General features: G+C 47.4%; 51 protein-coding genes (2 of these 51 running past the window's edge). 21 read left to right on the top strand and 30 right to left on the bottom strand.

The window, feature by feature from the left end; genetic code table 11:
• Window positions 1-282: the 3' end of a tyrosine-type recombinase/integrase gene (locus L6J37_RS13990; protein ID WP_237795536.1), read on the top strand. Its footprint begins 687 nt before the window's first position; the window shows 282 of its 969 coding nt (coding positions 688-969); its start codon lies off the left edge, out of view; the stop codon is at window positions 280-282.
• Window positions 283-290: 8 nt separating this feature from the next.
• Here the strand turns inward: L6J37_RS13990 and L6J37_RS13995 are convergent, their stop codons facing one another.
• From L6J37_RS13995 to L6J37_RS14005, 4 genes are all read right to left on the bottom strand, one after another.
• Window positions 291-923 carry a putative adenosine monophosphate-protein transferase Fic gene (locus tag L6J37_RS13995; protein ID WP_237795537.1) on the bottom strand — a complete coding sequence of 211 codons (633 nt, stop codon included), beginning with the start codon at window positions 921-923 and terminating at the stop codon, window positions 291-293.
• Window positions 913-1,113: a YhfG family protein gene (locus L6J37_RS21500; RefSeq protein ID WP_370630696.1), complete on the bottom strand. Its 201-nt coding sequence runs from the start codon at window positions 1,111-1,113 to the stop codon at window positions 913-915. The genes L6J37_RS13995 and L6J37_RS21500 overlap by 11 nt, the downstream gene beginning before the upstream one ends.
• 61 nt (window positions 1,114-1,174) lie before the next feature.
• Window positions 1,175-2,182, bottom strand: coding sequence for a D-alanine--D-alanine ligase (locus L6J37_RS14000; protein ID WP_237795538.1), 1,008 nt, complete (start codon window positions 2,180-2,182; stop codon window positions 1,175-1,177).
• A 232-nt stretch (window positions 2,183-2,414) separates the two neighbouring features.
• Entirely contained in the window at window positions 2,415-3,089 is a 675-nt protein-coding gene (locus L6J37_RS14005) for an SPOR domain-containing protein (protein ID WP_192013746.1), read from the bottom strand.
• A 350-nt stretch (window positions 3,090-3,439) separates the two neighbouring features.
• On the opposite strand from L6J37_RS14005, the gene L6J37_RS14010 reads away from it, so the two are divergent.
• Window positions 3,440-6,151 carry a bifunctional acetate--CoA ligase family protein/GNAT family N-acetyltransferase gene (locus tag L6J37_RS14010; RefSeq protein WP_237795539.1) on the top strand — a complete coding sequence of 904 codons (2,712 nt, stop codon included), beginning with the start codon at window positions 3,440-3,442 and terminating at the stop codon, window positions 6,149-6,151.
• A gap of 132 nt (window positions 6,152-6,283) precedes the next feature.
• Here the strand turns inward: L6J37_RS14010 and L6J37_RS14015 are convergent, their stop codons facing one another.
• From L6J37_RS14015 to L6J37_RS14040, 6 genes are all read right to left on the bottom strand, one after another.
• Window positions 6,284-7,204, bottom strand: coding sequence for a LysR family transcriptional regulator (locus tag L6J37_RS14015; RefSeq protein WP_192013742.1), 921 nt, complete (start codon window positions 7,202-7,204; stop codon window positions 6,284-6,286).
• A 70-nt stretch (window positions 7,205-7,274) separates the two neighbouring features.
• Window positions 7,275-8,453 (bottom strand): ABC transporter permease, encoded by a 1,179-nt coding sequence (locus L6J37_RS14020; RefSeq protein WP_237795540.1) that lies wholly within the window; start codon window positions 8,451-8,453, stop codon window positions 7,275-7,277.
• Window positions 8,450-9,601, bottom strand: coding sequence for an ABC transporter permease (locus L6J37_RS14025; protein WP_237795541.1), 1,152 nt, complete (start codon window positions 9,599-9,601; stop codon window positions 8,450-8,452). The genes L6J37_RS14020 and L6J37_RS14025 overlap by 4 nt, the downstream gene beginning before the upstream one ends.
• 1 nt (window position 9,602) lies before the next feature.
• Complete coding sequence (locus L6J37_RS14030; protein ID WP_237795542.1) at window positions 9,603-10,580, bottom strand: HlyD family secretion protein; 978 nt, start codon at window positions 10,578-10,580, stop codon at window positions 9,603-9,605.
• A gap of 1 nt (window position 10,581) precedes the next feature.
• A complete protein-coding gene (locus L6J37_RS14035; protein WP_192014520.1) occupies window positions 10,582-12,012 on the bottom strand; it encodes a TolC family protein in 1,431 nt (476 codons plus the stop codon).
• A 173-nt stretch (window positions 12,013-12,185) separates the two neighbouring features.
• The gene (locus tag L6J37_RS14040) at window positions 12,186-13,463 is read right to left on the bottom strand and encodes an NRAMP family divalent metal transporter (protein WP_237795543.1); all 1,278 of its coding nucleotides are present in this window, start codon (window positions 13,461-13,463) and stop codon (window positions 12,186-12,188) included.
• Window positions 13,464-13,819: 356 nt separating this feature from the next.
• On the opposite strand from L6J37_RS14040, the gene L6J37_RS14045 reads away from it, so the two are divergent.
• The 4 genes from L6J37_RS14045 to L6J37_RS14060 all read left to right on the top strand — a co-directional run bounded on the left by L6J37_RS14045 (window position 13,820) and on the right by L6J37_RS14060 (window position 18,856).
• Window positions 13,820-17,170, top strand: a complete 3,351-nt coding sequence (locus L6J37_RS14045) for an intermembrane phospholipid transport protein YdbH family protein (protein ID WP_237795544.1) — start codon at window positions 13,820-13,822, stop codon at window positions 17,168-17,170.
• 47 nt (window positions 17,171-17,217) lie between these two features.
• Window positions 17,218-17,433 (top strand): YnbE family lipoprotein, encoded by a 216-nt coding sequence (locus L6J37_RS14050; RefSeq protein WP_081669195.1) that lies wholly within the window; start codon window positions 17,218-17,220, stop codon window positions 17,431-17,433.
• A gap of 18 nt (window positions 17,434-17,451) precedes the next feature.
• Window positions 17,452-17,775, top strand: a complete 324-nt coding sequence (locus tag L6J37_RS14055; RefSeq protein WP_192013731.1) for a YdbL family protein — start codon at window positions 17,452-17,454, stop codon at window positions 17,773-17,775.
• A gap of 127 nt (window positions 17,776-17,902) precedes the next feature.
• A complete protein-coding gene (locus tag L6J37_RS14060) occupies window positions 17,903-18,856 on the top strand; it encodes a YeiH family protein (protein WP_237795545.1) in 954 nt (317 codons plus the stop codon).
• A 5-nt stretch (window positions 18,857-18,861) separates the two neighbouring features.
• Here L6J37_RS14060 and L6J37_RS14065 read toward each other — a convergent pair whose 3' ends face one another.
• Entirely contained in the window at window positions 18,862-19,056 is a 195-nt protein-coding gene (locus tag L6J37_RS14065) for a hypothetical protein (RefSeq protein WP_192013727.1), read from the bottom strand.
• Window positions 19,057-19,276: 220 nt separating this feature from the next.
• On the opposite strand from L6J37_RS14065, the gene L6J37_RS14070 reads away from it, so the two are divergent.
• Window positions 19,277-20,212: a universal stress protein gene (locus L6J37_RS14070; RefSeq protein WP_237795546.1), complete on the top strand. Its 936-nt coding sequence runs from the start codon at window positions 19,277-19,279 to the stop codon at window positions 20,210-20,212.
• A 95-nt stretch (window positions 20,213-20,307) separates the two neighbouring features.
• Here the strand turns inward: L6J37_RS14070 and L6J37_RS14075 are convergent, their stop codons facing one another.
• The 8 genes from L6J37_RS14075 to L6J37_RS14110 form a co-directional block, all read right to left on the bottom strand.
• Window positions 20,308-22,848 (bottom strand): Ig-like domain-containing protein, encoded by a 2,541-nt coding sequence (locus L6J37_RS14075; RefSeq protein WP_237795547.1) that lies wholly within the window; start codon window positions 22,846-22,848, stop codon window positions 20,308-20,310.
• 280 nt (window positions 22,849-23,128) lie between these two features.
• Complete coding sequence (locus L6J37_RS14080; protein ID WP_237795549.1) at window positions 23,129-24,100, bottom strand: calcium/sodium antiporter; 972 nt, start codon at window positions 24,098-24,100, stop codon at window positions 23,129-23,131.
• Window positions 24,101-24,393: 293 nt separating this feature from the next.
• Window positions 24,394-26,241: an Lnb N-terminal periplasmic domain-containing protein gene (locus L6J37_RS14085; RefSeq protein WP_237795550.1), complete on the bottom strand. Its 1,848-nt coding sequence runs from the start codon at window positions 26,239-26,241 to the stop codon at window positions 24,394-24,396.
• Window positions 26,242-26,360: 119 nt separating this feature from the next.
• The gene (locus L6J37_RS14090) at window positions 26,361-26,843 is read right to left on the bottom strand and encodes a DUF3015 domain-containing protein (protein WP_192013718.1); all 483 of its coding nucleotides are present in this window, start codon (window positions 26,841-26,843) and stop codon (window positions 26,361-26,363) included.
• Window positions 26,844-27,071: 228 nt separating this feature from the next.
• On the bottom strand, window positions 27,072-27,833 hold the full coding sequence (locus L6J37_RS14095) for a slipin family protein (RefSeq protein ID WP_192013716.1): 762 nt from the start codon (window positions 27,831-27,833) through the stop codon (window positions 27,072-27,074).
• Between the two features lie 3 nt (window positions 27,834-27,836).
• Window positions 27,837-29,231, bottom strand: coding sequence for an NfeD family protein (locus tag L6J37_RS14100; protein WP_237795551.1), 1,395 nt, complete (start codon window positions 29,229-29,231; stop codon window positions 27,837-27,839).
• Between the two features lie 155 nt (window positions 29,232-29,386).
• The gene (viaA, locus tag L6J37_RS14105; protein WP_237795552.1) at window positions 29,387-30,841 is read right to left on the bottom strand and encodes an ATPase RavA stimulator ViaA; all 1,455 of its coding nucleotides are present in this window, start codon (window positions 30,839-30,841) and stop codon (window positions 29,387-29,389) included.
• A gap of 13 nt (window positions 30,842-30,854) precedes the next feature.
• Window positions 30,855-32,492 carry an ATPase RavA domain-containing protein gene (locus L6J37_RS14110; RefSeq protein WP_237795553.1) on the bottom strand — a complete coding sequence of 546 codons (1,638 nt, stop codon included), beginning with the start codon at window positions 32,490-32,492 and terminating at the stop codon, window positions 30,855-30,857.
• Between the two features lie 329 nt (window positions 32,493-32,821).
• On the opposite strand from L6J37_RS14110, the gene L6J37_RS14115 reads away from it, so the two are divergent.
• The gene (locus tag L6J37_RS14115; RefSeq protein ID WP_192013708.1) at window positions 32,822-33,688 is read left to right on the top strand and encodes a GGDEF domain-containing protein; all 867 of its coding nucleotides are present in this window, start codon (window positions 32,822-32,824) and stop codon (window positions 33,686-33,688) included.
• An 81-nt stretch (window positions 33,689-33,769) separates the two neighbouring features.
• On the top strand, window positions 33,770-34,588 hold the full coding sequence (locus L6J37_RS14120; RefSeq protein ID WP_218385765.1) for a phosphate ABC transporter substrate-binding protein: 819 nt from the start codon (window positions 33,770-33,772) through the stop codon (window positions 34,586-34,588).
• A gap of 51 nt (window positions 34,589-34,639) precedes the next feature.
• On the opposite strand, the gene sseA is transcribed toward L6J37_RS14120, so the two are convergent.
• Window positions 34,640-35,494: a 3-mercaptopyruvate sulfurtransferase gene (gene sseA, locus L6J37_RS14125; RefSeq protein WP_237795555.1), complete on the bottom strand. Its 855-nt coding sequence runs from the start codon at window positions 35,492-35,494 to the stop codon at window positions 34,640-34,642.
• A gap of 258 nt (window positions 35,495-35,752) precedes the next feature.
• Here sseA and L6J37_RS14130 point away from each other — a divergent pair, with 258 nt between their 5' ends.
• Window positions 35,753-36,691, top strand: coding sequence for a precorrin-2 dehydrogenase/sirohydrochlorin ferrochelatase family protein (locus tag L6J37_RS14130; RefSeq protein ID WP_237795556.1), 939 nt, complete (start codon window positions 35,753-35,755; stop codon window positions 36,689-36,691).
• A gap of 4 nt (window positions 36,692-36,695) precedes the next feature.
• Here the strand turns inward: L6J37_RS14130 and L6J37_RS14135 are convergent, their stop codons facing one another.
• Complete coding sequence (locus tag L6J37_RS14135) at window positions 36,696-37,205, bottom strand: DUF1097 domain-containing protein (protein ID WP_218385771.1); 510 nt, start codon at window positions 37,203-37,205, stop codon at window positions 36,696-36,698.
• A 273-nt stretch (window positions 37,206-37,478) separates the two neighbouring features.
• Between L6J37_RS14135 and nagZ the strand changes: the two genes are divergently transcribed.
• A complete protein-coding gene (gene nagZ / locus L6J37_RS14140; RefSeq protein ID WP_192013698.1) occupies window positions 37,479-38,483 on the top strand; it encodes a beta-N-acetylhexosaminidase in 1,005 nt (334 codons plus the stop codon).
• Window positions 38,484-38,578: 95 nt separating this feature from the next.
• Here the strand turns inward: nagZ and L6J37_RS14145 are convergent, their stop codons facing one another.
• The 6 genes from L6J37_RS14145 to L6J37_RS14170 form a co-directional block, all read right to left on the bottom strand.
• Entirely contained in the window at window positions 38,579-39,676 is a 1,098-nt protein-coding gene (locus L6J37_RS14145; RefSeq protein ID WP_237795558.1) for an outer membrane protein transport protein, read from the bottom strand.
• Window positions 39,677-40,156: 480 nt separating this feature from the next.
• A complete protein-coding gene (locus tag L6J37_RS14150; protein WP_237795560.1) occupies window positions 40,157-40,804 on the bottom strand; it encodes a TetR/AcrR family transcriptional regulator in 648 nt (215 codons plus the stop codon).
• 770 nt (window positions 40,805-41,574) lie between these two features.
• Entirely contained in the window at window positions 41,575-42,489 is a 915-nt protein-coding gene (locus L6J37_RS14155; protein ID WP_192013690.1) for a cation diffusion facilitator family transporter, read from the bottom strand.
• Window positions 42,490-42,616: 127 nt separating this feature from the next.
• Window positions 42,617-43,045 carry a thioredoxin domain-containing protein gene (locus L6J37_RS14160; protein ID WP_237795562.1) on the bottom strand — a complete coding sequence of 143 codons (429 nt, stop codon included), beginning with the start codon at window positions 43,043-43,045 and terminating at the stop codon, window positions 42,617-42,619.
• 169 nt (window positions 43,046-43,214) lie between these two features.
• A complete protein-coding gene (locus tag L6J37_RS14165; protein ID WP_218385774.1) occupies window positions 43,215-43,679 on the bottom strand; it encodes a hypothetical protein in 465 nt (154 codons plus the stop codon).
• 162 nt (window positions 43,680-43,841) lie between these two features.
• Window positions 43,842-44,291, bottom strand: coding sequence for an MOSC domain-containing protein (locus L6J37_RS14170; protein WP_192013685.1), 450 nt, complete (start codon window positions 44,289-44,291; stop codon window positions 43,842-43,844).
• A 301-nt stretch (window positions 44,292-44,592) separates the two neighbouring features.
• Here L6J37_RS14170 and pdhA point away from each other — a divergent pair, with 301 nt between their 5' ends.
• The 3 genes from pdhA to L6J37_RS14185 are packed head-to-tail and all read left to right on the top strand — an operon-like array spanning window position 44,593 to window position 47,811.
• Complete coding sequence (pdhA, locus tag L6J37_RS14175) at window positions 44,593-45,681, top strand: pyruvate dehydrogenase (acetyl-transferring) E1 component subunit alpha (protein WP_192013683.1); 1,089 nt, start codon at window positions 44,593-44,595, stop codon at window positions 45,679-45,681.
• A complete protein-coding gene (locus L6J37_RS14180) occupies window positions 45,674-46,657 on the top strand; it encodes an alpha-ketoacid dehydrogenase subunit beta (RefSeq protein WP_237795564.1) in 984 nt (327 codons plus the stop codon). The genes pdhA and L6J37_RS14180 overlap by 8 nt, the downstream gene beginning before the upstream one ends.
• On the top strand, window positions 46,654-47,811 hold the full coding sequence (locus L6J37_RS14185; RefSeq protein ID WP_237795565.1) for a dihydrolipoamide acetyltransferase family protein: 1,158 nt from the start codon (window positions 46,654-46,656) through the stop codon (window positions 47,809-47,811). Before L6J37_RS14180 ends, L6J37_RS14185 begins: the two co-directional genes overlap by 4 nt.
• Before the next feature lie 46 nt (window positions 47,812-47,857).
• Here the strand turns inward: L6J37_RS14185 and L6J37_RS14190 are convergent, their stop codons facing one another.
• From L6J37_RS14190 to galE, 3 genes are all read right to left on the bottom strand, one after another.
• Entirely contained in the window at window positions 47,858-49,147 is a 1,290-nt protein-coding gene (locus tag L6J37_RS14190) for a DEAD/DEAH box helicase (RefSeq protein ID WP_237795580.1), read from the bottom strand.
• A 335-nt stretch (window positions 49,148-49,482) separates the two neighbouring features.
• On the bottom strand, window positions 49,483-51,357 hold the full coding sequence (locus L6J37_RS14195; RefSeq protein ID WP_237795566.1) for a PhoX family protein: 1,875 nt from the start codon (window positions 51,355-51,357) through the stop codon (window positions 49,483-49,485).
• Window positions 51,358-51,585: 228 nt separating this feature from the next.
• Entirely contained in the window at window positions 51,586-52,605 is a 1,020-nt protein-coding gene (gene galE, locus L6J37_RS14200) for a UDP-glucose 4-epimerase GalE (RefSeq protein WP_192013675.1), read from the bottom strand.
• A gap of 225 nt (window positions 52,606-52,830) precedes the next feature.
• Here galE and L6J37_RS14205 point away from each other — a divergent pair, with 225 nt between their 5' ends.
• The 7 genes from L6J37_RS14205 to L6J37_RS14235 all read left to right on the top strand — a co-directional run.
• On the top strand, window positions 52,831-53,346 hold the full coding sequence (locus L6J37_RS14205) for an NUDIX hydrolase (RefSeq protein ID WP_237795567.1): 516 nt from the start codon (window positions 52,831-52,833) through the stop codon (window positions 53,344-53,346).
• A 143-nt stretch (window positions 53,347-53,489) separates the two neighbouring features.
• Entirely contained in the window at window positions 53,490-53,744 is a 255-nt protein-coding gene (locus L6J37_RS14210; RefSeq protein ID WP_237795568.1) for a helix-turn-helix domain-containing protein, read from the top strand.
• A 2-nt stretch (window positions 53,745-53,746) separates the two neighbouring features.
• Window positions 53,747-54,958 carry a type II toxin-antitoxin system HipA family toxin gene (locus L6J37_RS14215; RefSeq protein WP_237795569.1) on the top strand — a complete coding sequence of 404 codons (1,212 nt, stop codon included), beginning with the start codon at window positions 53,747-53,749 and terminating at the stop codon, window positions 54,956-54,958.
• A gap of 428 nt (window positions 54,959-55,386) precedes the next feature.
• A complete protein-coding gene (locus L6J37_RS14220; protein WP_192013667.1) occupies window positions 55,387-56,166 on the top strand; it encodes a helix-turn-helix domain-containing protein in 780 nt (259 codons plus the stop codon).
• Window positions 56,167-56,337: 171 nt separating this feature from the next.
• The gene (locus tag L6J37_RS14225) at window positions 56,338-56,736 is read left to right on the top strand and encodes a hypothetical protein (protein ID WP_218385782.1); all 399 of its coding nucleotides are present in this window, start codon (window positions 56,338-56,340) and stop codon (window positions 56,734-56,736) included.
• Window positions 56,737-56,959: 223 nt separating this feature from the next.
• Window positions 56,960-57,586 carry a hypothetical protein gene (locus L6J37_RS14230; protein WP_120513075.1) on the top strand — a complete coding sequence of 209 codons (627 nt, stop codon included), beginning with the start codon at window positions 56,960-56,962 and terminating at the stop codon, window positions 57,584-57,586.
• 75 nt (window positions 57,587-57,661) lie between these two features.
• A protein-coding gene (locus L6J37_RS14235; RefSeq protein WP_237795570.1) for a hypothetical protein crosses the window boundary here: on the top strand, window positions 57,662-57,671 show its beginning. 584 nt of this gene lie beyond the right edge of the window; only the first 10 of its 594 coding nucleotides appear in the window; its start codon is at window positions 57,662-57,664; its stop codon lies off the right edge, out of view.

Genomic DNA, 57,671 nt, shown 5'->3' on the forward strand with positions numbered 1-57,671 from the left:
CATGGCAATATTGGCGAGCAACCGCTTGACCATTCATCCATCTACCGGGTGTTTCGCCGTGCTGGTGAAGAACTCGGACTCAGCCAGGACAGTATTTTTTCAGGTCAGTCGCCCAGGGTGGGAGCCGCCAAAGATTTATCTGATGCTGGCGTATCCATTCCTGACATCCAATCCCAAGGCCGCTGGAAGAGCCCAGCTATGCCAGCACAGTATGTAGGCCATAAAGATAAACACGATACGGAAATTGCGAAATACGTGAAGAAAAAAGACTGGGAAAAGTAAGTGTAGATTTAAGCGCCTGGGCCGGATGCCCACTGAGGTTGAACCACTGCATGAATCGGTTGAGTGATTCTTTCGAACAAGCCTTCCAAAGGAGCCATAATGCCAAAGTAACCCGCCTGATTCGCTTCGACCCACTCTTTAAGGTTAATACCTTCCCAACAGATTTCGAATCCGGCATTGAGGGCCAGAATTTCAAAGAAAATACGTTGGACGCGCCCATTCCCTTCCCTGAACGGGTGTATGACATTCAATTCACAGTAATAATGGGCAATGCGGCGAATAAAATGATCAAAGTCCAGCCCACAAAGATGTGACTCATCAGCCAGTGAAGCAAAAAGACGAGTCGCCTCTCTTTCAATATTCCTGGCATGACAAAAACGACTCTGGCCTTTGGTGATGTCAACACCTCGTATGTCACCGGCCCAGGGATATAAATCCTGAAACAGAGTGAAATGTATTTGTCTCAGATAGGCTAAATCAAATCGGTCAAACTCAGGTACAAAGTGCTCTGCCCGGACCCGTGTGAAATCCCGCTCAGCCAGAGCGAGCTCTTCTTCATCGTTGATATTCAGTAAGTTGATAAGAACAGCCGAACCGGGGTAGCAATCAGGATCCTGCTGAACACCATATTTATCTCGCATAATGCTTCTTTAACCGAGCGATTTGTTCATATTCGGACACGGGTGGTTCATGTGGCGACTCTGTACCTGGCGCCCCATCTAATTCAAAGCCCTCCAGCTTTAAACTGGCTCTGTAGTTCTTGTTCTGCATAGCTTTAAAACGCGCAGCTTTCTGTTTGTTCGTCAGCATAGGGTTCTTTTTCAGTCTCATCGTCAGTATTGCAGCCAATGAAAAAAACGCCAGTCAGGCTGGCGTTTTTAAAAAAGTAAAATCACTGGTTGAATGGATGAACAGCACTTTTGATAGCTTTCTCAAGATAATCCGTAAACGTGTGTCCATGATGAGCCAGCATCTGAGGAAACATAGATATCGGTGTCATGCCAGGGAAAGTATTGATTTCATTAAGAAGAATGTCACCCTCTTCACTCAGGAAGAAATCAATCCGTGACAGATCTTTTAACTTCATATGGACAAACGCTTTTCTGGCATAACTGCGAATGGCTTCAATCTGTTCGTCTGTAATATCAGACGCTTCAACAGAGGTGGTCGAATGGCTTTCTGTGCTGTATTTTTCTTCGTAGGTGTAGAATTTACCATCCGGACAGGTCACTTCCCCTGGCTTGGTGACAATCAACTCATCGCCATACTGATAAGCAGCGACTTCTAACTCTCTGGGCTTGATGGCTTTTTCAACCAAAACCTGTTCTGAAAAGGTAAACGCCTTGTTCAGCGATTCGATCAGGCTTTCCTGATCTGTCGCTTTATAACAGCCCACTGATGACCCTTGGCAGGCCGCTTTAACAAAAACACTTCCCCAACGGGCTAATGCATCTTGGGCAGTACGTAACGATTCTTCGTCTTGCTCGCTGAGAAACACATAAGGTGTGTTAGGAATACCCAGCGCATCAAACCACAGTTTGGTCGTGATCTTGTTGAAACAATTTGTGCTGGCCTGAGGGCCACAACCGAAGTAAGGCACAGCGGCTATTTCAAGTAAAGATTGCAAATCGCCTGTTTCACCGGGGTAGCCGTGGACACACGGAATGACGTAATCAACGGGGAGCTTCTCACCAGACTCAGACTGGATACTGCGATCCAGGTTCAACTGCCAGCGCTGACCTTCTCTGTCAAACCAGCCGTCTTTTTGCATTTCTATGCGGATATAGCGAATGCCATCAATCGCTTGTAGGTTTTGTTCTATGAAATTGGCAGAAACCAAAGACACTTCGTGTTCTGCGCTGCCACCGCCACAAAGAAGTAAAACGTGAATTGGATTCATCTTGATCCCTTGTAAAACGTAACCTGCCGATCATGGCAGGCCAAAATTTGTTTGTACCACCGGGTTTCATCTGTTCTGAAGGATGATATTACGAAGTACCCCCGGCAGCCTTCAGGGCATCAACTATTGCATCTTATCTACCAGGCATCAAGCTATTGGCCTGATTCCCTGCAGTGAAAGCGGTCAACGATGCAAAAAATAAGCTCTTCCAGGGAAGAGCTTATCGGGAGGATTAATGTATCTTGGTCAGCTTAGGCTCAGGTGACTGATGAATCTTGGCCAGACTACGAACAAAGGGGCCGAACGAACGGATCTCTGCAGGCAAATCTTTGATGGCAGCCTGGGCTTCCTGAACAGTATCAAAGTGTCCGTAAAGTAAAGTGTACCAAGGCTTTTCGTGGAAAGTTTTCTGATTCACCCACACCGGTTGCTGTCCTGGCAACTTAGCAATGTATGAGGCAAAACCACTATTTTTACTTACACCCAGCACCTGAACAGTGAATCCCGATACAGGTTCCGTCACATATTCATAGCTGGCTTTCGCCGTTTGTGACTCATTGTTCTTCGAAGCTGCCGCGACAGAGTCAGCCATTGGCTCAGGCTCTGCGATTAGAGCCACGGATGTTCCCTCAGCCGCTGCTGGTGCGTCTACGGGGGCAATCTCCTGATCAAGTGGGACAACTTCATCTGTGATTGCTATATCAACAGGGTTCAGAGGTGGAATCGGTTCATTTAACTGCTCAACCGCCATCGGTTCAGCCGTTGCTCCCTGTTCTACGGCCATTGCCGCTTGTTCCTGTTCATCCAATGTTGGAACCACAGTGCCATTCATTGTCTGACGCTCATTATCTAGCGCACAGCCTGTTAAAGCTGATGTAATTGCAACCATTAAGGCAATTTTTTTCATTATCATCGTGCCTGATCAAATTTGTCTTTAAAAAGATTTTGCACCCCGACCTGATGCCAATCAAGCCTGCATCACTCTGTATGCGATAGAATTGGCGTTATGTCACAGGTTCAACGTTATATCAATAATAGATTGATTTTTTATGTGAATTCCAGTTTTAAATAAAATTGTGCAATATAAAAATACAAAGAATGAAGCGCAGCACCTTCTTCTTTTTCAAACAATGTCGAATGGGTTCCATTACACTCACAGCAGTGAATAATCAGCAGCTCAATCATACAACCAAGCTAAGAAAAATGATTGTCTGTCGTTGAGTGTTAATTCTTTACGAAATACTGAGAGAAAATGCCATGAAAGGACTCGAGTCACTACTGAAGCCACGTTCTGTCGCCATTATCGGCGCATCGGATAACCCCAAGCGTGCCGGTTATGTGGTTATCAAAAACCTGCTGTCCGCTAACTTTCATGGGCCCATCATGCCAGTGACCCCCAAATATGACGCAGTTGCAGGGGTATTAGCCTATCCAGACATCGAGAGTCTGCCTCGTGTTCCAGATCTGGCTGTTTTATGTACCAATAGTGTCAGAAACGTCAGTATTATCGATCAATTAGGCCGCAAAGGCGTCAAACTGGCCGTAGTATTAGCGGCAGGAATGAACGCAGAGCCCGACAGTGACGGTGTCACAGAAGATGTGCGCATGTATGAAACCGCCAGACAATACGGAATGCGACTTATCGGGCCAAACAGCATGGGGATGATCTTACCCTGGCATAATCTCAATGCGTCTTTCTCACCGGTTTCCGCCAACAAAGGCAATATTGCTTTCATTTCACAGTCTGCGGCAGTCTGTACCACGATTCTGGACTGGGCCAAGAACAAGAATATTGGCTTTTCGACCTTTATATCGTTGGGAGATACCTGCGATATTGGTTTTGATGAACTGTTAGATACCTTGTGCCGTGACAGCAAAACACAGGCTATCTTGCTGTATATCGACTCAATACGTGATGCCAGACGCTTCATGTCAGCTGCACGAGCAGCGGCTCGGACCCGGCGAATACTGGTGCTGAAAAGTGGCCGGACAAAAATTGGCAGTGCTGCTGCCCATCTTCACACAGGAGGAGAAATCGGTCTGGATGCTGTCTATGATGCCGCCATCAAACGCTCGGGGATGCTGCGGGTGCATAATACCCATGATCTGTTTGCGGCAGTGGAAACACTGGCTCACGCTGTGCCTTTGCGAGGCGAACGTTTAGCAATACTAACCAATGGTGGCGGGCCTGCGATTATGGCCGTTGATGCCCTCAGTGAACGTGGCGGAAAGCTCGCGACACTACGCCAGGAGACTATCGCTAAACTTTCTGCTGTATTGCCGGCCTGCTGGTCTCAATCTAACCCGATTGATATCGTCGGGGATGCCGATATCGCTCGTTATGAGGCGGCAACCAAGATTCTGTTAGATAGCGACGATTTCGATGCCCTGCTCATTATGCACTCTCCTTCTGCCATTGCACCGAGCAAAGAGACCGCTGAGCACATGGTCAAAGTATTGCAACAGCACCCCCGTACCCTGCATTTCAACATCCTCAGTAACTGGGCCGGAGAAAATCAGGCGTTGAAAGCCAGGCAGGTTTTCACACAGTCCGGCTTTCCAGCGTACCGAACACCGGAAAGTGCTGTTACCGCCTTTATGCACCTGGTGGAGTACCGGCGCAACCAGAAACAGCTGATGGAAACCCCGTCTTCATTCGGTGAGACCCAGAGCAACCCGGGGTTGGTTCATCAATTATTGGATCAGTTACTCGATCAGAAAATCTATCATCTGGAAACGCACGAAGTACGCCCTGTGCTGGAAAGCTATGGTTTTCATACTCTGCCGACCTGGATTGCGTCAGAGCCCGCTGAAGCCGCACATATTGCCGAGCAGATTGGCTATCCGGTTGCCGTCAAATTGCGCTCCCCTGATATTCGCCATAAATCAGAAGTACATGGTGTCATGCTGCATCTGCGAACGGCAGCAGAGGTTGCCAATGCCTCTCAGGCGATTCTGGATCGTGTTTCCTACAACTTCCCGAAAGCCCGTATTGACGGCTTGCTGGTGCAGCGCATGGCCAACCGTTCCGGTGCACAGGAATTACGCATTGCTGTTCACACCGATCCCGTGTTCGGGCCTGTTATTCTTATTGGTGATGAAGCTGCAGAGTGGGATATCCATCGTGATGCCGCCGTTGCTATTCCACCACTTAATATGGCGCTGGCGCGATACCTTGTCATCAATGCCCTGAAAACAGGAAAAATTAAACAGCGCAGTTTGCCGGATCGATTGGACATCCCTGCACTCTGCAAACTACTGGTTAAGCTTTCACAGCTGATCATTGATTGCCCGGAAATCATTGAACTGGATATACACCCCTTACTGGCAGCGGGTGAAGACATGACAGTGATCGATGCTTCCATGACCATTCACCCCTTTAATGGTGACACACAACAAAGGCTGGCTATTCGGCCTTATCCAAAAGAGCTGGAAATTTACACTTCACTGAAAGACGGTTCGCCGATATTACTTCGCCCGATTCGCCCGGAAGATGAACCCGGCCACAAAGCTTTCATTGCGCAGGTTTCACATGATGACCTGTACAGCCGTTTTTTCTCTGAAGTCGGTGAATTCAATCATGAAGCATTGGCGAATCTCACTCAGATTGATTACGACCGTGAGATGGCCTTTATTGCGGTGCGGCTTGCGCCTGATTCACACACCGAAACCGACATTATTGGTGTCAGTCGTGCGGTCTCCGATCCCACCAACGAAGAAGCGGAGTTTGCGGTGTTGGTTCGCTCTGATCTCAAAGGGCAAGGGCTGGGGAGCATCTTGCTCAATACCATAATTCAATATTGTAAGCAGCGGGGTTTACAGCGGTTGACCGGGATAACCATGCCCAATAACCAGGGAATGCTGTCACTTGCCAGAAAGAGTGGCTTTCAGGTAGAGATTCATTTTGAAGACAAAACGGCGGAGCTTCTGTTGGTGTTACAAGACGACAACCAGTCTGACCACGGTTAAATAATCACCACTGCCATAGTCGGTGGTTTAGAAGTGACAATAAAAAGGCTGACCATATGCCAAAGGTCAGCCTGCTTTTTCATGGCATACTGAGTGACCAAGCGGGTCGAAAAACATCGACACAAACATGCGTCAGTTCAGATGCTTTTTCCATAACTGCTCAAGGTGTTTGATCGCCCAGGCTTTTGCCTTGCCCATGCGGCTGCGATTCCAGGCCAGGACCAGTTCAAACTCTCTGACAGGATTATCCCCCACCATGGCCAGCTTGCCTGTTGCTAAATCATCCTGAATGAAAAAACTGGGGATTGTCGCAACACCAAGGCCGGCACGTAAGGCATTCAACTTGTCATTCATGCTGGAAACTGTAAGTAACGGCTGCTCTTCAAGAATATTGTGCGTTATCGGCGGCAGATTTCGTGCGGTATCTGCAACTGCTATGCCTCGGTATTGCTGACGAATGACAGGATCGAGCGGGTTATCATGTTTATGAATCGGGTGATCAGGGTGAGCAACCCAAACGATATCCATTTTGCCGAGAGGCTGAATTTTCACTTCCGGTGGCGCGACACTTGGCGGAGGAGCAATCAGAATATCGGCTCTGTCCTGTGCGAGCGCTTCCCAGCATCCGGCCAGAATTTCTTCACGAAACTTCAGACGGGTCTTACTTTTCTTTGCCAATGCATCAACAAGCGGAAACATCAGATCGAGCTTAATCAAACCGTCGTAGGCAATCGTGAGATCTAATTCCCAGCCGTGTGCCAGCGCTGTTGCATCCGAGACCATTTCATCCGCCGCGGATAATAATAACCGCCCCCTGTCCAGCAACAGCCGGCCAGCTTTGGTAAACGCGGCTTTATGACCGGAACGGTCGAAGATAACCAGATCCAGATCTTGTTCCAGTTTCTGAACCTGGTAACTCAGGGAAGATGGCGCTCGGCCGAGTTCTTCTGAGGCCGCAGCAAAACTGCCGCGACGCTCAATAGCATCTAAAACCATCAATGCTTCAAAGGATAATAACCGGTTCACTTTCAATCCCTGTGCCAATACAGCCATTTATTATGAGGCTGTTTTAACACATTCATCTTAAAATGCCTATCTGTACAATAACGCTCAATGCATCATGTTAAACTGTTGCCGAGGCCTGCGAAAGCTGTCCTCGACGACGGCGATTTCTGTATACCAAGCCTAAAGCGACCAGTGAATACAGAACAGCCAGCCCCCAAAGCTGAAACCACCAGGCGATAATCTGGCTAAAACTCGCTCCCATCTGATTTAACCGCAGGAATCCGTTAATCGCTGGCGTAGAAGGCACCCATTGTGCCAGCCAATAAACCGGAGCTGGCAGTGCGGATACGGGCCATACGAAACCAGCCGAGAACACCAAAGGCAGTGAACTGAGCAGCACGATGACCGTAGCCAGTTCCTTACGGGGGATCAGCTCTCCGATAACTATGCCTAACGCAGTTACTGAGATCAGAAACGGCACTGTCAGCATCAGGATGTCGCCGATTAAAGCCTGCCGACCGATGCCGTAATACTCAAAACTCAGTCCAAAGTAGTAAGCAGACAGAGGCAGATAGATCACGGAAAACAAGCAGATACGTGTGAAGATCATTCGCCAGGGTGAGCAGGTGTGCCAGTAACCCGACACGCCGGAACGATGCATTTCATTCTGAGCCGCCCCTACTAATGCAGAGCCAATCAACAGTGTCTGATGGAGTATCAGTACGAACACAGCAGGGACAACGTAATTGATATAACCCATGGTCGGGTTAAATACCGGACGCATATTCAGTTTCAGCGACGCGTACTTTTCGGAAGCTAACGCCAGGTTCTCGCCTTCAAGAATCATACGGGCCACTTTTGCTTCAGCGCTGAGCGTTCCTGTGGCTGTCGCCAGCCCTTCAACAACAGTACCGTAAACAAGAAACAGCGCCGCATCACCGGCGAAAGAGACTGTCGGGCTGGTACCAAGCAGGAGATCCCGGTAAAAGTGCTCAGGGATCACTAGCATCCCTTTCACCTCTTGTGCCTGAATCCAGTTTTTTGCTTCTTCAATACTTGCGGCTGTTTTCGTCACGGCCACCTGAGGTGTCGCATCAACCATGCGTATCAGTGCCCTACTAACTGCACTGTTATCCAGATTAACAACTGCAATCTGCTGTTCGCGAGGAAGCTGGTTTGAATAAGGCAGCGGGTAAATAAGCGAATACATTAAAACGCCGCCAAACACGGTGAAGATAATCGCAGGGTTGGTGAACACCGCTTTCAATTCACTCAGAAACAATTGACGCCAGCTCATACACCGCCCTCCAGCTGGCGTTTGCGCCAGACCAGCATTTTCAGCATAGCCAGTGCCATTGCCAGCAGAAACACCGCAAGCGCCATCATCTGAGGCATAGCTTGCTGTAAACCCGTCCCATAGTTAACCTGCTGAACCTGAATTTCAATGTAATGACTGACAGGCAACAGCGCCCGCCAGCCTGTCGCAATGGCTGGCATATCTGTCGCAGGAAAGGTTATCCCCATAAAAGCAAACGCCGGCGCTGAAAACCCGGCCACGAAGCTCATTGCCCGGGTAACATCCATTGCAAGGAAAAAGAACAGCACAGCCACACTCTGGCAAGCAATCACCATTAAACATTGTGCCACCAGCAAAATGCTCCAGCTACCGTGCATAGGCCAGCCCAGCAGCGAATACATGCCCCACAGAAACAACACACCTTGCAGAATAAAAACCGCCGCATAAGGTATAAGCTTGCTGACGAGTTGCTTCACCGGGTGTTGCCCCAGCCAGGCCAGTAATCCTTGCCGCCGCTGCTCTGCCGCCAGTGCCATGACAGTCGTGGCAATGATAAATATCTGCCACATGGCAGGAATAGCCGCCGAGACCAGAAACTGCCCATAGTGCGAGTTACTGTTAAATAACGGGGTTATCTGATTGCGGACTGGCAAGGCCTGCCCCAGCGCCTGTAGCGGTACTGGCGTGCCAGACACCATATTACTTACCGTATCTATACTGGCGGCATAGGTAGTCTGCGCCGACACGAAAGCACTGTTTATCAGCTTGGCAATCAAAATAAACTGGGCGTTATAAAACACTGTCACAGACGGAGATCGCCCGAGCAATGTGTCTTTTTCCAGAGAATCAGGAATCACCACCAGCGCATAAATCTCACCGCTCCGCATTAACGCTGTGCCTTCTTCCACCTCGCTCAATTGTCGGGCAACCGACAGGGTCGGGCTGGCATCGTAGTATCGGATCAATCCGCGGGACAGGCGGCTGTGATCCAGATCGACCACACCGACGGGCAGATCGCGGGCGATCCCTTGCGAGAATATCCACCACATCAGAACAAACAGACTTAAAGGCAAAAAGAACAGCATCGCCTTCAGCCAGGGTTCCTGACGTATGAGCCGCCACTCTCGCTGCATTGTGTTTAACCACATATCAGCGCTCTACCAACACACTCATACCGACACGCAATCCATCAACGGGCTGCAACGGACGCGCTTCAACTTCAAAAGTGCGCATATCGAATCCTTGCTGGGTATCCGTTGCCCGCCATGTCGCAAAATCTCCCATGACGGAAACATGCGTCACAGTAAACGGGAACGTTTGATCTCCCAATGCCGGCACCTTAGCTTCAAATTGAGTGCCTTTGGCAAAATCGGCCAGCCTGTCTTCACGGACATGAAACACCGCCCAGGCATCGTCCATATCTATGATGCTGACAACCGGAAACCCCTGTGGTGCCAATTCGCCACCATGAAGCAGGATCTGGCTGACCTCGCCATCATGCCAGCTGGAGATTTTGGTATCCGCCGCATAGGCTTCGACTTCTGCGACAGCCCCGGCAGCCATACGCTTTTTTTCCTGCGCAGCGCGTTTGGTTTCTTCCCGCGCCCCTTCTTTGGCCATTTCAAACATCTGATAAGCCGCTTGCTCTGTATAACGGGCCGCCTGCCATTGCGTATAGGCTTCATCCCTTTTCTGCTCAGCTACAACGCCGTCGCGATAGAGATTATTTATCCGTCGATAGGTTTTTTCACCCAGCGCCGATGCCGCTTTGGCTTTTTGCCACTGATCGCTGGCCGCCGCAACTTCCTGAGCACGTGCGCCATTTTGTGCTTCGTCAGCCAGTGCCCCGGCCGCCTGTTGACTGGCTTTTGCCTGCTCGAGCTTGGCATCAATTTCAGGGCTCAGTAAGGTAAAGATCAATTGCCCTTCGGTGACTTTATCCCCTTTTCGCACCAGTACCTGATCGATACGACCGGCGACTTTTGAGGAGATATTATATTGCTGAGCTTCAACCTGGCCCTGTAATCGCTCAGCATTCGGCTGATAGGCGTTCCAGAACCGGTATCCCAACCAAGCGACCAGCACAACAGCCGGTAATGCGACAGCAAGAGTTTTTAGCTTACTCATTTCAGTTAACCTTAAGTCCTTTGTAATTTTCATATTGGTTGAAGGTATTGATATCACCGCTGACAGCCAGTAATCGCGACAATGCTGTGACATAGTGATAAGCCGCTGCCAGGCGCTGCGTTTTTACACTCGCCAGATACAATTCGGCATCTACCACATCCAGAGAGGTCGACAGACCCTGACTAAAGGCTTTCTCACGTAACACCACACTTTCCTCGGCCAGTGCAATATTGGAGGCCAACCCGTCATATTCTTCCAATGCCTGAGAAGCTTCACGGTATGTTTTCTCCACTAACACGCTCAGATCCTGCTCAGCCTGTGCGCGCAGGTAATTCACCTGTGTCATTGCACTGTGAGCCGCTTTTACCTTGTCTGAACGGCCTGAAGAGTCGAGTAGCGGTATACTGACACCAACACCCACAGCCCAGTCTGGCGTTGTTTTCGCTGCGAGCGTGTCTTCTTCATAAAGGTTGTAATTACCGTAAAGAAAAACCTCAGGGTAATATTTGCCCTTTTCTGCATCTAACACGCCATTGGCCTGCGTTTTCTTGGCATCAAGAATATGAAGACCGGGGTAATCACTAAGGGTTTTATCAATAAAGGTGGTCATTGCCGGTAACCCTTCATTAACGAACAAGGACGTTGAAGGCAATGCGGGGGTTTGTAATTTAAGTAGCCTTGTCAGGGCAACTTGCGCAATTTCCAGATCGCGCTGGGCTTTAAGACGCTCAACACGGGCTTTATCAAAAGACGACTGTGCCTGCAAACGTTCGACTTTGGCTATCTGCCCTTGCGATTCTAACTTCAGGGCATTTTTATAATGCTTTTCCAACCCACGTTCCGCCTCCTGACGTGTGTCCAGCACTTGCTGCGCTAACACCACACCAAAATAATAGGTCGACAGATCTTCAAACTTGGCATGCTCTTTCATCTCAAGCATATATCTGGCTTCCTGGGTTTTTCCTTTCGCGATGTCCTGAGCCGCCATCACTCTTCCCCCGAGAAATACCGGCCAGATAGCACGAACTGAACTGGTCAGAATATCTCTGTCGGTAAGTTGTGAGGTAAACATTTTGTCGAATTGCCCCGGTGTCATTCCCATGAGCTGGGCCAGACCACCTAAACTGTTTGCCTGACTGCGCCCGGCTGGGGTGCTCGCAATCAAATCCGAAGGCGCAATCTCAATAGGACCGTCCAGATAGGTATAATTGGCTGATACTGTCACTCTGGGTAACGACAGTGCTTTCGACGCCTCTTGCAGGTATGCGGCCTTTTCTACGTTGCTTTTTTCTGCCGCCAGTTCATCGCTATTGTTTCGGACAATTCGCCACGCATCGTCAAAACTGACAGTCGCCGCTTTCACAGGAAAACACACGGAACTTATCAGTAGTGCCAGGGAGATGGGTTTAGCCAGAGTCGGCCTTACATTCATCATATATCCTTAATGACCTCAAGAATGATTGTCCATGTTAGAGCAAATACTCTATTTGACAAGCTTCAAAGAAATATTTATTTACATGTAGATCACAAGATATTGTTTTAAAAGCATAACAAAAGAAAAAGCCCTCGCTTGAGGGCTTTGACACTTGATTCTAAGAATGTGGCTTACATCAACCATTTCCACCAGATAAAGATGGCGAGAAAACCGTAAAGATAAGTTAAACCCGCCCATGACAGCAGTTTCATTGTTTTGGTCAGTTTCAAATCTTCTGGCAATGATGCCGTGGACACCAGGCGATAGTTCAAATAGGCAAAAACAGGTGTCGTCATGAAGGCCAGTATCATGGCAAAGTCCATCATTGGCATTAGCGCTGAGGTAAAGAACAAAATGATCGCCATCGCAAACACACTGACAACAATCATCCACGCATTAATATAGCGGTTTTGCTCCAGTGGTTTTTTCTGAATAACCAGTTGTGCTTCAGCAAGCGCGCGCGAGTAACCATCAATAACCGTAATCGTACTGCCAAAAATACAGAAGAAAGCGATCACTGCAATCAGATAACGAGACCACTCACCTATGGTAGACGCATACATGCTGACTAACTGATGAGAGAACCCGATTCCTGACGCTTTCAGTTCGGTACCCGTTCCATACAGCACCAAGGCACCCAGTGAAAGAAACACAACCGCCAGAATTGCCGTGCCAATGTAGCCTACATTGAAATCAAACAGTGCCGAACGTGTTGTCACTGTTTGCTCTTTACGCTGACTTTTCAGCCAGAGTGATGTCAGGCAAGAAATTTCAATCGGAGCTGGCATCCAACCCATCATCACGACAATGAACCCGAAAGACGCCAGAGTCCAGGCAGAAGGCCCCTGATAGTCGGCGGGCGCGGCACTGCCATTACTTGCGGCTATCACAACCGCAGAAATGGTCGCGATAACCAACACTGACATAATAACTTTTGACAATCCATCCAGCGCTTTATAGTGACCAGCCATCAGTATGGCCAGACAAGCTACAAGCACAATGGCAGAGAGAACCGGCAGAGGTAAATTGCCCGGCATAAAATAACCCAGCAGGCTTGCACTGAACAGCAACAGCGCTGCTGTGTTCACAATACCGGATAACAGGTTAAGCCCTGAAAATACCCAAAGATAGCCACGTCCTAATTGGTCGTAGCCTTCGACCAGGCTTTTGCCTGTTCCCATAGTGTATTGAATACCAGCCCTGAAAAATGGGTATTTAAAAAGGTTTACCAGCAAAATGATCGCGGCCAGTTGCCAGCCGTATATGGCCCCGGCTTTGGTTGATGCAACCAAGTGTGACCCGCCAACCGCGGCCGACGCCATCATGATCCCGGGACCTAACGATTTGATTAATTGCTTGATGCCACTTCCCTGTCTAGATTTCGGCGGGATAGATACTGTGTCTGACATTCAATACGTCCTATGTAGTTTTTTATAGTAATGAGCTTCTTTGTCTCAGGTTTAAATCAGTTGTGCAATCCCCTGGTCAGACTGAATTCAGAGTGAAACACTATAAAGTGGCGATACCAAGCACATGTCTCTACTCCTGATATTATTTTCATCAGTAAATATTAGGAATCATGTTAAAAAAACGATAAAAAAATATGCCTATTTCATAACTCCTGTACACCATTCCTTGACGTCTCTGAGAATATGCCTGCTCCCTATAAAATCATGATTTACCCCAAATATTCCACACTCCCACTCGCTTAGGCTTATGCTTGTAAAGAAAGCACCATAGGTTTTTCATACTCGCTTGAGCCTTTATGCCAACAGCTAAACACAATGACAGCGCGCAAGCTTCCTCTTCATCAGGTATCCTTCGCCGGATTCGGCGGGGACTGCTATGGGGTTTTATATTCGTCACCTGCGCCTTAGCCACTTTAGCTGTAGGTGTGACTTTCTGGTTAGCCGGTGAAGGTATTCAATTAGGATCTGTCTCTGGCATCAGCCTGTCGCAACAAGGCATCTCAGTTAAAAAACTGAGTATCAAGATCAAAGACAATGAGTTTGTGCTGAATAACGTTTTGCTGTTGCACCGCTACGCTGGGGATCAACAGCCGAACATGCCAGACTCCCCTCAAAACTCTCTTGCTGCCGGCTGGCTAGTTAAGGCCGACAAGCTGACAGTGGTGATCCCACCGGTAGTTCGCAGGGCTCTATTTGAAAATGGGCTCAGCGCTGACATCGTTACTTTCAACAAAGTAAAACTGATGACGCAGGGAGCACTGACCGAAGGACGGTTCATTATTACCGCTGCTTTTGCCGAAGCAATACTGGCTACGCCATCATCGAAAACAGATTATCAGCAGGCATTACATGACATCAGTATTGGCGTTTCAACAACACCAAAACTACAGCTCAGTGGTACGGTCGGGCGCGGCGATTTTCAGCCGCCGTTGGCGGCTTTCATCAAAGATGACAAGCATGGAGACAAGTTCCGCAACGCTGATCACCCCCAAAATAGTTACCCCGTCACGTTCAGGTCACTTTCATTCGCATTGTTACCACCAGAGGATGGCACGCAGCCCCTTTCGGTCTCTGTTGATCACATTGCGCCAGTAACAGCATCTTCAGATCAATCTGAACAGGATGGGATTCGCCAGTTATCTCTGTCTGTCGATTTATTATCGCCGCTGAGCTCACTTGAACTGAGCATCAGCAGGTTACGCTGGGATCCTGCGCCATTCCTGTCTCAAGAACAGACCTCAACATCAACCGACCTTCCCCACCTCGGACAAATCACCCGCCTGTTGTTTCAGGCTCCGGTTAAACACATTGAAATCGCATCGATGGCAATCGTCGATTACTTATCCCAGGCCAGATTTTTATTTCAGCGAGGGACAGAAAACACACGGTTTGAATTAGAGGGAAAGGTACAAACAGCCAACAATACGTTATTACCTGTCACCAGCCACTTTCTGGCTTCTGAAAACAAACCGGCCGTTTTTACTGTACAGCTCACTGATGCTGATCAGGCAAGTCTTTCTGGCGTTGATTTAGTAAGCTGTCATGCCAGCTGGCAATTTACGTCAGACATGCCGCAATCTCTCAACTGTAAAAGTGACAATGTCACCAAAGTACTGGATTACTTCGCCATCCAATCCATATCGCTCCCTGATCCGAATCAACAACAAGCTACCTTTGTGGCAAAACTAACAGAAACTAATCAACCCAAAAAAAAGCAATCTGAGAAAAAGCAACCAAAGAATAAAGACCACCAGTCTGATTCAGCCTCTGAGCCAGATTCGCTCTCGCCGGTATGGCACTATGCGATTGAGATAAGAGCGCCCGGCAGCATTCAATTCAGATTACCCCACTCACACCAACACAGCGGGCCAGACGATTATAGTGCCGTAGCGTTAAACCATGACGGTATCTGGCGATGGGCACTGTCGTTTGATCAGCAACAGGCACAGTTCAGATTAACCACTCCGAAACAGTTAGACATTGGCGTTAAAAACCCTGCTGCGCAGGGAAAAATTGTTATAAACACTCTCTCTTGCCATGTGCCGCTAACAATACTGGCCCGGTCTCAATGCCGCAGTACTAATTCGCTTACCGCGCAGGCAGCAGTTCTTGAAATCGACCCACTGACAATCAGTAATCTGCAGCTGTCACAGCGTATCGACATACAAAGCACTGGCAACGTACTCAAACTGAATCTGGACAGCACCCGGATCAGCGCACAAACAGTTGCCTTACCTGACTATGCTGATCAAAAGCAAAACAACTTAAGTCAGGTACGCATAGATATACCCGACACTGGCATTCAACTGGACAATCTCTTTTCATCAGCGCCAGCGTCACCACAAGTATGGTTACTCAATGTCGGTGAATCACCGGCCACACTGAATGCGGCATTCAGCAGTTTACGCACTATGACTACAGACACTGAATCGAGAAAGAATCAAAGCTCTCTCCCTGCACAACAATTTGAGGGTAATCTCGCGATCACGTTAAACAGCTTGAGGGCAGTAAAAAACACTCAGGCATGGAAGCTTAGCAGCGATTATTCGACACATCTGGCGCTCAGTGTGAATAATCAGGTGCTGCCTGTCATCCGCAACCAGGGAAAACTGACACTCAATGCAGACACACTGGCAATAACAGGTTTGTTAAGTACCGCGCAAAGTCAGCCATGGTTAGATTTTTCATTCACTCAGGAATGGAAAAGCCGGATCAGCCGCATTCAGATAGCACAGAAACCCATTTCTTTTTCCGCAAAACAGAGCTTACAAAAGTACTATCTCGCGCCACTGCCTGTTAGCGCTGATCTGCATAATGGCAGTGTGAGTCTCCGAGCCGATCTGAAATATAAGAATGCTCTCTGGTCAGGCTCGCTGGATATCTTCACAACCCATTTAAGCGGAAATATTAAAGACACCCACTTTGCCGATCTCAATGTGTCATTGACCAGCCTGGTAACTAACAATACGATACGCAGCCGTCAGCCGCTGACGGTTCACGCCAGTTGGCTACACTTCGGCACCTTATTTCAGGACGTCACGGCCAGCTTTCATTTCGACACAGATGAGCCTCGCTATACGCTGCACAGAGCAACCGCCAAGGTGCTTGGTGGTCAATTAAGCACCCGCAACGTAGTGAGCCACTCTTTGACCAATATTGACGTGATTCCCTTGCGCATCCTGAGTCTCAATCTTAAGAAATTAATGGATTTATTTAACCCTGAAGATGTTGAGTTAACAGGAACACTGGATGGATTACTCCCCATCCGCATTGTGAACGGAAATCCCGTCATTGAAAAAGGTGCTTTATTTTCAAGAAGTCCGGGTGGCGTTCTGAGATATAAAGACGGGGCAAATATCGATGAAAACGTCAGAGCCGGAGGCGAAAACAGCCTCAAAGTGATCACCAGGATTCTCAGAAATTATCAATACGACTCTCTTGCGGTTGATATAGACTATTCCAAAGAGGGTCAATTAAATGCTAGTGCCAGGTTCAAAGGCCGGAATCCTCACTTTCAGAATGGAAGACCGGTCAACATCAATCTGAACATTGAAGACGATATACCAGCACTGATCAAAACGCTCAACACGATAAATACTTCTCAGTTTGAGCGGATTTTTGTGAAGCAGCTTGGTCTTGAAAATTAGACTTTTGCGCTGAATTTATTGCAAATGACTTGAAAAGGTCGACGCCCATGGATATTCAGTTTAAGTATTACTGTATGACAGGCTGTTTAGCAGTGATATTCTTATTAATGACTTCTGGTTTGGTCGGATGTACACCTACTGTACAGGTTGCCGCATCTGACAAGCCTATAGAAGTCAATCTGAACGTGAAAATTGAACATGAAATCAGGATTAAAGTGGATAAGGAAATCGATGATCTTTTCAGTGACGATGATGTCTTCTGACAAGGCGGAGCGCCTGTTATGAAACGCATACTGACTTACCTGGCTATGTTGCTGTTTTGTGCACATGCTTTTGCTCTCGATTTACAACAAGCAAAAGCACAAGGCTTAGTCGGTGAAGCCAACAATGGCTACATAGCCGCTTTGGCACCGTCACCTTCAGCAGAAGTACGCCAGCTGATTCAAATTGTTAACAGTGAACGAAAAGAAAGTTACCAGCGTATCGCCGTATCACACGGGCTGACATTGCCCGAAGTAAGCCGACTCGCGTACAAAAAAGCGATAGAAAAAACCGAAAGCGGCCATTTTTATCAGAGCCCAAGTGGCTTGTGGGTCAAAAAGTAAACATATTTTCTGCTCGCCATTCAGTCACCGTCCAGAGATAACACGCCTTAACGACTGAAATTTTCAGTCATATTCACTACCAAGAAGAGGTATACTTCAGCTCTCATTTTCTGTGTGCTGTAGAAAGATGCTGTTCCAACCTGCCTTACTGAAACAACAGTTAACGCGCTATCCTCTATTCTGGCTGGGTGCGCTGATTTGCCTGATGCCATTCATCAACTCCCCTGTGGCGCTGATTCTGGGTTTCTCGCTCGCTACCTTAGGGTTTGTCCCTGCAGATATTCCTGTCGCCACCATCACAAAGAAATTACTGTCATTGGCGATCATCGGTCTGGGATTTGGCATTCAGCTTGATGTCGCCATTGCAGCGAGCAAAGCAGGTTTAGGGCTCATTGTGGCTTCCATTGTCGTGACCTTAGTCATGGGATGGTTACTCACCCGATGGCTGAAGATAGACAGCAAAACCGGTCATCTGATTGCATCCGGAACAGCCATTTGCGGCGGTAGCGCAATCGCGGCTGTTTCTCCGGCAATCAACGCTAACAGCCATCAGACCTCGCTGGCACTGGCGACGGTTTTTATACTGAACTCAGCAGCTCTCTTCTTGTTTCCCTCTGTTGGCCATCTGCTGGATATGACGCAACATGAGTTTGGTGTCTGGGCTGCCATTGCCATTCATGACACCTCTTCAGTGGTTGGTGCGGCAGGGGCTTATGGCGACGAAGCGTTAAAAACAGCCACCACGCTTAAGTTAGCCAGAGCCTTGTGGATTATCCCGCTCGCGTTTCTCAGTGCTCTGATATTTCGGGGGAAAGAGAAAAAGCTAACCGTGCCAATGTTCATCATCTTCTATTGTGTCGCTATGCTGACGGCACACTGGCTCCCCCAATTCTCTGAGCTGTATCAGGGGATCTTCGCACTCTCGAAACGCCTGTTGGTGGTGTGTTTATTTATGATTGGGGCGGGAATTACGGTACAAAAACTGCGTGCGGCAGGCTTTAAACCGCTGTTACTGGGTATGTTGCTGTGGTTAATTATTGGCCTGGGTTCATTGCTTGCTATATTGCTCGGGGCGGCCTGAATGGCTTAGTCGGTATCCCATTGCGGTGCCGTCTCTTGTTCGCTGCTTTGGCTTTTCACAGTCCAGGCTCTTCTGGCAACCAGATAAAAAAGCAGCGAAAAAGCCATCAGACTCAGCAAAGCGCTCCAACCACCTGTCGTCATTGTTGCGCCTAATGTCAGCAGCAACACCAGAGCTACCCATTTCTTTGTCTTATCCATCTAAGTCATTACTACTTTTATCTTTCCTGATGCTCATTATTGTTTAAGCACCACTGCAGATAAAAATACCTAATCACACTAAGAAAGCAGGTTTCGTTATAACCGTAAGTAGTTAAAGCACGATTTTTATACCGCTGGTTATTATCAACCTGATGCACTCAACCCCGGCACTTTGGTCTAGGCTAACAATACACCTCTGTAAGCACCGGAGATCATGCTTATGCGTCGATTTGAAAACTTGCTCTTTATTAGTGATGGTGTGCAGGATGAATCAGATGGATTAAAACAGGCATTGAGCCTGTCAAATAATCACCACTGTAACCTCACCGTGTTGATTATTTACCCTGAGTTACCTGAAACGCTGGGGAGTTACCAACCCAATTGGGAACAAGCACTCATTGAAAGTACCAAACTGCAGATTGCGCAGACGACGTCAGCGCTGTCTCTGTCTGAACAATCTGTTATGCCCGTCATTCTGGCGGAAAGCAGCAAAACGCCCTCCACACTCGTCATTCAACATGTGCTCAGAGACAGTTACGATCTGGTGCTGAAATCCGCCAATTTCAATCAAAGCGAGACTGGGTTGAAAGCCATTGATATGGAACTACTCAGGCAATGCCCCTGTCCGGTCTGGCTATGCCGTCCCATTACGCATGCGCAGAAGAAGGTCCATGTTGCCGTTGCTATTGATGCTGAAAACGATAGCAGGGAAGAGACAGATCTTGATCTGATGCTGCTTCAGTTGTCCCGATCACTGGCAGACAGTTGTGACGGAAGTCTGAATATCATTTCCTGCTGGGATTTCCCGTACGAAGAAATTGCCGGTAACCCGTTTATTCATGTCCCTGAGCAAGAACTTCAGCAATCCATCAAAGACGCGGAACAAAAACATATTAATGGACTGAAAGCACTGATCACGCTATCTGGCATTGGCGGACCAGTGAAAGAATTCCACCCTAAAGGTCTTCCTCAGAAGTGCATCCCCGACATCATTGAAAGCGAAGGCATTGAGTTATTGATTATGGGAACAGTTGCCAGATCTGGCATACCCGGTTTTATCATGGGAAATACTGCCGAAGACATTATCCAGAATACTAAATGCTCCATTCTTGCCCTCAAGCCCAAAGGGTTTGTGACGGACGTAAAAGCCTACTAAGCAAGCATTGCCGGTATGGAGAACGATTCAGGTATGACAAAAAAATACGGGCTGCCAGCGGCAACCCGTATGTCTTAATGGTTATAAAAAGCTTTTTACTGCGCGTTCATCGCATCCAGTTTCGCACCAACCGGACCGGAGAAGTTATAACCGTCGTGTTTATCCCAGTTAATTGACCAGGTCATGACCCCGGCATAATTACTGTAATTAAACGCCGGAACCACAGTCTGGCAATGCGTACCGATGGTCAGGCAGTCTAACGCATCCAGAATGTTCTGAGTCGGTGCCTGGCCTGAGTTAGCAGAGCTGGGACCGGACGGCAGACCGATGGCGACCTGATCATCACGCAGTGGCGCAAACTGCTCGCCATTGGCTAACGTGAATCCCTCGATCAGCATTTTGGACTGTGCCACCATCATGTCCACTGAGCCTTCTGGTGCCGCACCTGGCAGATATGGGTTCGGCAAACCACCATTGTTATATAACTGCACATGCAGAAGATCCAAGGTATCTCGCAGTGCATTAATCAGTGGAATATAAGCGCCCCAGATACCGGAATACGCCACCATACCTCCCTGAACATACGGATGTTCAGGAGCCATGGTCAGGTACATATCACCGCCCATATTCGCTTCAATCTGCTTCAGCGCGCGAGGCAGACGGGCCTGAATCTGAGAGCCGTGAACCAGATTGGATCCGCTCTCAAGGTCAATGTCCAGCCCGTCAAATCCCCATTCGTTGATCAGCGCAGTCAGACTGCTGACAAAATGCTGTTCATCAGAATCCGTATTGAGGGTGATGGTTCCTTCGGCGCCACCAAGAGACAAGACGAATTTCTTGCCCTGGGCCTGCAGTGCGGCCATATCCTGCTTGAATTTCTGGGGATCCAGTGCCGGGCAGCTGCTGTGAATATCACCACTGTACAGATTGAAATGGACAGTGCCCGTACTGTTGCGATCGTTCTCCGCAAAGGCAATATCGATGATATCCCATGCGTCTGACATCTCACTAAGGTTGATAGGACAACCCGCGCCATTGACAAAGTTATGCCAATAACCAATCAGCTTATGGTTTTTTACAGACTGCTGAAGCACCTTGACGGTAGAGGCGGCAGATGTAACGGCCAGTCCGGTTGCATCTGTTGCCCTCGCAAAGACTGTGTAATTACCCACAGCGCCTGGCGTCCAGTGGGTGCTGTATGGTGAGGTAGAGTCCGTGGCGATCACTGCACCATTAACCAGGAAATCAACACTGTTCACTGTGTTGTTCAGTGATGCCGCATCTGCAGACACAACAACAGCCTTACCTAAGCCAACAGAAGTGCCGGATGCCGGTGATGTCAGGGTGACAACCAATGGCTCGTCACTGACATTGACCAAAACGCCCGCACTGCCCTGATTGCCTTCATTATCTGTTGCCACAGCCGACAAACTGACAGCCCCTGTTCCCGTCGCAGTCCAAGTAACACTGTAGGGCGCTGAGGTATCGATGCCTAAGCTTTGTCCAGCCGCAAAAAATTCCACTTGCGACACGGAGCCGTCAGCATCTGTTGCATCCACCGCCAGCGTGACAACGTCACTATTTAACACTGTTGCATTGTCGGCCGGAGAGCTAAAGGTGACTGTCGGCACAACCGCACATATCCCCTGCTCAGTCCAGGCGTCGGTCCAATAAAGACCGGTTCCCGGTTCGTATGCCCAGGCCGATTCAGACGAACACCAGCCAGCCACATCACAGCTATATTTGTAATTTGCACTTTGGACCAGATCACCTACCTGGTAACTGGTGCCAGCCTGATAAACAGGTACGCCAGCACATCCGCCACCAGTAGCACCTGAAACCGCGACAGTAACGACTGAGCTCCAGGTTACCGCACCATTATCGTCTGTGGCTTTTGACTTAAATTCGTGGCTGCCCGCGGTGGCAGACCAGACAGACTCAAAAGGTGAGGAAGTTGCAGTTCCCACCAGCTGGTCATCAACATAAAACTCAACGGAAGCCACTGTACCGTCCTGATCCGTTGCATCAGCACTAAGGGTGACAACGTCACCTTCTTTGATTTGTGATACAGTCGTCGGATTCGTCAATGCCACACTGGGGGGCTGGTTGTTACCTTCTGCCACCACAGTGATAGTCACGGAATCGGTTCGGCTCGCCCCTTTATCATCGGTTGCCACTACCGTGACAGAATGATTACCTTCAACCGTATTCCACGGCACTGAGTACGGGGCGGTATCATCAATACCCACAGTATTGCCGTCCACTTTAAACGTGACGTCAACCAACTGACCATCACTGTCCGCCGCATTGGCGGTCAAAGAAATGGCTTCATTGACACCAAACTGAGCATTATTCAATGGTGACGTCAAAGTCACTGTCGGGGGCTGATTACCGCCAGGAGCATCACACACACCCAGCAAAGACCATTCTTCGTAAGGATCAGAATACTGAACAGGATCCTTATTCTGGTTCCACCAATTTGCCTGATAGGCGTTATTAAGATGCTGTACTTGTGCCCCTCCATTATACGGAGTTCCACTTGCCCAGACTGGAAAAGCTGTACAGTCAATCGCATAGGCCGATACTGGGCTCACCAATACCAATGCAATTGCTGTATGAATGAGGGTTTTTCGCATTGTTAGCGTCCTTATTCTCTCAAATGAAGATTTTCCCAAAGAGATACTTACTTGGTTCAGATAGAAAATTATCCAAACCAATCATGGACGACTTTTTAAGTAATGATAAATAAGACAAAAGAGTATTGAATACAATCCTCTGTGAACTCTCATTTTCAGAGTAGCGCATACAAAATCAATGCAGAAAGACCGAAGAAAGATCACTTTTGACGGAAAAGCATATAGAAGAACAACCAAAGGGGCTTTATAGCCCCCTCTCTTTTTGCTGCCTGTAAAATAATCAGCCCGTTATAGTGCTGAATAAAAATAAGTTATAGGCGACGATGGCAATCAGTAGCAGTAAACCTTCTAAGCGGTTGATGCGGCCCGGTCCGCGGAAGCCCATGCACATCACAACCAGGGCTACGGTCAGTCCCATCATGACAGCCCAGTCGCGAGCAAACACTTCAACGCCAATGCCGCTGATCGGAGAAATAACACCAGCGATACCAATAACTGCCAGTATATTGAACATATTTGAACCGACAACATTACCAATAGCGATATCGTGTTCACCTTTACGTGCAGCAGCCACAGAAGCCGCCAGTTCTGGCAGTGAAGTGCCAAGAGCAACAATAGTCAGACCAATAATAAGATCACTGACACCAAGTGACTGAGCAATGGTCACCGCGCCCCAAACCAGAATTCGGGAACTCACCACCAAAAGCACCAGACCAATAAGCAGCCACATCACGGCTTTCTTTAAAGGCATGTTGTTGGCTTTCAGCTCGTTTGCCGTCTCTGACTCCAGCGTATCGCCTTTACCTTTCAGAGCAGAATAGATAGACCAGCCAATCAAGCCAAAAAATCCAATCAGCAAGACAACCGCTTCAACGCGTGTTAACTCGCCATCCCAGAGCAAAATACCTGCAAGGATACCGATAAGTATAAGTAGTGGAAGCTCTTTTCTGATGATGTTCGACTGGACGGCGATAGGCGCAATGATTGCCGTAATACCCAGAATAAGCCCGATATTGACAATATTGGATCCAAGAGCATTACCCAAAGCCAGCTCAGGTTTACCGTCGATGGATGCCATAGCCGATACAACCATTTCTGGTGCGGAAGTACCAAAGCCCACAATAACCATACCGATTAACAGTGGTGGCATCCCCAGATAGCCGGCACTGGCAGCAGCCCCGTCGACAAATTTATCTGCACTCCAGACTAAAAGAGCAAAGCCCAACAATATGGCTATTGATGCGGTGATCATGTGTATGTACATCCCAATGTTTAACAGAAAATAACGTTCAAAAATGAGTAAAAAACAGGTTATACGAACGCATTCAGTAACACGGGAATCAAGCGGCGCCAAGAATAATGGGTTTACGTGTTTTATGGTAGCAAAATTATCACATTACACTGATAAATCTCACAGTCCGGCTCACCGCATACCGAGTGCAGAAACATGCGGTGAATCAATCAAAGAAGAACGATCTGACTGCCCGTAAAACACCCTGCGGCAAACAACCGCAAGGCATCATCACGAAAGGCAATCACAGGCAATCACAGATAGACAAAGAACCGCAATGTGGAGGACAGTTCATCACGTTGCCACTGCTGATAGGTAACTTCGGTGCGTAATCCCAACTGCTGGCTAAGCGCCCAGTGCCAACTTGCCTGTGATTCCGTACGCCAGCGCATAGCATCCCACTGGTACAGCCCCTGTGCGGACAAGGCCAGTTTGTGCTCTTCGTTAGCCTGCCAGACCAAGCCCGACTCCATCCCCAAACCCAACGACAGGTTCTCACCCTGAGCATCAAAATAATTCAGTTCAGAAGAGAGTAACGTATAAGCGTGTAAACGGTTAGCATCTCCCCAGGATTTACCGTACCCGCCCTGCATGAAGTATCGGCCAGTCAAACCGCGAGTATCTGGCTGTCGATCATAGCCGGCACGGATATTCCAGGATAAGGAGTCAAATACCCGATAATCAGGCGCCAGTGACATGGCATCGAGCAGGTAAAGCTGGTTAAGATCCACATCGCCATCTTGATCAACCCCTAATTGCAGGTCGAAAAAGCTGATCTGTGCCCCCGGAATGTAACCGCCAGCGTTATCCAGTAAATCATGATAGGCCACTCGCCATTCCAGCAACGCCTGATCGGCGTTATGATTGCTGTAACGATATCCCAATCCTAACCGGCTTGAATTGTGGCCTTCATCAGGCGACATGGCAGGTTTTACGGGTTCAGAAAATGGCGAAGAGGTATTCAGCTTGCTTCTGGCAATCAACAATTTCTGTAGCTGAGGCGCAATATCTTCCCGGGCGAGCGCCTGATCATAAAACTCAAAGTTGAGCCACTCATAGGCCATTTCCAGAATGGCAGCCCGTTCGCTCAATGATCCTTCAGTCGGATACTGGCCCGTCATGGCAGCCCGCGCGGCCAACAGTTGTTGATCATCCAGTTGCTCAGCATAGTGCATTAAACGTGTACCAAAAGAAGCCCGGTATTTGGGAACCTCAATCAGTCCGTTCTCTCTGAGCACTTTGACTGTGTCTGATGGAATTGCCCGGTAATCAAAACCGGATGTCAGATCCAGCCCTTCCCTGCCCGCTTCAAGCAGTGCCAGCAGCTGATAGGAACAATTCTCATCGATGAAATAGTAGTCAAATTCAACACCGTTCATTTCCCAGAGATGGCGCAGCACCTGCTGAACTTCTTCCTCATCCAGATTTAACGCATACTCCCAAATATCTCTTGATTCTAAATCGTTGTACTCACGTACTTTTCTGTAATACGGCATGACACTGAACGTGCCGGGGTAATTCCCGAACAGCCCTTTTGCTGCGTACAGAAACGCATTGTCATTACTCTCCGGCGTGGCGGCAAAATTGATTGCAAAGGCCACTAATTCGCGGTTTCGATTCTGATCTTTAGCATCAACACGCAGCAAAGTATGCCCGAACATAGACGATGGGCTGTTCATAAATGCTGTCGGGAAGACCAGTGTCAGCCCCTTGGGATTCAGCGCCTGCTTCCAGAGAGTCTGCTCAGGGCAGACGGCTACTGGCCAATCTGTATGTAATTTTTGTTTTAACCAATGGAAACGGGCCGGATACCGGCAGCTCAAACTCTGGTCATTGGGTGAGCTATCGGACTGTTTCGCTTCGCGTTCAAATCCTTCGACGGTGGCATTAAGCTCGGCCAGAGGATCATCTTTTCCCTGCGGACTGACAAAGAAAGAAGGCGAATCGACCAGGCTTGTGAACGAGCCGGTCAGTCCGGGCTGATAATGCCCCAGGGTATGCCAATAATCAGAGGTGGAAAGATGCACCAGATCTTGCTGGGTATACGCAAAAGCGGTGCTGCTGAAAACGCTGAGAGGAAGCAGAGATAGCCAGAACTTCATGAAATCATCGATGGGATCAAATAGGTTCAGTCAAGCACATTGAATAAACAAAGCACCAGATTAGAAAAAGATACAGCGCCTTTTGGCGCTGTATCTGAGCGGTTCACACCTGTAATAAATTACAGTGCGTAAGCGGCCAGCGTATTCTGATCAGCAACCATAGTGTTCAGGTTAGCCAGAACATCTGTAGAAGTAACATTTTCAGAAGCGAAGATAGACGCATAGTTGTTACGAGCAGTCGCGTTAAATTCCGCTTTTGCTTCATCGCTCATGCCCCAAACGTCAGTCAGAGTTGCCAGCGTTTCACCTTCGCCACGTGCGATATCACGAGCCAGATTGTCCATGTTACCGTCGATAAACATAGCCAGTTTTTCTTGAGAAGTGATCACGCCGTTGCCGTCACAACCCAGTGTGCCGAAAGTGATACCGAAAGTTTGGTTACCTGAAGTACCGTTCGTTGTCGCACCCAGTACTTTAAATACTTTGCCTTCTTGACCAGCAAATACCATAGAGCCCAGACCACAACCGATATCTTGGTCAGCCATTGCTTGAGAGAAAGGCATCATGCCCGCGAAAACTGCCACTGCAAATACTTTTTTCATTGTTATTCCTTAGACTTAATTAACACAAATTGCTTACATCATTTTTATGCGTCCAAAATCATAACAACTTAAAGCTATATTTCAATTTATACAGGGCAAAAAGTTATTTGTTTACATTTTCTTAGCTCAAAATCCACTTTTTAAAAAACCCGCCCATTTTAGTTGAGTTAAAAATAACCAATCTGGGCGAAGTCGCTTAACGCAATATCGTTATTATTGTTCAGAAACTCACTCATTATTCCTATTAACAATATTTTTAACTTTATCGACTAAGTCGATAGGCAAAGGGAATACTATGGTTGATGTCCTGTCATTGGCAATCTCAGTCAATGTCTGCAGGTAACGAAGTTGAATCGCATTCGGGGCTTTATTCAGCACTTCGGCGGCCTCCATCAACTTTTTAGAGGCTTCCAGCTCACCCGTAGCATGAATAACTTTTGCACGACGTGAACGTTCGGCCTCTGCCTGACGAGCTAATGCACGCACCATGCTGTCATCCAGATCAACATGCTTGATTTCAACATTGGCTATCTTTATGCCCCAGTTATCGGTGTGCATATCAAGAATGCCCTGCAAATCTTTATTCAGTTCATCTCTTGCCGACAGTAATTCATCTAACTCATGCTGACCAAGTACTGATCGTAATGTTGTCTGGGACAGCTGGCTGGTGGCTTCAAGATAATTTTCGACATTGATGATCGCCATTTTGGGGTCAATAACCCGAAAGTAAACCACAGCATTGACCTTAACCGATACATTGTCTTTGGTGATAAGATCCTGAGTTGGCACATCAAGCACAATTGTTCTCAGGTCAACCCGAACCATTTGTTGAATGATTGGGATAATGATGATCAACCCAGGCCCTTTTACTTCATAAAAGCGCCCCAACAGAAAGACGACTGCACGCTCATACTCACGCAGCACTCTGAACATGCTGATAATCAGCACGAGTACCAGCACAACGATGGTTGCTAGGGAATACGTAATCATGGTTTATTCCTTCTCTTTGGCCGCAACATGCAAACACAAGCCTTCGACTTGCTTAACGACAATTTCCTGACCCACCCGCAATGGCGTATCACTGCGGGCTTGCCAGATTTCGCCTTCTACCAGCACCCGCCCCTCTCCGGGAAAGCCACTGACCACTTTACCGTGATCGCCAAGGAGCATTTCTACCCCGGTTGAAACAGGCTTACGGCGGGTTTTTAGCAATAAGGTAAGAATGACAAAAGTAAACAGCGCGGAAGTGGCTGTCAGACCCACGATCAAAGGGACAGCAATTTGATACCCTGGTTCTTCGGTATCCATTAACATGACTGACCCTATAACAAAAGAAACGATACCGCCCAGACCCAATATGCCAAAGCTGGGGCTAAAGCCTTCTGCCACCATCAGAATGATCCCCAGGATAATCAATCCCAGCCCCGCATAACTGACAGGCAATAGTTGCAGCGAATACATAGCCAGAATCAGACAAATACCGCCGAGTACACCAGGCAACCCAACCCCGGGGTTGTAAAATTCTAACAATAAGCCATAGATGCCTATCAGCATGAGTATGTAGGCCACGTTCGGATTGGTAATGACCGCCAGAAACTTAAACCGCCAGTCCTGTTCACGCTCTACATATGCAACATTCTCAAGTGATAAAGTCTGTTGTACCCCGTTAATAAGCACGGTACGGCCATTAATCTGACTAACCAGATCATCAAGATCTGTTGCCATAAAATCGATGACATTTTCTTGCAATGCCCCTTCGGCATCTAAACTTGCCGCTTCCCGAACGGCTTTCTCTGCCCAGACTTCATTTCTGCCATGCAATTTAGCCAGGCTGGTGATATACGCAGCCGCATCATTGATGACTTTCTTCTCCATGGCTGTTTCGGCTTTTACTTCCTTACCTGACTGTGTACCTTCTTCAGACTGTTTAGCCGCGTCATCTTTTCCAGCCGGTTCCTGTTCATCAGAGTCATCAAAAGGATTGTCTTTTTTCCCGCCTGGCGACCCACCGGTCAGAGATACTGGGGTAGCTGCACCAAGGTTTGTGCCCGGTGCCATCGCAGCAATATGACTGGCATAGAGAATATAGGTTCCGGCGCTCGCCGCTCTGGCACCCGATGGGCCAACCCAGGTTGCCACTGCAACCGGAGATGTTGTGATAGCGCGAATGATTTCCCGCATAGAGGTATCTAAACCGCCAGGTGTGTCCATCTTTAGCACGATAAGCGCAGCCTGTTCTTCCTGAGCATGATTAATTTCACGCGAGACAAAATCACTGACGGCAGGTCCGATCCCGCCTTTGATATCAATTAACCATACATCGGATGCCTGAGAACACATTGGCCAAAGCGCAGCCAGCCATAATGTCAGAATGGAAAACAGCTTCATGACGCATGCTCCCAGTAGGTGTACCAGACTGAACCAGATAGGAAAACCTGAACTCTTAGGCGTTGGTTATCCACCACCTTAAGCATAGCGCACAGAATTCGGTGCAGGATTGATCGCTGTACAGAGCCATGACACCCTGCACAGCAGCGGGCAACTCAGGGAATATGACGAGAGAAAAGTCGGCCAAGCGCCGAGGGATGGTGAGACCAGTGCGTATCAAACATGTCCATCAAAGCCGGGTTGCCATACCGTGACAGACAAACGGCATGGAAACGATTCTTATGCTCTTTCAGTTTAGCTACCCGCTCCTGCATCTCCGGCGATTGCGACGGCGCAATAAAATCGGACAGCACAATGAGATCCGCATTTTTATACTTATCGCCACTCATCAGCATCAAGGACTGATCCAACACAGGCGTTAAATCTGTGCCGCCATGAAAAGAATAAGAAAGGAAATTTAACACTTCACTCAAACCATCCTGCCGGGTCAGCTCATACGTGATGTGCTGGGTAGAAAACAGCATGACATAACAATCTCTGTCATCGGCAAGTGCAATCTGCATCAATCCGTAAGCCAACGCTTTCGCGCACTGTTCAGGGTAGCCGGACATTGAGCCAGAAGCATCAATGCAAACAATAAACGGCCCTTTGTCCTGTTCGACTTGTTTACTTTGCTTCCTGTAGGCTTTCACTTTACGCAGTTTGCGCTGGGCACCCTGCATTCTGTAATTCATTAAACGCTTATCAACAAGGTGTTTGTAGAACACCACCTCCAGCTCAGGATAGGCAAGAAACATTGCCTCGTTAGGCAGTAAGCGCGCCAGATCATCACTGGGATGCACGCCGACAATATCATCGGTGACGTTGTCACTCTTCTCTTCGACCATTTTCAGCTCTTCCGTCTGAACTCTGGCCTGACTCGGATCATCGACCTCGTTAGCCACCCGGCCTAGCTTGTCGGCAATCTCCTGAATTTCATTATTTTTTTGAAGAAATCTTGCGATAGATTTTAACCGCTCCACATCCGTTTTGGTCAGTTTGGCTTTCGCCATATCCCAAAGCCGGCCAGCGCGTTTTTCGTCGCCTGCTTCATCGACTTTTTCCATTTGCTGCATGGTTTCAATGCGCTGATACAGGTCTTTCAACAGTGCTTCTTTATGATGCTCTAACTCAGATTCCTGCGCTTTCTTGAGTGCTACCTGCAAATGTTCATACCACTGATGACAAAAGTAGCTGTGGAACATAGGGTTATGTTTCTTCTGATCATGGTCGAGCAATCGGCGCGCTTTAAAATAAAAGCCGGACGTCGTTTCAAGTTCACTGACTACCTGTTCAGCATTGTCCATAAAAGTGTCCGCAGACCATTGCCGAACCTTTTGGTATAAGGCCAGTTCCTGACTGAACCGATCGGCCACATCCACTTTTGCGATGCGATGCTGTACATAGCTGCGCCACTTACCGACCTGCAACTTCATAGACGACTTAATTCCCGGACTGGAGTCCGCAGCCATCATCAGCTGTGGCCGGGTCATCAGCTCGTTCACTGCATTTTCAATGATACCCGACTCAGTCAGCATCAGAGCCAGGTTAATACCTTCGGTGACTGGCATCGTCTCCTCCCAGTTATGCGAAGTATTCAGTCAGGCGGGTTAAACGCATGGCACTTTTGTCTAAATGCCGCTGAATTGTCGCAATCTCATCACTTGCAGTAGCCAGACTTTGTTCGATCAGCACCGGAAATTCAGGGTCAACGAAGTTGTGCGGCAATGCCCCGTGAAAACGGCTTCGTGCCAGTTTCAATAAGTGAGCTGCCTCACTAATAGCATCCGTGGCTTGCTCGACTTTTTGCTGCCAACCAAGCAGTTGTTCCTGGCTGACGCCATAGTCTCCGGCCATGCCGACCAGCACGTTCCGGTTAGCAATATCTTTGATCACCAGGCGATCGGACGCGTCAATTTCAAAATGCAGCCGGCACAAGTGCGTGTTCTTGTTCACAAAGCCATAGATATCACACTGCCCTGCTTTAATCTTTTTCTCAAACTCATCGCCATCAACAAACACCCAGCGGCTATCGCCGGTTTCCTGTTCAGAGACGGAAGGGTTATGCTGCAGCATGACTAGTTTGATCATGCGCGGATTATTATTGACCGTGTAACGCTTGGCGCCGGAAAAATCGTACTTGTATCTTTCCTTACCCATCAGTGTGTCATGACCGAATATCACACAAAGCTTGCCGGCAACAGCCTGGTGGACTTCCTCTATCTGGTGCTGCGCCGTATCGGCCTGCTGGGTGGCAGCTTGTTGTCCGAAAACCTGGTTGACGGCAAAGTCGCGTAAAAGCTCCCGGATATCCTGTCTGGATTCCGGGCTGTGCCACAAACACTCCTGCAGCAACAGCAAATCAAGCGGATTAATACTGTCACGGCCATTAAAGAAAGCACTGGCTTTGAGCAGCCTGACCGATTTCTTCCATCGCCGGTCTGAGATGTAAAGCTCGCTGCTGCCCGATTCGACTTTCTCCTCGATCATGGATTTCAGCTGGTAAATGGTTTCGAATGTCGCCTCATCAAGCTGGATATGATCGATCAATGTCTGCCATTGCTGATATTCTTCTTCCTTAATTTTGAGCTCGGCAGGTAAACTCGCCATCTCTGGGCCTTCACCCAGTAACATGGCTTTGAAATTTTGTTTTTCCTGTATGCGATTGACGAAAACACGAACCAGCATACGGTCGTACAAAGCTTCCAGACCGCTGTCTTCATCCGGTAATTCGTTGGATGCCGTAATCAGCAAACGCATTGGTACGTTCAGCGTGTCCTGACCATTTTTAAATGTCCGCTCGTTAACAACAGTCAGTAATGTATTCAAAATGGCAGGGCCCGCTTTCCAGATTTCATCCAGGAAAACGACTTCCGCTGTGGGTAAGTAGCCATCCACCAAACGAACATATTTACCGTGGTCTTTCAGTTCCTGAATCGATAGAGGTCCGAACACTTCTTCCGGGGTCGAAAAACGTGTCATCAGATAGTCAAAGAAGCGGCTGCCATCAAAGGCTTCAATCAGTCGCTTAGCAATCAAGCTCTTTGCTATTCCGGGAGGGCCAAGCAGGAAGACACTCTCACCAGACAGTGCCGCCAACAAACAGAGTCGAATGGTATGCTCTCTTTCATAGACCCCGTTTGACAGAGCCTGGATAAGTTTTTCTACCCGCTCAGCAAGCAGCGCTTTATTGGGTAGACTATTGGCCGCCATAGATAGCATATTGGTCATTTCCTCGAGGCAAAAAGGTCTGATGTAGAAATGAAATGGGTGGAGCTGAAAAATCTCATTCTAGCCACAGAATAGCCGTAAAAAACACATTGTTACAAGTATGTTAACATACATACTTTGTTACAAACAGGGTATATCAAACTGGGTAGGCAACCAACATAGATCAATCATTGATTTCACTTTTGATGCACTCAGGATGAGCACAAGATCACAGAATGTAATGGATTGCGATGCATGTTGAGGGATGCGGACTATGTCTCGATTTGTTACTACATAGCGCTACCTCAACACAAATCATCGTGATAATATTTTAGTCAATTATGAAAAAGATCTCTCAATTGCCTGTCAGGCTGACAATTTTTGTATGTTTTGGGGTGCTGATAACCACCTTTATCCCCATGCAAGGTAACCTGGATGCCGTTACTTCAAGCCTGACATTGGTGCTGATTATCCTGCTGGTTCGCGAAGTCGCCAGTAAAGAAATGAAGTTTTTATTACTTCTGTCTGCCTGTACCTACGGAATTGGCGTAATTGCAGATCTTCTTGATGATATTCCGGAACTTGCAAATCATTGGTTGCTGACACGCACCGATGATGTATTCAGCAATATTGGTGTTTTTTTACTGTGTTTCTGTTTCATTAAACTCTTACATCAACGCCGCGAGTTAATACAAAAACTCAGACAGCAAATTGCTAAATCCCGTCAACTGGAACTGGAACTCAGCCGACAGGCCTTGCAAGACGATCTGACCAGACTGCAGAACAGGCGCTCACTTTTCAGACGATTTGATCATATGGCGATTAACCTTAATCGCGGCATTATGGCTTACATTGATATAGACAACTTCAAACAGGTTAATGACCGTCTTGGTCACCGCCAGGGAGATCTGGTACTGATTGAAATAGCCAACATTATCTTCAGGCATTCGCCTACCGGTAGTCAGGTATATCGCATAGGGGGTGATGAATTCATTGTTCTATTGCCCAGCGAAGACCAATGTCAAAGCCAGGAATGGCTTGACCAGCTCTATGAGCAAACTCAAGATCTTAGAGATACGTTCAAATTAGGCATCAGTGTCGGCCTTGTTCCGTTTCATCCTGGTAACCTCAGCGATCCTGACTTACTGCTCGCTAAAGCAGATACCGCCATGTATCAGGAAAAAGAACAAAAAAGTCGTGTCGAGTAACTTCGATTCAGATTCACAATTTTGTCATATCCTCGTCATACCATAGCGGCTACCCCTGTAGTTCAAATTTGGAGAGACGCAATGTTGCTTCGCCTGGCTTCTTTATTAGCCGTTATCACCCTATTCCCCATTCAGGCTAATGCCAAAACCGTTACCGTATCCGGTTCGACTTCTGTCAGTCATATACTTGAAGTATTAGCTGAACAATATGAGCAGCAACATTCCGATGCTTCCATTGCTGTGCAAGGGACTGGGTCATCTGCGGGTATTTCTGCCGTCAAACAAGAGGCCGCTGAGCTTGGAATGAGTTCGCGATTTCTAAAGGAGGATGAAATACGTCCGGATGTATCGACCACATTAATTGCTCATGATGGTATCGCACTGGTCGTCAACAAAAACAACCCGATTGACACCCTGACCAAAGAACAGGTTATGGGGATTTATCAGGGGACTATCACCAACTGGAAACAAGTTGGTGGCGATGACCTCCCCATTGCAGTTGTCAGCAGAGAGAACGCTTCTGGTTCACGATTTTCTTTCGAAGATTTTATGGGTCTGACACGTACTATCGGTGATAAAAGCGTCTCAGATATCAATGCGAAAGCGCTGGTGGTTAACACCAATGGCATGGTGAAAAGCCTGATTGCCAGAAACAGACACGCCATTGGCTATCTGTCACTTGGCTCAGTTGATGATTCAGTAAAACCACTGGATTTCGAAGGTGTATCACCCAGCCTGACAAACCTGGAGTCTGGACAGTATCAAATCTCCCGACCTTTCATCATGCTTTATAAAAGCAAAAAGCTCACATCAGATGGTCGTGACTTCCTCAATTATCTCCTGTCTGAAAACAGCCAGAAATTACTGCATGATCGCGGTTACATTCCCGTTGTGCATTAAACAACACACACTCTTTGGCTTACCTGATCACTCAGGTAAGCCAAAGCTCGATCAGGACACCACCGGGTATTTCATGCCTGCGCCCCATTCTGTCCAGGAACCGTCATAGACAGTCAGATTTTTCCGGCCTGCTACATCAGCTGCAAGAGCAAGAATGCATGCCGTAACCCCGGATCCACAACTGAAAATCAGCTGCTGATCTTGTTCTGAGAATGCATCAAAACGTTGTTTCAGTATTGATTGCGACGCTAACCTGCCGTCTTTCACCAACTGACCAAACGGGAGGCTTTTAGCATTCGGCATATGACCACTGCGTATGCCTTCTCTCGGCTCTGGCTGCTGGGCATAAAAACGCGCTGCCGGGCGTGCATCCAGCACCACAACCTGAGGGTCGGCTAATTTTTCCATCAATGCCTGGGCATCAATCACCCATTCAGATCTGAAATTGGCAGAAAATTGCCCTTTTTCAGGTACTTCAGTTACAACACCCGATTCTAACGAGCCTCCAACCGCTTTCCAGGCGGGTAATCCGCCATCCAGCACCGCGACCTTGTCATGCCCCATCACTTTAAACATCCACCATACGCGCGGTGATGAGAACAGTCCGTGAGAATCATAAACAACGAGAGTGTCTTTGTTGCTGATGCCTAATTCCGACACTTGGCTGGCAAACTGCTCTGCACCGGGTAACATATGCGGCAGGCTGGATGCCTTATCGCATATCTCTTTATCGAAATCGAAAAAAACAGCACCTGGAATGCGTTCACTCTCCCACTCAGCCCTGGCATCACGGCCACTGCCCGGCATGAACCAGCTCGCATCCAGTATCACGATATTTCCCGCATCGGCATGTTCCAGCAACCAGTCAGCACTGACAACAGACGACGGTAATGAATTCTTTGTCATACCCTAATCACCTATCCCTATGAAATTCAGCTGTTTGTGTTAAACCAGATAACCATATTCATCACAGTCATTTCGGTTATCAACTTTATATTGTGATAGTGATAGCAGGTTATACGGCCAGACTAAACCTTTTTCTCTGTAATCCAGCCACTTGCCACAGCAAACACAAGCAGGCTGATCTTGAATCCGATTGTTCATCGGGTTAATGTCCCTGAACTCGGTGCCAGCACTTTTCTGATTTATTGCAAGGACGCGAATATGGACTATTTCCCGGTCTTCACCCAATTACATAACAAACCAGTACTGGTCATAGGTGGCGGAGAAGTTGCCTGCCGTAAAGTCGATCTTTTATTACGGGCCGGAGCGGCAATCACACTGATATCACCACGCCTGCATCCTGCCTTACAAAAACTGGCCAGCCAGCAAAAACTGCGCTGGCTGGCAGAGTCTTACCAGCCGGGAAGTCTGGGGGGCTATTATCAGGTGTGGACAACGACGGATGATCGCGAACTGAATAAGCGTATCTTTCATGATGCCCAACAGAAGAAAATTTGGGTCAATGCCGTCGACGATCCTGCCCATTGCGATTTTATTACCCCATCCATGATAGATCGCTCCCCCATTCAGGTGGCCATATCCAGTGGTGGCGCTTCACCGGTACTCGTACGTTACCTCAGAGAAAAGCTGGAAACCCAGCTCGCGCAAAACTTGTCTCTTCTGGCAGATTTCGCTGGAAAACAAAGAAACCGCCTGAAACAACATTACGATACCGTCGATAAACGAAGACACTTTTGGGAGCTCTTCTTCCGCTTGCCTCAGGTAGAAAATGCCCAGTCTGTTGAGGTGCTTGAAGCGGCTTTTGTCCAACTACTGGCTCAAGACAATCAGGCAACAGGGACGGTATGCATTATAGAGACAGGCACAGATGTTGAAATGCTGACATTGAAAGCGTTGCGACTGATGCAGCAGGCCGAAATGGTGCTTTACACCGATGAAGAGAGTCAGGCTGGTTTCATTGATCTTTGCCGAAGAGATGCTGATCGTGAAGCTTGCAGTGAGGAGAATCTGTTGCAAAAAGCGGATGCCCTGCTCAGCCAGGCTGTGCGCGTCTGTATTCTGGTCAAAAAAGGAAGGACTTCTGCATCACTTTCTGCTTTTTGTCAGCAGCACAAGGGTGAGGTACTTCCCTCACTGTAACCGTTTATTTTGTAGAGGCAGCGGCGGGTGCAAGTTCAGACTTAAACGCTGCCTTCTGCGCGCGTTTTTCACTTTGCGCCTTCAGCCACAAACCAGATGTTTTCATCGCATAACCAAACACTACCCCGAGCATCAGCGAAGGGATAACCAGTTGCCAGTTACCCGCGGCAGCAAATGTCGCACAACAGCCGATAAATGTCCCCGGAATAAAACTCAGCCACTCGCGCTTTGCCTGTACACACATCAGAAATGAAACAATGCCGGTTGCAATATAGCCGAACAGCTCCATTCCTATCCATGTTGAGCCGTGAATGATCAGCATTGCCCAGGCGACACCACTCAAATTGGTCGCCATACTGATGCCCATACCCTTTAAGCCATCCTGAGGTGCCGCAAAATAAGTGGTACACCCCAGAAATCCGCCCCAGCTCAACAATCCAAGTGAAACAGCTACCCAGCCCCACAGACCAGATAACAAACCGGTTGTTATTGCTATAGCGATTAATGCTGACATGTTAAGACCTCTGAAAACGCTAACGTGATATCTTCGATGCAATGAAGGAAGAAGTCTAATCACTCTGCTCGTTCAATAAATTGACGTAAATCACACATCAAATGAAATAAATGAAACACAATGTTTTATACAGTGAACAATGACACAGTAATCAGCTAACTGACGCCAGATTCAATCAGAAAAATGCGGTTTTGACTCTGATCAGCTTGTGATAACTTAATGCTTTCTAAAATCTATGTTTCTTCTGAGATGCAGTCAAAACGGAGTGCCACCATGGGGCCTTTAATGCTAGATGTGTCAGGTTTCGAACTTGATGCCGAAGAGCGTGAAATTCTTCAACACCCCACAGTAGGCGGAGTCATTTTTTTCGCCCGCAACTACCACGACAGAGAGCAACTGTTTGCTCTGACACAATCCATTCGTCAGGCAGCAAAACGTCCTTTGATCATTGCGGTGGATCAGGAAGGCGGACGAGTCCAACGCTTTCGTGAGGGTTTTACTTTACTGCCTCCTGCCCGGGCATTTGCAGCGGCCGACAATGGCGTCAACCTTGCCCGTCAGGGGGGTTGGTTGATGGCTGCAGAATTACTGGCTATGGATATCGATCTCAGCCTGGCACCTGTATTGGATATCGGCTTTGACTGTAAAGCCATTGGAGACCGTGCGTTTTCAGATCAGCCCGAACAAATCATTCAATTTGCCAGTGAGTTTATACGCGGTATGAAAGAGGCGGGAATGGCGGCAACAGGTAAACATTTCCCCGGACACGGTGGCGTTATCGCAGATTCGCATCATGAAACCCCTGTTGATCAGCGCCATGATATTGCCGTTCGTGATATGTCGGTATTCAAAGCATTAATCGAGGAACAATTACTGGATGCCATGATGCCAGCCCATGTGATTTATCCTTCCTACGACGATAAACCCGCCAGCGGCTCTGAATACTGGTTAAAGAAGGTGCTTCGGCAACAGCTTAATTTTAAAGGGGTTGTCTTTTCAGATGATCTGAACATGAAAGGTGCTGATGTACTGGGCTCCTACGGCGATCGTGCTGTTGCTTCTCTGCAAGCTGGCTGCGATATGGTGATGTTATGTAATAACCGCAGCGGAGCAATCGAGGCACTTGAAGCATTGCCGCAAACCCAGGCTCCCGTGCTTAATAACTTACTCAAAAAGCCATTTGCACAGTATGCAGAAATGGTGAGAACGGCTGAATGGAAGCAGCGCTCTGAAGCCATTCGCCGACTGCAACAAGAATGGCAGGAAAAATCGCACTAGTGGTTTTTTTAACTGTCTGGCGTCCCATTCCGCTTACCTGAACACAAACGCCCGGAAGACCGGGCGTTGTTATCGCGACAGGACATGCCGCTGAGTTAAAACTTGTGTTCAACCCCGACAGTCAGGCCATAAAGGCTGTTATCTTCGTAAATCGTCCCTGAGACATCTTTTCCGTCTTTGACCATTTTGTACTGAGCAGCCCCAAACAACGAGGTGTTGCCAAAGGAATACTTTCCTCCTACCTGCACACCCTTCGCACCGTTTCCTGGCGCCAGAGGATTCAGATTACCCTCACCGGCTCCTTCGGCATAATTCAGTTCGATACCACCACCGAAGGATGGCGTAAACTGGCGAGCCAGTCCCAGCGCATAAGTGACACTGTCGCGATCAAAGGTAACGACTTCTCCGCGCACCTGGGTTTTTATCACATGCTCGCTCCATCTGCGCCAATGAGCAGAAAAAGTCAGTAATGTATTCTCTGCAACCCCCGTCTGGAAATCAAAATCTATGGTTTCTGGTAGTTCAATTTCCGCCTGGCTTGATACTGAGCTTGCCTTTCCCCCTGTTTTATTCACAATTAAGGCACCGGATTCGGTCGTATCAAACGAGTGCTTAACCGCAGACTGATACGCTACAGTAGCGCGTAACGCGATTTTAGGGATGTGGTAAGACGCACCCACTGTATAACCGAAACCTATGTCATCACCCAGATCCAAATCTAAACCACCAAAACCACCATTCATGTTGGTGTTAAACTTCGCATTAATTTCAGTTTGATTGATGGTAGGGCCAGCGAAAGCTGAAAATGAAGGGGTAATTTGGTACTTGCCCGTTAAGGCTACGGTCCGGGTTTTTACATTAGCGCTAGAGCCTTGCCAAAAACCGCTCGTGTGCTGAGTATCAATATTATTTGAAAGATAATACTGCGCATTTCCTGAAAAGTTATCAGTAAAAAAGTAATTTACTGCACCCTGGACATAGTGAGTATCGTTGAAGATATCACCAGTGCTACCAAAGGTAGGGTGGTTACCCTGAATGTCATAGTTAAAATAGGAATACGACGCCGCCACCTTATCATCGGGGCTGTACAAATTACTGTAGCTATAGCATCCAAACTCATAGGCCGCACCATGAGAATAAAAGCTCGTTGCTGACAAAATTGCGATGAGTATTGATTGATACTTCAGCTTCATTGTTCGAATACCTCTACATGTGAACCCGTGCTCACCACAGTGTGATAACAAGGGTTATTCCCCCTATTGCTAACCTGCTTGAACTGCTCTTAAGGCAGTCATGAGCAAAAACGGTTAGCAACAACCCTGCTATCTAATTCAGTGAGACGAGACATCCGTTGTCGTTTCATCTTCGAAGTTCTCAACAACATTGTTAACACTTCGTTATTATTTTGTTTTGAAATGAGGTTAACTGAATCAAAGCTGAACGTCCACACATAATAGGTCATACGTCCGATTATTTTAAATATGTGCTGATTGATCACAAAAACATCTCAATGAGATGTGACTATGATTCAAACAATTCTGATTGATGAAGCCAGTGAAAATGCGGAGTTCAGCGAAAAAACCGCTGTGTCGTCACACACAGCGGCTGTTATCGCTCTAGCTACGAAAAAGAAGAAGGGAAAGGAAATGAAAAAATCAGTTCAAAAGCTTGGGTTATTCAGTAGCAATAAGTGTCGACAATAATCGCTTTAGCGTTTTAGAAACAATATCCTGATTGAAGTTTTGATCACCACTGACCAAAGCAAACTCAAACTCCCTGAAGGTGAAAATGACCAGATTGGCATCAATTTCCGGATTCGGACTGCCAATCAATTCAGCCGTCTTTTTGATCAGGTCCAGCACTTGTAATTTATACTCACTGACTCGCTTGACCAGTATCTCAGACTGCCCGAGAGCAAACAGGAAATGGCAGCGAATTGTCAGCTGTTTTCTGCGCGTTTCGTCCGTCAGCTCCGTCGAAATGTACTGTGTTAACAATTCGGTTAGTTTCAGAACACATGACTCACGATCCCCGGAAGCTCCCTTTATCAGGTATTCCCTGAGTATCGTGTCCACCTGTTCCTGAATCCATTCAATCTGTTTCACTTCTCGCTGGGCAAACTCTTCAAATGCGCTCAGAATCAAATGATCCATGCTTTCAAAGTAATAACTGGTAAGTGATAACCGAACCTGAGCAGCATTGGCAATATTCCGGTGTGACAAACTGTTTAAGCCTGTAGTCGCAATCAAATCCAATGTTGCTTCAATGATTTTTTGTCGGGTAAGCTCTCCCTTTGTTGTTTTTCGAGAACTAGCTGCCATCTCGACTTATCCTTGATGTTTATGAAAAGTAAAAGTTTGCATTCATGGCAATAATATCGAAAACACTTCATTACATAAACTCCAGTGTTTCACTTTTGGTCTGCATGCCCACACTTACCAGCCCAGAGCTTCTCACTGACAAACATTTGCAACCAGACAGATGAATTTTCGTACAGTTAATTGCCTGCTTTAATGCCTTATAATGTGTAAAAAAAATCCCCGAGCAGTGCTCAGGGATTGATGTGTAAGTAGGCGTGCTTAAGCCGCCATGCGCAAGTGAATCTTTGTGCTAACTTACAGTGATTTACTGGAGTAGTTAATGTTCTTGCAGGTTTTCTTTTCTTTTAATACAACCACAATCCCGCCAACAATAAACGCCATTACCAGTAGTGTCTCGAACATAACTTTCCCCAAATTCAGATAATCACTGCAGTCTTAAACGACCAGCCAAGAAAAAATAAACAGAGCGGCTAAAATCTACATAAAAGTAGTTTTTCCGTCTCCGGTTTGGCGGTTATCAGTTCAGGCAGCATATCCGAAAGGGACTCAGTATCAATAGCATACTGAGAAAAAGGTTCAAATCCGGCTTTCCAACTGAAAGTTTGCTATAACATCCCGGCGACTAGTTTTTAGCCACGCGTATTCTGCGCTTTATTTGCACAAATTTCCAGCAAAATTTGCCTTACGATTCTTTGAACTTGATATAAGTTTAACTAATAAAAAATGCGGCCCGCACGGGCCGCATTTCATTCAGCTCTCTGCCTGACGCATTACAGCCAGCGTTTTTGACCGGTAAATGTGACAGACAGCCATGTATCACCCAGCTCGCCTTTCAATTTATCCCACAATAATTGACGAATCTTATCCTGACGTTTTGTAGTCCAGTATTTATCGTCTTTTACAAGGATGTTGATTTCCAGATCGTACTGACGGCCTGTTTTAGCGAAATGGTGAGTATAGTCATCGAAGTTGTACTGTTTAGACAGATCTTCAATCACACTATCCACCCGGTTCTGCACCTGGTCATGAGGAGCGACCAATAGCACCTCACGCAAGTTACGGCGTAATACCTTAATCGGCAGAACCGACGCAGCAATCGCCATTGCAGACACCAGAATGGGATCGACATAAGCATTCCAATGCGAATAGCCTATTTTGTCGAACACCATTACCAGCATGAAACCAACTAAAATTGCAGCACTCAAGATGCCATCGACCAACCATTCCTGTGAGTCGACCCGAACAAGTTCCGAGTCTACCTTACGGGCAATGTGAGTTTCCGTGAAATAGATGCCAAAACAGCTGATGGTAGACAACACTGCGTATACCATTGCATGCTCCAGCACAACTTCATGGCCACCGTTGACAATGGTTTGCACACCACTAGCGAATGCAAACAGACAGGTTACCAAGATGAGCAAGCCATTGACGACATTGATCAAAGGTTCGATGTGGGCGTAACCAAACTGAAAGTGGTTATCGTCCGGTCTTGAGACCAGGTAGGCGGTATACAGACTCAGGCCTGTCATACCCATACTCAGAAAAGAGAACATACCGTCGAGCAGAATCGCACTAGATCCCACATACAGCCCATAACCTATACCCATAGTGGCAAGCAGGACCGTACCGGCAAGAGACATTTTCAGTGCCAGACGTTCCTTACTAATTTTACGGCTGATAGCCATAAATTCCTCCTCATTTTTCCCAAAGTGTTGATATTAGTATCAGCTTTAAACTGTTGACCTATAGCCAGTCAACCATTGAAGCATGACGATTTAATGAACCTGCGAAACTCGCTTTGGTGGCCGGCACTCAGTCGAGTGTATCTTCAAGCCATTGCAAAAACGCAGGTTTTCGTAATACGGTGTTCAAGGTCGCCTGTTGGCGCCCTTTTCTGAAAACCAGAACAGTCGGAACACCTCTTACTCTGTAGCGCTTTGCCAGATCCGGATGCTGATTAACATTCACCCTGACAAAACGGTATTGCTTTTTCTGTTTAGCAACTTGCTCAACCACTGGCTTAAAAGCCTGACAGGGAGCACAATTATTACCCCAAAACGTCACTATCACAGGTTTGGGACTTTGAATCAGCATAGCAAAGTTCTTACTGTCTGCCTCAACCGGGCTGCCATCCAATACGGCTTTAGAACAATGTACACAAGAAACGGTATTGGATAATGACGTGGTCTGCAGAGACACTGCCTTGTGACAATGCGGACAGCTCACAGTAAAACTTGGCATGTTTTCCCTATTTCCCCAGCCTGTTCTTTGTTATTCAGACAGGCCGTCTGATACAAATTTTCGCCAGTATACCACAACTTATAAAAAACCAGGATAACGGCAAGTGGCAGCCCCGTTAACTTAACTCGATATCACAGAGTGGGACAAGTCGCTGCTTCTGCCGTCAAATTCAAAAATCAGTGCGCTGTAACTGGAGCCGTTCAATATCACTAAAAAATGAGATGATCTTGGCTCGGCTGACACTGTACATGAACTCTGAACCATCACACATTTCAGAATCGGCTATTTTTATCTGGGGCGATTTCAGCTGCATGAACTCGCAGGCAGCCTGCTCTTCACACGCAAGATCCCTCTCATCGTTCAGCGTTTTCCAATAGTCGGCAAAATGATTCAACGCTGTATCCAACTGCTGATAATTCTCCGAACTCAACTCTGGGCGAAGAACTTTCAATTCCTTTTTGCGCTCAGTCAGAAATATGTTGAAGTTCTCAGCATAGCTGTCTATTGCTGAATGGCTGTAACATGCCTGCTGCACATATCTCTCTTGCTGGGCATAGACATTATCGCTGCCACGTTGAGAAGAGCAGGCAGATGCAGTAAAGCAGGCAATAAAGACAATAAAATACAACTTCATTTTACACACTTCCCGTTCCTGAATCCGGGCAGCGTCAGCAGAATGCTGCCCTTCAATATATAGAAAAGTATGCGTGAAATACCTTTTTCAACACGTGCAAAGACCGCGATTTCTTAGCACTGAGACACCTTGTTATCTATTGAGAAAACTGGACTGAGAAACTTAGGACTCAACCTGTGTGACAAGCTGAACACTGTTCCCCAGTTGAATATCTCCGTCAGACAACACACGGCAGCATACTCCGCCACGCCATTCCGACCTGAGTGCCTGAGTCATTCCCTGAAATTGCTCATCCATACGGGGGCAGGGATCGGTTTCTCTTGTGATCTGAAGCTGCAAGCTGCCAATCGCGATGATGTCGCCGACATTGCGCTCAGAAAAACGTACCCCTTCCACCAGCAGATTGGCTCGACGAATGGTCCAGGGCAATGTCTCCCCCACTTCATCACAGGCATCTTGCCAGGAATCAAGGGACAATACTGTCACCTGTCGCTTACCGGGTTTACCACGAAAGTCATCTTCTACACCGCTTTCACAGGTTACATTGACTTGATTTAATTCTTCCATAACAGCACGTGACGCTTTGCGTCTGGCAATTCCAATCAACTTCATCCAAACATCTCCCTAACACTCATCAAAATACAGCATTTAACACTGGTAAATCACCTGCTGTACCGAATTCTTTACTAAGTTAGCAATGTGCTACCAGCGCATTTTTTAACACTTTGATTACAATTAGAAGTGTTCGCCACTCCATGTATGTAAAGCACCTACTATACCCAAAAATGCCAGGTTGAAGCGAAACTAATTGCAACACCAAGGATGAAGGGGATAGCCAGGGTTAGCAATACACAATTAACAATAGTGACTTTTCTGCCCTAATGGTTTCGGGCAGTGACAGAAGGAGCTTGATATGAATGTTCAAGCCACAAGCATGCACCGCTACTTGGATTATCAGGGGCAGTTACTCTCGCCTCTGCCAGCATGGGCGGATATCCAAACGCTGCAAGGCTTTTACCGTGACATGGTGCTAACCAGAGTTTATGACAACAAAGCTGTCGCGCTTCAGCGTACAGGTAAACTTGGGACCTACCCATCCCATTTAGGATCCGAGGCCATAGGTATTGCTGTTGGTCGCGCCCTCAGGCAAGACGATGTCTTTGTGCCTTACTACCGCGACATGCCTGCAATGTGGGCGCGCGGAATAGCAATGGAAAAAAATCTCCAATACTGGGGCGGTGACGAGCGAGGCAGCGATTTTGCGTTTAACGATCAGCCCTGTCGTGATCTTCCTTTTTGTGTGCCGATTGCCACGCAATGCACGCATGCCGTTGGCGTTGCAGCTGCACTGAAAATCCAGGGAGGCCATCATGCTGCGCTCGTCACCTGTGGTGATGGCGCAACCTCTAAAGGTGATTTCTTGGAATCCATCAATTGCGCGGGCGCCTGGAACATCCCGTTAGTTTTTGTCATTAACAATAACCAATGGGCGATCTCTGTGCCCCGCAAGTTGCAGTGCGGCGCCGAATTTTTGTCCGATAAAGCCAAAGGCGCAGGCATGCCCGGCATAACCGTCGACGGTAATGACATCATTGCCATGTATGACATCATTATGAAAAGTCTGGACCGAGCGCGAAAAGGCAAAGGTGCCACCTTAATTGAAGCCGTCAGTTATCGCTTAGGTGATCACACAACTGCTGATGATGCCAGCCGTTACCGGAGTGAAGATGAGCTGCAGCAAGCCTGGCAGTATGAACCAGTAAAACGCCTGAAAGCGTTTCTCATGTCGCAAAGCGCCTGGTCTGAAGACGATGAAAAACACTGGCTGGCTCACTGCCGTAAAGTCGTGGAAGAAGCAGTAGAGCGCTATCTTGCCATTGCTCCTCAGCCCCCAGAGGCAGCTTTCGATTATCTGTATGAACAACCAACTGATGACATGCATCCCCAACGGGATGCCATTATCAATAAAGCAATGCGCATGCAGGGAGGCCGCCATGGCTGAGATTACCATGCTGGAAGCCGTCAACCTCGCTCTGCATCACGAAATGGCCAGAGATCCTAATGTGGTCATATTGGGTGAAGATGTGGGTGATAACGGCGGTGTATTTCGTGCCACTGTTGGCCTGAAGCAAGAATTCGGTTTGAAGCGTGTGATAGACACACCGTTAGCTGAATCTCTGATTGGCGGTGTCACCATAGGAATGGCAAGTCAGGGGCTTCGCCCGGTCGCTGAATTTCAATTTCAGGGTTTTGTCTTCCCTGCACTTGAACATCTGATCTGTCATGCGGCTCGCTGGCGTAACCGCACCCGGGGGCGACTCACCTGCCCTGCCGTTTTCCGCGCTCCCTTCGGAGGGGGAATTCATGCCCCGGAGCACCACTCCGAAAGTGTTGAAGCGATCTTTGCCCATACTCCGGGTTTGAAAGTGGTTATCCCTTCATCGCCGAAACGTGCCTATGGCCTGTTGCTCGCGGCTATCCGCAGCAATGACCCTGTTATGTTCTTCGAACCCAAACGCATCTACCGGACGGTGAAATCTGATGTCATCGACAACGGTGAAGCCCTTCCGCTGGATACCTGCTTCACACTGCGAAAAGGACGAGATTTGACATTAGTTACCTGGGGAGCCTGCGTTGTCGAAAGCCTGGACGCTGTGAACGAACTATCCAAAATGGGCATTGAAGCAGAAGTCATTGATCTGGCCTCAATAAAACCCATCGACATCAACACCATTATTGCCTCGCTGGAAAAAACCGGCCGATTACTGGTGGTACATGAAGCCAGTAAAACCTGCGGTGTCGGTGCCGAATTGCTGGCGCAAGTCTCTGAGAAAGCATTGTGCCTGTTAAAAGCGCCACCAATTCGGGTAACAGGTATGGATACTGTCATGCCTTATTACCGCAATGAAGAGTATTTCATGATTAATAAAGACGACATTGTCATTGCGGCCAAACAACTTGTGGAGGGGTGGAAATGAAGACGTTTTCCTTGCCGGATCTGGGCGAAGGACTCGCCGAATCTGAAATTATTGAATGGCATGTCAGTGTCGGTGATACCGTGGAAGTCGACCAGGTCGTGCTAACCGTTGAAACTGCAAAAGCCACTGTTGAAGTGCCTGCGCCATACAGTGGCACCATTGTAAGCCGTCACGGAAGTGAAGGTGATGTCATCTCTATCGGCAGTCTGCTGCTGGAGATCGACGAAACAAATTCTACCAATACCGATGTCAAAGAAACCAGCCAATCGGAAAAAAAACAACGTGCCGATGCAGCCACAGTGGTAGGCAACGTCTCCCACCATGCACAGAGCGTCAGCGTTGATGAGTTCTGGGTTGGTAGTCAGGTAAAACCATCCTCTGAGCATATCAGCGCCTTACCTGCCGCCCGGCTGTTGGCTCAGAAACTGGGGGTTAACCTTAAGCAGATCAACGGAAGCGGGCCCAATGGCGTCATTGTCGAAGCCGATGTCTACCGGGCCTGCGATCAGCAACTGCCGGGCACTGAAGTGCTAAAAGGTGCTCGCCGCACTATGGTCGGCAGCATGACAGAAGCCCATCAGCAGGTCGCCGCTGTTACCATCACAGAAGAAGCACTGTTGGACAAATGGCCGAAAGACGAAGACATCACCACCCGTATTATTCAGGCCATTGTCTCTGCCTGTGAACAGGAATCAGCTTTGAATGCCTGGTTTGATGCCGAAACCATGACGCGCTGCGTACACCATAAAGTCAATATCGGTATCGCGGTAGACAGTCCGCATGGTCTGTATGTTCCGGTACTCAGGGATGCGGGCAGTCTGAATCCCAAAGCCATCCGACGCTGGATAAACGAAACAGCAGAAGGTATCAGGGCCAGAAAAATTGGCCGGGAAGAGTTTCAGCATGCCACTATCACACTGTCTAACTTCGGTGCGATTGCGGGCATTTATGCAACGCCGGTAGTCACTCCGCCACAGGTGGCCATAGTGGGAGCTGGCCGGCTCATTGATAAACTCGTGATGAAAGATAACAAACCGCTTTCTGTAAAAGCCATGCCATTGTCAGTGACCTTTGATCACAGGGCCTGTACAGGGGGCGAAGCCGCTCGGTTTGTGAGAGCCCTTGTTCAACACCTGTCAAAACCGCATGGTTAACGCATAAAAAAACAGGCCAGTGCAAAGCTGGCCTGTTTTTCTTCAGTTATTCGTCATCTGCTGACGGCTCTGCCGGTTTTCTCTTCTTCGGCATAAAGACATTATCCCCGACAGCCATGTTGTCGTAGAAGCGTTTATCCAGCTTCTTCTTCGGTTTAGACGCCGTTTTGGCTTTATCCTGTTGAGGTTTCACCTTGGTATTTTTCTTCGGTTGATAGGTTTTCTTAGGTGCAGGTTTCAGCCCTTTAAACTTGCCTTCCAGCCCTTCCAGAGCGGTGAAACTGATTTGTTTCTGCAGGAAAACTTCCACATTCTTAAAGCTTTTCCAGTCTTTCGGCCCCACCAGCGACACTGCGTCACCTTTGTTACCGGCCCGGCCAGTTCGTCCGATACGGTGAACATATTCTTCAGCGTGCTTGGGCATGTCAAAGTTAATAACGTGTGAGACTTTACTGATATCCAAACCACGCGATGCAATATCCGTCGTCACCAGAATCTTGTGAACATTACGCTCAAACTGGCTCATGATGTTATTACGTTGCGTTTGATTCAGATTACCACTCAGGGCCACCGCTTTGAGTTTGCGTTCATTGAGCAATTCAGTCAGGCGGTTCGTGTCTTCTCGTGTCGCGGTAAAAATAATGACCTGGTCATAATTTTCCTGCTCCAGCAAGCGATCCAAAATAGCCTGCTTATGATCCAGGTGATCGCACAAGATAAAACGTTGCTCAATATCACCATGATCCTGTGCCGCATGACCAACAGCAATACGCTTAGGTTCATTCAGCATTTCAGATGCGATATCAATGACTTCCGGATCATCTAGCGTGGCGGAAAACATCAGGGTCTGACGGCGTCTGTGATCAGCGGCCTGGTGAATTTTACGCAACTCCGGCGCAAACCCCAGATCCAGCATGCGATCCGCTTCATCCATGATCAGCATTTCCAGACCGTTCAGATGCGTGCTGCGGTGCTCCAGATGGTCCGCTAAGCGGCCAGGTGTTGCCACCACAAACATTGGGTCATTGCGCAGCGCTTTTACCTGATCATTAAAGTTTTCACCACCTACGATCAGCGTGCTGTCATAAGGTGTACCGGCATTCAGGGTGCGTAGCTGTGCATAAACCTGCTTTGCCAGCTCACGGGTCGGTGTCAGAATGACCACTCGCGGGTCACGTTTGGTAAAAGGTTTACCGCGGTACATGCGCTGCATGGCCGGCAGCAAAAATGCCAGAGTTTTACCGGAACCGGTTTTCGAGGAAGCCAGCAAATCTTTTCCAGCAATAGCAACAGGAATGGCTTGCTGCTGGATTTCTGTCGCCTGCGAGAAGGCCATATGATTCAATTTTTTCAACAGTCGCTGATCAAGACCAAGATCTTTAAAGTGCAAAGTATTGCTCCGGTAAAACGCTCTAAAACAAGAAAATTTCCCGCTGATTGCTTGTGACCTGGCTCACAGCCGGAAGAAAATTTAGCGGCGGATTATACCATAGTTATCCTGATTAACCACGACAAGATAACAGAGCACCGTACAACACATTCTGATCATCGCTACTGTGTTAAACCGTAGTCAAAGACAGTAAAGCCTGAAACAAAATGGCCCCAGTCATCACTGAGGCCATTTTCGTTTTGGTTAGTAGTACGCTGTTAATGTTTCGCTATCACGCGCCATCATGCACCAATCACGCCCCCGTCCTCCCGGGTAATCATCATGATAGTCGAACGCGGTTTGGTGTTACCACCGTAAGGGAAATGCGATGGCGCGCCTTCTTCGCCTGGGTGCTGAACGCCCACGAACATGGTTTTGTTATCCGGCGAGAATGCCAGCCCCGTAATTTCACAAGCGACCGGCCCGGTCATGAAACGGCGCACTTCACCCGTCATAGGGTCACCACACAGCATCTGATTATTGCCCTGCCCGGCAAAATCGCCTTTGTTCGAATAGTTACCGTCAGTCTGAATCCACAAGCGGCCTGCGCTGTCGAACCCGATGCCATCCGGGCTGTTAAACATGTTACCGGCATTGATATTGTCGCTGCCGGCGTACAAGTCACCATTATGAACCGAAGGATTCCCCGCAATCAGATACAAATCCCAGACAAAACCTTCACTGGTATGATCGCCATTTAATGGCATCCAGCGCAAAATCTGACCATAGTTGTTCTTAGCCCGTGGATTCGGCCCCCCAACGGGCTGCCCTTCTTTTCCACGGTTCTTATTATTTGTCAGTGTACAAAACACATGCTTATTGTCCGGGTGCACAGCCACCCACTCAGGACGATCCATAGTTGTTGCACCTACCTGAGTGGCAGCCCGACGAGCAAAAATCAGCACTTCAGCCTGATCATTAAACCCATTTTCCGGTGTTAAACCATGCTTACCGAACGTCAGTTCGAGCCACTTCCCCTGACCTTTCAGCTGATCGTCATTCATACCGAACTGGGCAACATACAAAGTGCCTTCTTCCAGCAATTTGCGGTTAGCGGCATCGTTACCTTGCTGAAAACGGTGCTTAGAAACAAATTTGTACAGGTGCTCACCGCGTTCATCATCGCCCAGATACACCACAACATGACCATCTTTATTCAGCGTCAATTCGGCATTTTCGTGTTTAAAACGGCCTAATGCCGTACGCTTCATTGGCGTTGACTGTGGATCACTTGGATCGATCTCGACGATCCAACCAAAGCGGTTGGCTTCATTCGGGTTTTTCAGTACATCGAAGCGTTCATCATGCTGATGCCATTTGTAGTCACTGGGTGACGCCGATATGCCATAACGGGCCTGATCCGCGTTAACATCCCCCTTTGCATCACTGCCGAAGAAGTCGTCAAAGTTTTCTTCACAAGTCAGATACGTTCCCCAGGGCGTTAGGCCGTTTGCACAGTTATTGAATGTACCCAATGGTTTGATTCCTGCCGGATCCGCCTTGGTTTTCATCAGTTCATGACCCGCGGCCGGCCCTGAGAGCATCATAGGCGTATTGGCAGTAATACGACGATTTCGTTTACCGCTTTTATCAATAGCCCACTGTCCGTTTTTGCGCACAACTTCAACGATAGTCACACCGACGGCTGCCTGTGCCTTACGCACATCATCCGCCGTCATGTTGTCGCCCTGGTGATCAAACAAATACTCGTAGTTGGTGTATTCATTATTGATAGCCAGAACGCCGCGATCTTCACTGATTGCAAAAAAGCTCATACCATCTGTGTTATCACCGAACTGACGCTCTTGTGCATGTGAATCCTGTTTTCCGCTTTGGTCAAATTCAGGCGCACCGGGAAAGATAGGATCGCCCCATGACATCAGCGGAGTTGCTTTATAGCCTTTTGGTACAACTACTGTGTCTGCGGTAGAAGCGGGTACGGCTTCAAAATTCAGCAGGGAGGATGTCGGTGAAGCAGCCACTGCGTTGGCTACCGGGTTTAATGCCAGAAATGCCCCTGCACCTGCAGCAGCGGTTCCAGTCAGGAAATGACGGCGCGATAATCTCGCCTCAATCATGTTAGTTAGTTGCGAGTCCTGCTCATCACGCTTCCACATTGTATGCTCCTTATTATTCTTCGCATATCCAAATAGGTTTAACGAGCGGAGCATATGCACTAAATCTTACAAACTCATGAAGATTATGTGTCTTAACGATGAAAAGGCATTGAAAAGCAGTGAGTTAATCGTATTGCGCAAGTAAAAAGCCGCCTTCGGCGGTGGTTTAGGGGTGACAATAAAAAAACGGCCTGTGTCGGGCCGCTTTTGCAATACATATCGCTACTGTCAGTGGCTGTCCGGGTAGCCTTGCGGGTTCTGCGACTGCCAGCGCCAGGTGTCCTGCGTCATTTGATCGACAGTACGGGATGCTGCCCAATGCAATTCTTTCTTTGCTTTGCCTGGATCTGCCCAGCATTCTGCTATATCACCGGGACGTCGTGGTGCAATCTGGTAAGGCACCGCTTTCTCTGAGGCTTTTGCAAAAGCTTCAACCATTTGTAACACGCTCAGACCATTGCCAGTTCCCAGATTATAAATATGCAGACCGGCTTCTTTCCCTTTGTGCGTCAGTGCTGCCACATGGCCATCCGCCAGATCGACAACATGGATATAATCGCGTACACCCGTACCATCAACCGTTGGGTAATCATCGCCGAACACAGACAAAAACTCTCGACGACCCACAGCGACCTGAGCAATGAAAGGCATGAGGTTGTTGGGAATCCCCTGAGGATCTTCTCCCATTTCTCCAGACTCATGCGCCCCTACCGGGTTAAAGTATCGCAGCAGTGTGATGCTCATTTGAGGATGAGCATGCTGAATATCTGTCAGGCACTCTTCTACCATCAGCTTACTGCGGCCGTAAGGGTTGGTCGCGCTGGTCGGGAAAGATTCAAGAATCGGCACACTCGCCGGATCGCCGTATACTGTGGCCGAAGAGCTGAAGATGATGCTGTTCACACCGGCTTCACGCATTGCTTCAACCAACACAAGCGTTCCGTGAACATTGTTGTCATAGTATTCCAGTGGCTTGGCAACCGATTCACCCACAGCTTTCAGACCTGCAAAGTGAATCACTGATTCAACATCATTCTCACGAAATACTTTATCCAGAAATACGCGATCACGAATATCACCTTCAAAAAACGCCGGTCTGACGCCGGTCAGTTTTTCAATTCGCTCCAGCACAGTCTTCTTGCTGTTATACAGGTTGTCGACAATGATTGGGGTCATTCCCGCTTCTATCATTTGTACGCAGGTATGACTGCCAATATACCCCATACCGCCCGTGACCAGTACGCGCATACAATCTCCTTGTTTTTTAGTTCTTCATTATGCTGCAGATGCTGAGTATATCAGAGAATCTTCAACCGTCATCTGACGCATGGCTTGTGGCGCTTCGCTCGTGGCCCACAAATCGAGAGTTTCTTTGTAATCAATACCCGGCATTATTGCAGCGATAAACACTCTGCCCAGCCTTCAGTGTTACACTGGCTGACACATTAAGTTATGAAAACACATAGAGGCAATATGAAATCACAGACCCTGTGCCAATGGAAAGGCTTTTCCGTAGAACAAGGGACACACCAATTGCCGGATGGACGCGACATCACTTTTATCACAGTCCGCCATCCGGGCGCGGTGGTCATTGTGCCTGTCACGACGCATGGGGAACTGGTTCTGTTACGCCAATACCGTCCAGCAATCGGACGCTGGATTCTGGAATTCCCCGCAGGCACTCTGGAAAAAGGTGAAGAGATAGCATATTGCGCGAAGCGAGAGCTGGCGGAGGAAACACAACTCGCCGCCAGTGAGTGGCTGGCTCTGGGTGAACTCCTGCCGGTTCCCGGTTTTTGTGATGAGGTTCAGCATGTCTTTCTGGCTAAAGAACTTTCACCGGCTGAAGGTGATCTTGATGCAGATGAAATCCTCGAGGTCGTGACTATGACTGTTGATACTTTCATCCAAAAGGTGGCCAGCAATGAGATTCAGGATGCCAAAACACTGGCGGTCTTTCTGAAATTACAGGTCATGGGCCTGATCTGACAACAAGCCACAATTTTTGTATTTCACATCATCAATATTAGCCATATGGCTAACTTTACAATTATTCACCTGTAAGTTAGCTATATAGATAACTTACAAACAATCAACTACACTGTTTGCTATATGGCTAATAGGATTTCAACATGGCCAACAGAGAGAGCATAGGTAAAGCAATAGCCGCAGCAAGAAAAGCCAGAGGTGCGACACAGAAAGCCATGGCAGAACAGACAGGCATTAACAAAACCACCTTGTCAGAAATTGAAAACGGTCGCTTTATCGGTTCCCTGGACATTTTCGAGCGCTACCTGGATGCCGTTGACTTGCAATTGCAAATATCACCCAAGCAACATCAGTTGCCAGACTGGGATGATATCGACACACTGTTTGATGAGGGCTGAGCATGGCTCTTGATCACCTGCCCGCCAAAATAGAAAAGATAACGGTGTGCCTGGATGAAGACGAATTAGGCGTGTTAACACATGGTTTCGTTCATCATTATCAGCCGATACAAACTCGGCACCATGTCTCTCTTACCATGACAAAGCCTAATCTGGTTGGCTATTCCTCCGGTGCATTACACCCTATTTTCGCGCAGAATCTGCCCGAAGGCTTCAATCGCCGGTTCATTGCTGAAAAACTGGCAAGATATGCCCGAGTCAATGACATGTATCTGCTCGCACTGCAGGGCAAACACAGCATAGGTATGCTCAGCTACCAGAGCGAATTGCAGCTTCCGGAAGCCGACTCGGTATCCCTGACTGACATTCTGACTTATCAGGGTAGCACGCCTTTGTTTCCGCAACTGCTCGAGAAATATTACCTGCACAATGCGCTGGCCGGTGTGCAGCCTAAGGTCAGCATTCCCAAAACAGGCCGAACAGTTGAACAAAAAGATCTGATCGTTAAATCTTTCGATGCGGAGTTTCCGTTACTGACGGTCAATGAATATATCTGTATGGAAGCGGCACGCCATTGCGGCTTAGCGCCGCCAGCCACCTATCTGTCCGACAATATGGAAACCTTTATTGTCGAACGTTTTGACAAACCAGATGACCAGTTACTGGGATATGAGGACTTCACCACCTTATTGAAAAAACCCAACAACCCGGACGCCAAATATACCGGCAGCTACGAAACTCTGCTCAAAGCAACCCACCTGTACACCAATAGTTTGGCTGAGGTGGAGAAAATGTATAAGTACATTGTCTTTAACTGCCTGATCGGCAACGGTGATGCACATCTGAAAAACTTCGCATTGCAATACACACAAGACATGCAACACATATTTGTCTCCCCGCCTTTTGATATCACCCACACTCTGATTTACGACACCATTGACAATAAAATGGCACTCAAAATGGCGAACAGCAAAGTCTTCCCGGATAAACACCATCTGTTAAACCTGGCAGAGTCCACCAGTTTCAGAATTCGGCAGGCCGATAAGATCATTGAAGAGCTGGCACAAGGCATCACAGACTATATAGATCGATCAGATGAAATATTGTTAATGGAAGGGCTAAAAACCTCCATAGGTAAGTCAGCTTCTGAAACCATGGTATCCAGCTATAGTGCAAAGTCGTATCGGCACGAAAAAAAACGTAAGTTCGAGTAATTCACCTTAAACAATAACATGTGTTAACATACCATTTTTAAGCAGGATATCACGCTGTATATTTCAATTTAAAATGTTAAATAAACTCCTGATTACCTCTATAGCAGACACGTTAATCGGTGTTAGCAGCCATCAATTAAATCTATCTCAGCCTTGCCATAAGCCATCATTAGACAAGAAAATACCAATCGCAATGTTTATAAATCTCTCAAACTTATAGACAGTAGAATCCTAGTGCATAATACAAAGCTGTTAGTGATTTTTTCAAAGGCAATATAGAGAGAACTCTCTTACAGTTACGACTGTGACAGTAATTAAATTGCTAACACATACAACGTCAGAGCGTTACTTAACAGTACGCCAATATAAGAAAATTAATAAAGGAATATCAAAATGACTATAACAAACTGTAAAAAAAATACTTTTCATTGGCATGGGTACTGAGTGTAAAACCAACTTACTCCATAGAATTGCAAGAGAACTTATTTAAAGGAAATATTATTTTCTCTCATAAAAACATAAAAAACATATCACAGTTACAATTTAGAGACACACCTGACTTGATCATCATTGATGCTATCAACAATGATTTCGAACTCATAAAGATCACAAAAAATGCGCTAACAATTCGCTTTCTACTGCAACAAACAACACCACCTGACTTCATTGCAATCATTAACAGTGAATACAATCACAAGAAGCAATTATTTGACATAGGTATCACTGATTACATTAGCTGCCCATTCATTAGCAAAGAAATTAACTACAGAATAATGCATATACTGCATTCCAATGAAAAAACAAACAACACACACCAAAGTAATGAATCCCTACCTGAACAAATAAACAACAACCGGGATTCCATGGATTCACAACTTATTTTAATTGAGAAATGCATAAAACACCTCAATGGTGCGATATCAGAAGATGTCAGGCTAGAAACGCTTTGCCGGATACTTGGAACAAACAGAAACAAGCTCAATCAAGTATTTAAGGATCACTTAGGTATGACTGTCTTTGAATGGTTAAGAAAACAGAGAATGCATAAAGCAGCAGAATTACTGGAAACATCCTCTCTCAACATTGTTCAGATCGCAGAAAAAGTGGGATACATGGACTCAAATAATTTTTCAACGGCATTTAAGCGTATTTACCATAACTGCCCTAGCCAGTTTAGAAAACAATTTAAATCCTCTATGCAAAGTTAAATTCTGGCTCAAACGGCCATGAATCATGCTTAACTCAAAGTTATAGATGATTTCATGAAAGGAAAATAAATCAGCATGACATAACATTAAGTTGTTCTTGACCAAGTAAAGGCCGGACCAAAGAACAATATATAGAACTATCTACTACAACGTCAGAGAAGGAGCTTTATCATGGCAGTTAATGTACAACAAACAGGAGCTATCAACAATATATACCCTGGCTCACCTAATGTGTTTAATAACAATCAGAAAGAAGCAGTTTATAATGTTATAGGACAACTGACCTATGCAGATATCTACCGTAACAACGCAGGAACGATTGTCCAAAACCAAACCATGCGTCTGGATATGCAGGGAACCTTTATGCAAGGTAACTATCGTTTTCATAACCTTCAGGTTCAGGTCAATGGTGTGAATGGTAACAGCACTGTTGCTCACGTCAATGTTTCTGAAGAAACAATGACCAACGATCAGCCCAACCAGCAGGGGGTATTAAGAAAAGTGCAATCAGCACTGAATCAAAGCTTTGATAATGCTGCAAGCTATCAGGTTACGGGTACAGCACCATAATCAATCCGTCTCCCGCACAAACAGAAAGCCCATTTTATGGGCTTTCTTATTTTAAAAATAAAGTTCATCACATTAAAAATCAAAAATAATGATATCGGAAAGAAATTAAGGTATTAAACAAAGGTTAATAGTAGAAAATACCGTTATCTTTAACCTGTGCCTGAACAACTCAAGCACCAAAATCAACGAACACAAACGTCAGTTAATCTATGAGGAAAAGAACATGTCACAGTCACAAATCAACTTAAACTTCATTAACCGCTCTAATGATGTCAACAACAGCGAAGTGGTTATTTTCCAGAAAAATGTCGCCGAGAGTTTTGACGAAATAGCCATTGCCTGGCGTGTTATCCAAAACTGCGGGCGTAATGATAACCATCCTTTCGTTTATCCTTTGAAATTCGAAGTCTGTGCAAGTGATTCCTTCGGTAACTACACACCACAGATGACAGCTTACGACGGGCAGGCCTATGAAATGGTAAAAGATACATCCGGTGATGTACTGCGGCTTGCCAGTACACCCGCCGTATCTCAACAAGAAGTTGAAGTACGTAATAACCTGAGCAGTGGTTCGATTAATGCCAACATCTATCGTGACGGAAAGCTACTGGCTGCTAAAACCAATGTTTCACCGGGTCAGAAAGGGGTCTTCCAATTCCATCCAAGCATTTTCGTCGGGGTTGTTTCACAGGTGGTTGAAGGCGAAGTGATGAATTCAGCGATTATCCAGCAAGTCAACACTGAAATTAACCTGTTCGGTATTCAAAGTGCCGATCTTGTTATGACCGGTGGTGGTTCAGGGCCAACCGCCTCACCTTTTGAATTCCATCTGGAAAACATCAACAAATAAGACTGAATAACCCAGGTGTTACAGCTGTGCCTGTAACACCTGCTTCAATCCATTTTTCTGCGAAGAGACACTATTATGACTGATA

This window comes from Photobacterium sp. WH77 (genome assembly GCF_022014395.1).
GTDB lineage: Bacteria > Pseudomonadota > Gammaproteobacteria > Enterobacterales > Vibrionaceae > Photobacterium > Photobacterium arenosum.

Excerpts from the sequence above, each read along its gene's own strand:
- L6J37_RS14135 (WP_218385771.1), bottom strand. The coding sequence starts at position 37,205 with ATGTCAGCATTAATCGCTATAGCAATAACAACCGGTTTGTTATCTGGT.
- L6J37_RS14055 (WP_192013731.1), top strand. The coding sequence starts at position 17,452 with ATGAAACGCATACTGACTTACCTGGCTATGTTGCTGTTTTGTGCACAT.
- L6J37_RS14165 (WP_218385774.1), bottom strand. The coding sequence starts at position 43,679 with ATGAAGTTGTATTTTATTGTCTTTATTGCCTGCTTTACTGCATCTGCC.
- L6J37_RS14010 (WP_237795539.1), top strand. The coding sequence starts at position 3,440 with ATGAAAGGACTCGAGTCACTACTGAAGCCACGTTCTGTCGCCATTATC.
- L6J37_RS14030 (WP_237795542.1), bottom strand. The coding sequence starts at position 10,580 with ATGAGTAAGCTAAAAACTCTTGCTGTCGCATTACCGGCTGTTGTGCTG.
- L6J37_RS14025 (WP_237795541.1), bottom strand. The coding sequence starts at position 9,601 with ATGTGGTTAAACACAATGCAGCGAGAGTGGCGGCTCATACGTCAGGAA.
- L6J37_RS14090 (WP_192013718.1), bottom strand. The coding sequence starts at position 26,843 with ATGAAAAAAGTATTTGCAGTGGCAGTTTTCGCGGGCATGATGCCTTTC.
- L6J37_RS14050 (WP_081669195.1), top strand. The coding sequence starts at position 17,218 with ATGGATATTCAGTTTAAGTATTACTGTATGACAGGCTGTTTAGCAGTG.
- L6J37_RS14185 (WP_237795565.1), top strand. The coding sequence starts at position 46,654 with ATGAAGACGTTTTCCTTGCCGGATCTGGGCGAAGGACTCGCCGAATCT.
- L6J37_RS14015 (WP_192013742.1), bottom strand. The coding sequence starts at position 7,204 with ATGGCTGTATTGGCACAGGGATTGAAAGTGAACCGGTTATTATCCTTT.
- L6J37_RS14115 (WP_192013708.1), top strand. The coding sequence starts at position 32,822 with ATGAAAAAGATCTCTCAATTGCCTGTCAGGCTGACAATTTTTGTATGT.
- nagZ (WP_192013698.1), top strand. The coding sequence starts at position 37,479 with ATGGGGCCTTTAATGCTAGATGTGTCAGGTTTCGAACTTGATGCCGAA.
- L6J37_RS14040 (WP_237795543.1), bottom strand. The coding sequence starts at position 13,463 with ATGTCAGACACAGTATCTATCCCGCCGAAATCTAGACAGGGAAGTGGC.
- L6J37_RS14225 (WP_218385782.1), top strand. The coding sequence starts at position 56,338 with ATGGCAGTTAATGTACAACAAACAGGAGCTATCAACAATATATACCCT.
- L6J37_RS14205 (WP_237795567.1), top strand. The coding sequence starts at position 52,831 with ATGAAATCACAGACCCTGTGCCAATGGAAAGGCTTTTCCGTAGAACAA.
- pdhA (WP_192013683.1), top strand. The coding sequence starts at position 44,593 with ATGAATGTTCAAGCCACAAGCATGCACCGCTACTTGGATTATCAGGGG.
- L6J37_RS14150 (WP_237795560.1), bottom strand. The coding sequence starts at position 40,804 with ATGGCAGCTAGTTCTCGAAAAACAACAAAGGGAGAGCTTACCCGACAA.
- L6J37_RS14190 (WP_237795580.1), bottom strand. The coding sequence starts at position 49,147 with ATGGCCTTCTCGCAGGCGACAGAAATCCAGCAGCAAGCCATTCCTGTT.
- L6J37_RS14020 (WP_237795540.1), bottom strand. The coding sequence starts at position 8,453 with ATGAGCTGGCGTCAATTGTTTCTGAGTGAATTGAAAGCGGTGTTCACC.
- viaA (WP_237795552.1), bottom strand. The coding sequence starts at position 30,841 with ATGCCAGTCACCGAAGGTATTAACCTGGCTCTGATGCTGACTGAGTCG.
- L6J37_RS14060 (WP_237795545.1), top strand. The coding sequence starts at position 17,903 with ATGCTGTTCCAACCTGCCTTACTGAAACAACAGTTAACGCGCTATCCT.
- L6J37_RS14035 (WP_192014520.1), bottom strand. The coding sequence starts at position 12,012 with ATGAATGTAAGGCCGACTCTGGCTAAACCCATCTCCCTGGCACTACTG.
- L6J37_RS14085 (WP_237795550.1), bottom strand. The coding sequence starts at position 26,241 with ATGAAGTTCTGGCTATCTCTGCTTCCTCTCAGCGTTTTCAGCAGCACC.
- galE (WP_192013675.1), bottom strand. The coding sequence starts at position 52,605 with ATGCGCGTACTGGTCACGGGCGGTATGGGGTATATTGGCAGTCATACC.
- L6J37_RS14180 (WP_237795564.1), top strand. The coding sequence starts at position 45,674 with ATGGCTGAGATTACCATGCTGGAAGCCGTCAACCTCGCTCTGCATCAC.
- L6J37_RS14100 (WP_237795551.1), bottom strand. The coding sequence starts at position 29,231 with ATGAAGCTGTTTTCCATTCTGACATTATGGCTGGCTGCGCTTTGGCCA.
- L6J37_RS14045 (WP_237795544.1), top strand. The coding sequence starts at position 13,820 with ATGCCAACAGCTAAACACAATGACAGCGCGCAAGCTTCCTCTTCATCA.
- L6J37_RS14230 (WP_120513075.1), top strand. The coding sequence starts at position 56,960 with ATGTCACAGTCACAAATCAACTTAAACTTCATTAACCGCTCTAATGAT.
- L6J37_RS14170 (WP_192013685.1), bottom strand. The coding sequence starts at position 44,291 with ATGAAGTTGATTGGAATTGCCAGACGCAAAGCGTCACGTGCTGTTATG.
- L6J37_RS14155 (WP_192013690.1), bottom strand. The coding sequence starts at position 42,489 with ATGGCTATCAGCCGTAAAATTAGTAAGGAACGTCTGGCACTGAAAATG.
- L6J37_RS14160 (WP_237795562.1), bottom strand. The coding sequence starts at position 43,045 with ATGCCAAGTTTTACTGTGAGCTGTCCGCATTGTCACAAGGCAGTGTCT.
- L6J37_RS14095 (WP_192013716.1), bottom strand. The coding sequence starts at position 27,833 with ATGATTACGTATTCCCTAGCAACCATCGTTGTGCTGGTACTCGTGCTG.
- L6J37_RS21500 (WP_370630696.1), bottom strand. The coding sequence starts at position 1,113 with ATGAGACTGAAAAAGAACCCTATGCTGACGAACAAACAGAAAGCTGCG.
- L6J37_RS14215 (WP_237795569.1), top strand. The coding sequence starts at position 53,747 with ATGGCTCTTGATCACCTGCCCGCCAAAATAGAAAAGATAACGGTGTGC.
- L6J37_RS13995 (WP_237795537.1), bottom strand. The coding sequence starts at position 923 with ATGCGAGATAAATATGGTGTTCAGCAGGATCCTGATTGCTACCCCGGT.
- L6J37_RS14110 (WP_237795553.1), bottom strand. The coding sequence starts at position 32,492 with ATGCTATCTATGGCGGCCAATAGTCTACCCAATAAAGCGCTGCTTGCT.
- L6J37_RS14005 (WP_192013746.1), bottom strand. The coding sequence starts at position 3,089 with ATGAAAAAAATTGCCTTAATGGTTGCAATTACATCAGCTTTAACAGGC.
- L6J37_RS14130 (WP_237795556.1), top strand. The coding sequence starts at position 35,753 with ATGGACTATTTCCCGGTCTTCACCCAATTACATAACAAACCAGTACTG.
- L6J37_RS14145 (WP_237795558.1), bottom strand. The coding sequence starts at position 39,676 with ATGAAGCTGAAGTATCAATCAATACTCATCGCAATTTTGTCAGCAACG.
- L6J37_RS14120 (WP_218385765.1), top strand. The coding sequence starts at position 33,770 with ATGTTGCTTCGCCTGGCTTCTTTATTAGCCGTTATCACCCTATTCCCC.
- L6J37_RS14075 (WP_237795547.1), bottom strand. The coding sequence starts at position 22,848 with ATGCGAAAAACCCTCATTCATACAGCAATTGCATTGGTATTGGTGAGC.
- L6J37_RS14195 (WP_237795566.1), bottom strand. The coding sequence starts at position 51,357 with ATGTGGAAGCGTGATGAGCAGGACTCGCAACTAACTAACATGATTGAG.
- sseA (WP_237795555.1), bottom strand. The coding sequence starts at position 35,494 with ATGACAAAGAATTCATTACCGTCGTCTGTTGTCAGTGCTGACTGGTTG.
- L6J37_RS14065 (WP_192013727.1), bottom strand. The coding sequence starts at position 19,056 with ATGGATAAGACAAAGAAATGGGTAGCTCTGGTGTTGCTGCTGACATTA.
- L6J37_RS14000 (WP_237795538.1), bottom strand. The coding sequence starts at position 2,182 with ATGAATCCAATTCACGTTTTACTTCTTTGTGGCGGTGGCAGCGCAGAA.
- L6J37_RS14070 (WP_237795546.1), top strand. The coding sequence starts at position 19,277 with ATGCGTCGATTTGAAAACTTGCTCTTTATTAGTGATGGTGTGCAGGAT.
- L6J37_RS14080 (WP_237795549.1), bottom strand. The coding sequence starts at position 24,100 with ATGATCACCGCATCAATAGCCATATTGTTGGGCTTTGCTCTTTTAGTC.
- L6J37_RS14210 (WP_237795568.1), top strand. The coding sequence starts at position 53,490 with ATGGCCAACAGAGAGAGCATAGGTAAAGCAATAGCCGCAGCAAGAAAA.